This window comes from Streptomyces sp. NPDC007856, assembly GCF_042868225.1.
GTDB lineage: Bacteria > Actinomycetota > Actinomycetes > Streptomycetales > Streptomycetaceae > Streptomyces.
Window position 1 is genome coordinate 211617 of the sequence record NZ_JBIAEC010000009.1, and the last position, 57671, is coordinate 269287.

Annotated in this window: 43 protein-coding genes and 3 pseudogenes (1 of these 46 only partly in view); 17 read left to right on the plus strand and 29 right to left on the minus strand. The window is 70.9% G+C overall.

Features of this window, described 5'->3' with window-relative positions; all coding sequences use genetic code 11:
• Position 1: 1 nt before the first annotated feature.
• Positions 2-286, plus strand: coding sequence for a hypothetical protein (locus ACFYOH_RS22610; protein WP_361235087.1), 285 nt, complete (start codon positions 2-4; stop codon positions 284-286).
• A gap of 60 nt (positions 287-346) precedes the next feature.
• Here ACFYOH_RS22610 and gltX read toward each other — a convergent pair whose 3' ends face one another.
• The 3 genes from gltX to ACFYOH_RS22625 all read right to left on the minus strand — a co-directional run bounded on the left by gltX (position 347) and on the right by ACFYOH_RS22625 (position 2991).
• Positions 347-1831: a glutamate--tRNA ligase gene (gene gltX / locus ACFYOH_RS22615; RefSeq protein ID WP_388628142.1), complete on the minus strand. Its 1485-nt coding sequence runs from the start codon at positions 1829-1831 to the stop codon at positions 347-349.
• Positions 1824-2609: a fumarylacetoacetate hydrolase family protein gene (locus ACFYOH_RS22620; RefSeq protein ID WP_388628145.1), complete on the minus strand. Its 786-nt coding sequence runs from the start codon at positions 2607-2609 to the stop codon at positions 1824-1826. The genes gltX and ACFYOH_RS22620 overlap by 8 nt, the downstream gene beginning before the upstream one ends.
• Positions 2610-2799: 190 nt before the next feature.
• On the minus strand, positions 2800-2991 hold the full coding sequence (locus tag ACFYOH_RS22625; RefSeq protein WP_388628147.1) for a hypothetical protein: 192 nt from the start codon (positions 2989-2991) through the stop codon (positions 2800-2802).
• Between the two features lie 573 nt (positions 2992-3564).
• Here ACFYOH_RS22625 and ACFYOH_RS22630 point away from each other — a divergent pair.
• From ACFYOH_RS22630 to ACFYOH_RS22665, 8 genes are all read left to right on the plus strand, one after another.
• Positions 3565-7380 (plus strand): nitrate- and nitrite sensing domain-containing protein, encoded by a 3816-nt coding sequence (locus tag ACFYOH_RS22630; protein WP_388628149.1) that lies wholly within the window; start codon positions 3565-3567, stop codon positions 7378-7380.
• Positions 7381-7389: 9 nt separating this feature from the next.
• Positions 7390-7803, plus strand: a complete 414-nt coding sequence (locus tag ACFYOH_RS22635; protein WP_023546525.1) for a roadblock/LC7 domain-containing protein — start codon at positions 7390-7392, stop codon at positions 7801-7803.
• 110 nt (positions 7804-7913) lie between these two features.
• On the plus strand, positions 7914-8312 hold the full coding sequence (locus ACFYOH_RS22640) for a DUF742 domain-containing protein (protein WP_030168425.1): 399 nt from the start codon (positions 7914-7916) through the stop codon (positions 8310-8312).
• Positions 8293-8868 carry an ATP/GTP-binding protein gene (locus ACFYOH_RS22645; RefSeq protein ID WP_351616939.1) on the plus strand — a complete coding sequence of 192 codons (576 nt, stop codon included), beginning with the start codon at positions 8293-8295 and terminating at the stop codon, positions 8866-8868. The genes ACFYOH_RS22640 and ACFYOH_RS22645 overlap by 20 nt, the downstream gene beginning before the upstream one ends.
• A 390-nt stretch (positions 8869-9258) precedes the next feature.
• Positions 9259-12513 carry a nitrate- and nitrite sensing domain-containing protein gene (locus ACFYOH_RS22650; protein ID WP_388628152.1) on the plus strand — a complete coding sequence of 1085 codons (3255 nt, stop codon included), beginning with the start codon at positions 9259-9261 and terminating at the stop codon, positions 12511-12513.
• A 10-nt stretch (positions 12514-12523) separates the two neighbouring features.
• Positions 12524-12937, plus strand: coding sequence for a roadblock/LC7 domain-containing protein (locus ACFYOH_RS22655; protein WP_004983065.1), 414 nt, complete (start codon positions 12524-12526; stop codon positions 12935-12937).
• A 94-nt stretch (positions 12938-13031) separates the two neighbouring features.
• The gene (locus ACFYOH_RS22660; RefSeq protein ID WP_388628155.1) at positions 13032-13601 is read left to right on the plus strand and encodes a DUF742 domain-containing protein; all 570 of its coding nucleotides are present in this window, start codon (positions 13032-13034) and stop codon (positions 13599-13601) included.
• Positions 13582-14163 carry an ATP/GTP-binding protein gene (locus tag ACFYOH_RS22665; protein ID WP_031224757.1) on the plus strand — a complete coding sequence of 194 codons (582 nt, stop codon included), beginning with the start codon at positions 13582-13584 and terminating at the stop codon, positions 14161-14163. Before ACFYOH_RS22660 ends, ACFYOH_RS22665 begins: the two co-directional genes overlap by 20 nt.
• Positions 14164-14283: 120 nt before the next feature.
• On the opposite strand, the gene ACFYOH_RS22670 is transcribed toward ACFYOH_RS22665, so the two are convergent.
• Both ACFYOH_RS22670 and ACFYOH_RS22675 read right to left on the minus strand, forming a co-directional pair.
• The gene (locus ACFYOH_RS22670; protein WP_351616948.1) at positions 14284-14478 is read right to left on the minus strand and encodes an acyl-CoA carboxylase subunit epsilon; all 195 of its coding nucleotides are present in this window, start codon (positions 14476-14478) and stop codon (positions 14284-14286) included.
• 57 nt (positions 14479-14535) lie between these two features.
• Complete coding sequence (locus ACFYOH_RS22675; RefSeq protein WP_388628160.1) at positions 14536-16131, minus strand: acyl-CoA carboxylase subunit beta; 1596 nt, start codon at positions 16129-16131, stop codon at positions 14536-14538.
• Positions 16132-16529: 398 nt separating this feature from the next.
• Here ACFYOH_RS22675 and ACFYOH_RS22680 point away from each other — a divergent pair, with 398 nt between their 5' ends.
• Entirely contained in the window at positions 16530-17126 is a 597-nt protein-coding gene (locus tag ACFYOH_RS22680) for a YceI family protein (RefSeq protein ID WP_388628163.1), read from the plus strand.
• Between the two features lie 159 nt (positions 17127-17285).
• Here ACFYOH_RS22680 and ACFYOH_RS22685 read toward each other — a convergent pair whose 3' ends face one another.
• Together ACFYOH_RS22685 and ACFYOH_RS22690 are read right to left on the minus strand one after the other, a co-directional pair.
• Positions 17286-18653: a hypothetical protein gene (locus tag ACFYOH_RS22685; protein WP_388628166.1), complete on the minus strand. Its 1368-nt coding sequence runs from the start codon at positions 18651-18653 to the stop codon at positions 17286-17288.
• 47 nt (positions 18654-18700) lie between these two features.
• Positions 18701-21017 (minus strand): annotated as a pseudogene (locus ACFYOH_RS22690) (carbohydrate binding domain-containing protein).
• 87 nt (positions 21018-21104) lie between these two features.
• On the opposite strand from ACFYOH_RS22690, the gene ACFYOH_RS22695 reads away from it, so the two are divergent.
• Together ACFYOH_RS22695 and ACFYOH_RS22700 are read left to right on the plus strand one after the other, a co-directional pair.
• The gene (locus ACFYOH_RS22695) at positions 21105-22970 is read left to right on the plus strand and encodes a ricin-type beta-trefoil lectin domain protein (protein WP_388628167.1); all 1866 of its coding nucleotides are present in this window, start codon (positions 21105-21107) and stop codon (positions 22968-22970) included.
• Between the two features lie 91 nt (positions 22971-23061).
• Complete coding sequence (locus ACFYOH_RS22700; RefSeq protein WP_388628170.1) at positions 23062-23661, plus strand: GPP34 family phosphoprotein; 600 nt, start codon at positions 23062-23064, stop codon at positions 23659-23661.
• A gap of 18 nt (positions 23662-23679) precedes the next feature.
• On the opposite strand, the gene cimA is transcribed toward ACFYOH_RS22700, so the two are convergent.
• The 5 genes from cimA to ureA form a co-directional block, all read right to left on the minus strand.
• On the minus strand, positions 23680-25290 hold the full coding sequence (gene cimA / locus ACFYOH_RS22705; RefSeq protein ID WP_388628173.1) for a citramalate synthase: 1611 nt from the start codon (positions 25288-25290) through the stop codon (positions 23680-23682).
• Between the two features lie 408 nt (positions 25291-25698).
• Complete coding sequence (locus ACFYOH_RS22710; protein WP_388628176.1) at positions 25699-26307, minus strand: TetR/AcrR family transcriptional regulator; 609 nt, start codon at positions 26305-26307, stop codon at positions 25699-25701.
• 17 nt (positions 26308-26324) lie between these two features.
• Positions 26325-27362, minus strand: a complete 1038-nt coding sequence (locus tag ACFYOH_RS22715) for an agmatine/peptidylarginine deiminase (RefSeq protein ID WP_388628179.1) — start codon at positions 27360-27362, stop codon at positions 26325-26327.
• An 8-nt stretch (positions 27363-27370) separates the two neighbouring features.
• Positions 27371-29053 (minus strand): urease subunit alpha, encoded by a 1683-nt coding sequence (locus tag ACFYOH_RS22720; protein WP_388628182.1) that lies wholly within the window; start codon positions 29051-29053, stop codon positions 27371-27373.
• Complete coding sequence (gene ureA / locus ACFYOH_RS22725) at positions 29050-29733, minus strand: urease subunit gamma (protein WP_388628185.1); 684 nt, start codon at positions 29731-29733, stop codon at positions 29050-29052. The genes ACFYOH_RS22720 and ureA overlap by 4 nt, the downstream gene beginning before the upstream one ends.
• Before the next feature lie 143 nt (positions 29734-29876).
• Here ureA and ACFYOH_RS22730 point away from each other — a divergent pair, with 143 nt between their 5' ends.
• Positions 29877-31313, plus strand: a complete 1437-nt coding sequence (locus tag ACFYOH_RS22730; protein ID WP_388628188.1) for a cytosine permease — start codon at positions 29877-29879, stop codon at positions 31311-31313.
• A 151-nt stretch (positions 31314-31464) separates the two neighbouring features.
• Here the strand turns inward: ACFYOH_RS22730 and ACFYOH_RS22735 are convergent, their stop codons facing one another.
• The 7 genes and pseudogenes from ACFYOH_RS22735 to ACFYOH_RS22765 form a co-directional block, all read right to left on the minus strand.
• A complete protein-coding gene (locus ACFYOH_RS22735; RefSeq protein ID WP_388628191.1) occupies positions 31465-32553 on the minus strand; it encodes a branched-chain amino acid aminotransferase in 1089 nt (362 codons plus the stop codon).
• A 246-nt stretch (positions 32554-32799) separates the two neighbouring features.
• On the minus strand, positions 32800-33843 hold the full coding sequence (locus tag ACFYOH_RS22740; RefSeq protein WP_388628194.1) for a 3-isopropylmalate dehydrogenase: 1044 nt from the start codon (positions 33841-33843) through the stop codon (positions 32800-32802).
• A gap of 80 nt (positions 33844-33923) precedes the next feature.
• The gene (locus ACFYOH_RS22745) at positions 33924-34055 is read right to left on the minus strand and encodes a hypothetical protein (RefSeq protein WP_283844273.1); all 132 of its coding nucleotides are present in this window, start codon (positions 34053-34055) and stop codon (positions 33924-33926) included.
• A 285-nt stretch (positions 34056-34340) separates the two neighbouring features.
• Positions 34341-34460 (minus strand): annotated as a pseudogene (locus tag ACFYOH_RS22750) (LysR family transcriptional regulator); the annotation flags it as partial.
• A 51-nt stretch (positions 34461-34511) separates the two neighbouring features.
• Positions 34512-35051: a GNAT family N-acetyltransferase gene (locus tag ACFYOH_RS22755; protein ID WP_388628197.1), complete on the minus strand. Its 540-nt coding sequence runs from the start codon at positions 35049-35051 to the stop codon at positions 34512-34514.
• Positions 35052-35162: 111 nt separating this feature from the next.
• A complete protein-coding gene (gene pruA / locus ACFYOH_RS22760; protein ID WP_388628199.1) occupies positions 35163-36794 on the minus strand; it encodes an L-glutamate gamma-semialdehyde dehydrogenase in 1632 nt (543 codons plus the stop codon).
• Positions 36795-36833: 39 nt separating this feature from the next.
• Positions 36834-37760, minus strand: coding sequence for a proline dehydrogenase family protein (locus ACFYOH_RS22765; protein ID WP_388628202.1), 927 nt, complete (start codon positions 37758-37760; stop codon positions 36834-36836).
• A 164-nt stretch (positions 37761-37924) separates the two neighbouring features.
• Here ACFYOH_RS22765 and ACFYOH_RS22770 point away from each other — a divergent pair, with 164 nt between their 5' ends.
• On the plus strand, positions 37925-39298 hold the full coding sequence (locus tag ACFYOH_RS22770; protein WP_388628205.1) for a PucR family transcriptional regulator: 1374 nt from the start codon (positions 37925-37927) through the stop codon (positions 39296-39298).
• 41 nt (positions 39299-39339) lie between these two features.
• Here ACFYOH_RS22770 and ACFYOH_RS22775 read toward each other — a convergent pair whose 3' ends face one another.
• A complete protein-coding gene (locus ACFYOH_RS22775) occupies positions 39340-39930 on the minus strand; it encodes a TetR/AcrR family transcriptional regulator (RefSeq protein ID WP_388628208.1) in 591 nt (196 codons plus the stop codon).
• A gap of 98 nt (positions 39931-40028) precedes the next feature.
• Between ACFYOH_RS22775 and ACFYOH_RS22780 the strand changes: the two genes are divergently transcribed.
• Positions 40029-41567 carry an MFS transporter gene (locus tag ACFYOH_RS22780; protein WP_388628210.1) on the plus strand — a complete coding sequence of 513 codons (1539 nt, stop codon included), beginning with the start codon at positions 40029-40031 and terminating at the stop codon, positions 41565-41567.
• Positions 41568-41657: 90 nt separating this feature from the next.
• Here ACFYOH_RS22780 and serA read toward each other — a convergent pair whose 3' ends face one another.
• From serA to ACFYOH_RS22810, 6 genes and pseudogenes are all read right to left on the minus strand, one after another.
• On the minus strand, positions 41658-43247 hold the full coding sequence (gene serA / locus ACFYOH_RS22785) for a phosphoglycerate dehydrogenase (RefSeq protein ID WP_388628213.1): 1590 nt from the start codon (positions 43245-43247) through the stop codon (positions 41658-41660).
• 246 nt (positions 43248-43493) lie between these two features.
• Entirely contained in the window at positions 43494-44492 is a 999-nt protein-coding gene (gene ilvC / locus ACFYOH_RS22790) for a ketol-acid reductoisomerase (protein WP_388628216.1), read from the minus strand.
• A gap of 131 nt (positions 44493-44623) precedes the next feature.
• Positions 44624-45148 (minus strand): acetolactate synthase small subunit, encoded by a 525-nt coding sequence (gene ilvN / locus ACFYOH_RS22795; protein WP_055708145.1) that lies wholly within the window; start codon positions 45146-45148, stop codon positions 44624-44626.
• Positions 45149-45170: 22 nt separating this feature from the next.
• Complete coding sequence (locus tag ACFYOH_RS22800) at positions 45171-47018, minus strand: acetolactate synthase large subunit (protein WP_388628219.1); 1848 nt, start codon at positions 47016-47018, stop codon at positions 45171-45173.
• Between the two features lie 243 nt (positions 47019-47261).
• Positions 47262-50335, minus strand: a pseudogene (locus tag ACFYOH_RS22805) (putative bifunctional diguanylate cyclase/phosphodiesterase).
• 387 nt (positions 50336-50722) lie between these two features.
• A complete protein-coding gene (locus tag ACFYOH_RS22810; protein ID WP_388628222.1) occupies positions 50723-51676 on the minus strand; it encodes a 2-hydroxyacid dehydrogenase in 954 nt (317 codons plus the stop codon).
• Between the two features lie 76 nt (positions 51677-51752).
• On the opposite strand from ACFYOH_RS22810, the gene ACFYOH_RS22815 reads away from it, so the two are divergent.
• Together ACFYOH_RS22815 and ACFYOH_RS22820 are read left to right on the plus strand one after the other, a co-directional pair.
• Positions 51753-52751, plus strand: a complete 999-nt coding sequence (locus ACFYOH_RS22815) for an aldo/keto reductase (RefSeq protein ID WP_388628225.1) — start codon at positions 51753-51755, stop codon at positions 52749-52751.
• A 115-nt stretch (positions 52752-52866) separates the two neighbouring features.
• The gene (locus tag ACFYOH_RS22820) at positions 52867-54018 is read left to right on the plus strand and encodes a PQQ-dependent sugar dehydrogenase (RefSeq protein WP_388628459.1); all 1152 of its coding nucleotides are present in this window, start codon (positions 52867-52869) and stop codon (positions 54016-54018) included.
• Between the two features lie 15 nt (positions 54019-54033).
• Here ACFYOH_RS22820 and ACFYOH_RS22825 read toward each other — a convergent pair whose 3' ends face one another.
• The 3 genes from ACFYOH_RS22825 to ACFYOH_RS22835 form a co-directional block, all read right to left on the minus strand.
• Positions 54034-54252 carry a DUF6191 domain-containing protein gene (locus ACFYOH_RS22825; protein ID WP_388628228.1) on the minus strand — a complete coding sequence of 73 codons (219 nt, stop codon included), beginning with the start codon at positions 54250-54252 and terminating at the stop codon, positions 54034-54036.
• A gap of 48 nt (positions 54253-54300) precedes the next feature.
• The gene (locus ACFYOH_RS22830; protein ID WP_388628230.1) at positions 54301-57342 is read right to left on the minus strand and encodes an AAA family ATPase; all 3042 of its coding nucleotides are present in this window, start codon (positions 57340-57342) and stop codon (positions 54301-54303) included.
• A gap of 203 nt (positions 57343-57545) precedes the next feature.
• Positions 57546-57671 carry the 3' portion of a hypothetical protein gene (locus ACFYOH_RS22835; RefSeq protein ID WP_388628233.1) on the minus strand. It continues 66 nt past the right edge of the window, so the window shows 126 of its 192 coding nt (coding positions 67-192); its start codon lies off the right edge, out of view; it ends in the stop codon at positions 57546-57548.

Here is a 57671-nt window from a genome sequence, read left to right on the forward strand (position 1 = left end):
CATGAGCGAGTACCGCGTCCAGTTCACCGTCGAGGCCCGTGCGACGTTCGACGCCCTGCCGGCAGAGCGTCGAGCGCAGTTGGACAGGGCCGTACGGATACTGGCCCGTGACCCGTTCCGGAAGACATCGACCGCGCAACTGGGCCCTGACGAGCATCTGCGCAAGGCGTATGTGGCCCCGGGCGTCATGCTGGAGTACATGGTGGCCGGCGCGATCATGGTCGTCGTCGTGCTGGAGATCTTCGACGAGAGCGCCTATCTGATCGACGAAGCCGACGCCCAGTGACCGACGCAACAGGGGCGGCACCCGGAACCCTCCGGATGCCGCCCCTGACGCATGTGCCGGCTACGCGCTCAGCTTCACCAGCGCCGCGTCGATCCGGGCCAGCGTCTTCTCCCTGCCCAGGACCTCCAGGGACTCGAAGAGCGGCAGGCCGACGGTGCGGCCGGTGACGGCGACGCGGACCGGGGCCTGGGCCTTGCCGAGCTTGAGGCCGTACACCTCGCCGGCGGCCAGGACGGCCTCCTTCAGGGACTCGGGGGAGGTCCAGTCGGCCGACGCCAGGTTCTCCCGGGCCGTGCGGAGCAGGGCGTCGCTGCCCTCCTTCATCGCCTTGGCCCACGAAGCCTCGTCCTCGACCGGCTCCGGCAGGAAGAGGAAGTCGACGTTGTCGGTGATCTCCGACAGCACCTTCAGGCGGGTCTGGGCGTACGGGGCGATCGCCTGCCACTTGGCCTCGTCGAAGTTCTCGGGCGCCCAGGGGGCGAACGGGGCCTTCAGCCACGGGCGGCAGCGCTCGGTGAACTCCTTCACATCCAGCATGCGGATGTGGTCGCCGTTGATCGCCTCGCACTTCTTCAGGTCGAAGCGCGCCGGGTTGGGGTTCACGTCGGAGATGTCGAAGGCGGCGACCATCTCGGCGATCGTGAAGATGTCCTGGTCCGCGGAGAGCGACCAGCCCAGCAGGGACAGGTAGTTGAGCAGGCCCTCGGGCAGGAAGCCCCGCTCGCGGTAGAGGTTCAGGGACGACTGCGGGTCGCGCTTGGAGAGCTTCTTGTTGCCCTCGCCCATCACGTACGGCAGGTGGCCGAACTGCGGGGTCTGCTTGGCGATGCCCAGCTCCGTCAGCGCCTTGTAGAGGGCGATCTGGCGGGGGGTGGAGGAGAGCAGGTCCTCGCCGCGCAGGACGTGGGTGATCTCCATCAGGGCGTCGTCGACCGGGTTCACCAGCGTGTACAGCGGGGCGCCGTTCGCGCGGACGATGCCGTAGTCCGGTACGTTCTCCGGGGTGAAGGTCAGCTCGCCGCGGACCAGGTCGGTGAAGGTGATCGTCTCGTCGGGCATCCGGAAGCGGACGATGGGGGTGCGGCCCTGGGCCTCGTACTCCTCGACCTGCTCGGCGGTCAGGTCGCGGCAGTGGCCGTCGTAACCCGACGGCTTGCCCGCGGCGCGAGCCGCCTCGCGGCGGGTGTCCAGCTCCTCCTGGGAGCAGTAGCAGTGGTAGGCGTAGCCGCCGTCCAGCAGCTTCCGGGCCACGTCCGCGTAGATGTCCATGCGCTGCGACTGCCGGTACGGCGCGTGCGGGCCGCCGACCTCGGGGCCCTCGTCCCAGTCGAAGCCGAGCCAGCGCATCGCGTCGAGCAGCTGGTTGTAGGACTCCTCGGAGTCGCGGGCGGCGTCGGTGTCCTCGATGCGGAAGACCAGGGTGCCCTGGTGGTGCCGGGCGAACGCCCAGTTGAACAGGGCGGTGCGGACCAGGCCCACGTGCGGGTTACCGGTGGGCGAGGGACAGAAACGGACGCGTACGGGGGAGCCGGGTGCGCTAGCCACGCTTGACAACCTTGTTGGTGAGAGTGCCGATGCCTTCGATGGAGACGGCGACCTCGTCGCCGACGTTCAGGGGGCCGACCCCCGCGGGGGTGCCGGTGAGGATGACGTCGCCGGGGAGCAGGGTCATGGCCTCGGAGATGTTGACGACCAGGTCCTCGATGGGGTGGATCATCTCGCTCGTACGGCCCAGCTGGCGCTGTTCGCCGTTGACGGTGAGCTGGATGGTGAGGTCGTTCGCGCGGTCGAGGTCCAGGCCGGTCTCCACCCAGGGGCCGAGCGGGCAGGAGGTGTCGAAGCCCTTGGCCCGGGCCCACTGCTTCTCGCGGCGCTGCACATCGCGGGCGGTGACGTCGTTGGCGCAGGTGTAGCCGAAGATCACGTCCTTGACGCGGTCGCGCGGCACCTCGCGGCACATCCGGCCGATCACGACGGCCAGCTCGGCCTCGTGGTGCAGTTCCTCGGAGAAGGAGGGGTACTGGATGTCGTCGCCGGAGCCGATCACCGAGGTGGACGGCTTGAAGAAGGCGAAGGGGGCGTCCGGCACCTCGTTGCCCAGCTCGCGCGCGTGCTCGGCGTAGTTGCGGCCGAAGGCCACGACCTTGTTGGGGAGCACCGGCGGGAGCAGCCTGACCTTGCTCAGCGGAACCTTCGTACCGGACAGCTCGTGGTCCGCGAACGGGATGCCCTTGATGATGTCAAGGACGAGTTCGTCCTGCTTGTCGCCCTCGACCGCGCCGAAGGCTACGTTCCCGTCGATGGAGAACCTGGCGATGCGCACGGGATCCTTGCGCCCCTTACTGAGAACCGGCGTACTGACGCCCCAGGTTAACCGGTATGACCGCCGGAGCCCGGCCGGAAAAGCGGTACGGCCCTGTCGCCGGGTGTCCCGGGAGGGCCGTACGGTGCGCCGGCGGCCGCGGGAGCACGGCCGCCGGTGTGTTCAGGATGATCGCCAAGGCGCCCGTCGGCTACTCTGCGGTCGCCGTCGCGCCGACGGGGACGTCCACCAGCACCGTGCGCCGGGGGTTGGCCGTCTGGACGGGAAGGTCGAGGGAGTGCTCCGGCTGCTCGGGGATCTGCAGTTCGCCGGCGTCCTTCAGATGCGCCAGGGTGGTGCGTCGCGGGTTGGCGATCTTGTGGAACATCATCGTCGTCTTCACCGTTGTGATCCTGTGCCCTCTGGTCGGGTGGGTTGGCAGAGTCGTCCCTCTTGTAAAGCGTCAGGCTAAACATCCGATTCCCCGGCGAAGGCACCAACTGCCGACGAGGCGTGTGTGAGTTTGCTCACGACGTCAGGAACAATTCGGTCAAATCTCACGGTCAACGCGGCCCAGCGAAACGGACATTGACCCCTTGAAGCCATCATTCCGCTCCTGATCATGGCGACTCAGACACCTGACGCCCGGCGGCAACTCGCAGAGTTACGCCCGATATGACCCGGATAGGCTTCCACTACTGGTGACGCCGCACTCACAGCCCGTCACGGAGGTCACAGCTAGGGACACGGCCCTTGTTGGAGATCCGGCACTGTGCTGGAATTCCACGGACCGCTGCGGGGATCGAGCCGGCGCACAGGGGGCGCGAAGGAGCGCCGAGTGGCGGGTGAGACAGGGGGAAACCAGCGCCGGTCACCCAAGACCACCGGGGGGCGTATTCATGGCGCTTCCCAAAACGCCGACACCGTGTCCCGCCGTTCACGCGGAGGGGCGCCTGGTCCAGAGGTTGCGACGCTAGTGCAGGGACGTTTCAAGAGGGATGGCAGCGCTTCGGCGGAGCCGGAGTCGCACGACGGGACTGGCCCCATGAAGGGCAGCTCCTCGCCCCAGCACGCCCAGAACCCGGGCCCGGCCCCGTCCGCGGACGGCGGTGAGCGCGGCGGACGCCCCGGCGTGTCGGCCACCGGCACCGGCAACTCCGGCGCGGCCCCCGCGCCGCCCATCAAGCCCGCCCAGGGCTCCGCCGGCCCCGGCTCCCGCATGGCGCTGCGCAACTGGCGCATCTCCACGCGCCTGGTCTCGCTCCTGGCGCTGCCCGTGGTCGCCGCGACCTCGCTGGGCGCGCTGCGCATCGACCAGAACATCACCGACATCCAGCAGCTCGACAACATGAAGCTGCTGACGGACATGACCAAGCAGGCGACCGAGCTGGCCCAGGCGCTCCAGGACGAGCGCGACCAGTCCGCCGGTCCCCTGGCGCACGGCTTGAACGCGGGCGACTACACGGTCAAGGGCTACCGGGACAAGACCGACCGAGCGCTCGCGAACTTCGAGAACTCCACCCAGGAGATCGACGCCGCCAGCAAGAACGGCAACCTCCAGGGCGTTCGCGACAACCTCGTCGGCATCTTCAACCAGCTCGACCAGCTGGCCAAGATCCGCAAGGGCGCCTACGGGACGAAGGGCAACTCGACCCAGACGATCGAGTCCTACCACCGGCTGATCACCCAGCTGATCGACCTGTCCCAGGACATGGCCCAGGCGTCCAGCAACCCGGAGATGATCTCGCGCACCCGCGCCCTGGCGGCCTTCTCCACCGCCAAGGAGTACGCCTCCGTGCAGCGCGCCACGATCGCCGCCGCACTGCCCGCGACCACGTCGACCAGGGGCGACCTGTCGACGAACGACCGCCTCTACGGCCAGTCGGCGTACCAGAGCGAGAACTCCGAGATCTCGATCTTCCGGAAGATCTACGCGAACAACAACGCCGAGGAACTCCTCAAGCCGATCGACGAGGGCAACCCGACGATCGAGTCCGCGGACACCTACGCCAAGCGCGTCTTCGACTCCCCCGACGGCCTGCAGAGCGTGAACGCCCGCTCGTACAAGGACTGGGTGGACGACAGCTCGACCAAGATCGAGCAGATGAAGAAGATCGAGCACACGCTGCTCGAGGAGATGGAGCAGAAGGCTCGCGAGCTGAAGAGCGCCACCCAGCAGGACGCCATCATCTCCGGTGCGCTGATCCTGCTCGTGCTCGGTGTGTCGCTGGTCGGCGCGTTCATCGTGGCCCGCTCCATGATCCGCTCGCTGCGCCGGCTGCAGGAGACCGCGACCAAGGTCGCCCAGGACCGCCTGCCCGAGCTGGTCAAGCAGCTGTCGGAGTCCGACCCGCAGGACGTCGACACCTCCGTGGAGTCGGTCGGTGTGCACTCCCGGGACGAGATCGGCCAGGTGGCCGCGGCCTTCGACGACGTGCACCGCGAGGCGGTCCGCCTCGCCGCCGAGCAGGCCCTGCTGCGGGGCAACGTCAACGCGATGTTCACCAACCTCTCGCGCCGCTCCCAGGGTCTGATCCAGCGCCAGCTGTCGCTGATCTCCGAACTGGAGTCCCGCGAGGCCGACCCGGACCAGCTGTCCTCGCTGTTCAAGCTCGACCACCTCGCGACGCGTATGCGCCGTAACGGTGAGAACCTCCTCGTCCTCGCCGGTGAGGAGCCCGGCCGCCGCTGGACCCGCCCGGTCCCGCTGGTCGACGTGCTCCGCGCCGCCGCGTCCGAGGTGGAGCAGTACGAGCGCATCGAGCTGGCCTCCGTGCCGACCACCGAGGTCGCCGGCCGCGTGGTCAACGACCTCGTGCACCTGCTCGCCGAGCTGCTGGAGAACGCCACCTCGTTCTCCTCACCGCAGACCAAGGTCAAGGTCACCGGTCACGCGCTGCCCGACGGCCGGGTGCTGATCGAGATCCACGACACCGGTATCGGCCTCTCCCCCGAGGACCTCGCGGCGATCAACGAGCGGCTCGCCTCGCCGCCGACCGTGGACGTCTCCGTCTCCCGCCGCATGGGCCTCTTCGTGGTCGGCCGGCTGTCCCAGCGGCACGGCATCCGCATCCAGCTGCGCCCGTCCGACTCCGGTGGTACGACCGCGCTGGTCATGCTGCCCGTGGACGTGGCCCAGGGCGGCAAGAAGCCCGGTCCGGGCAAGCCGGGCGCGCCCGGCGCGACCGGTGGTCCCGCCGCCGCGCAGGCCGCGGCCGGTGCGGCCGCGGCCCGGCGCCAGGCCGGCAACGCGGGCGGCGGCGCCCCGTCCGGTGGCGGTCTGCTCGGTACGGGTCCCGCTCCGCGCGGCCAGGTCGGCGCCGGCCAGGGGCCCCGGGCCGCGCTGCCCGGCACCGGCCAGGGCGGCCGTCCCGGTGCGCCGGGCGGTGCGCGCGGTCCCCAGGGCGGCCTCGGCGCTCCCGGCGGTCCCGGTCTCGGTGGCCCGCAGGGCCGGCCGATGCCCGCGGGTGCGGGCGGCTTCGGCGGTCAGGCGCCCGGCGCCCCGCAGCAGGACGCCATCGGCAGTGACGCCTTCGGCGGCCGTGGCCAGCAGCGGCCCGGCTCCGACCAGGGCCGCCAGCCCCAGCTGCCGCCGCGCGGCGGCCCGCGGGCCGAGCTGCCCGGCGGTGACCAGCAGCCGCGCACCCCGGACTGGGGCGACACCCAGGCCCCGCTGTCGCGTGCCTCGCTGGACGCCCCGCGCGGCCACGACGAGCAGGACCCGGCGCACACCGCGCGCATGCCGCGCGTCGACGACCGGCAGGGTCCGGGCTCGACCGCCGAGATGCCCCGGATCGACGCGCAGGGCCCGGCCGCCACGGGCGAGTTCCCGCGCCCGGAGCCGAACGTCCTGGGCGGACCCCAGCACACCGGCCAGTTCCCGCGCCCGGAGAACCCGCAGCAGACGGGCCAGTTCACCCGTCCCGAAAACCCGTACCCGACCGGCCAGTTCACGCGTCCGGACAGCCCGCAGCAGACCGGCCAGTTCGCCCGGCCCGACGCCGCGCAGCTGCCCGGCCGGTTCGACGGCCCCGGCGACCAGCAGGGCACCGGCCAGTTCGTCCGCTCCGACGTCTTCGGCACGCCGGCGCCGCAGCAGGCCGACCCCGGGCTGAACTCGGGCCGGAACACCGGCCAGTTCGCGGCTCCGCAGGGCTTCGACGGCGGCTACGACGGCAGCTCCACCGGGCGGCACGCCCTGCCCGGGCGCCAGAACCCGGCCCACACCGGTCAGTTCGAGCGCCCACAGCCGGCCGGCCGGGACGACTTCGGCGCCCCGCGCCCGCAGGCCCCGCAGCAGCAGCGTCCGGTGCACCGTGAGCCGGAGGCCCTGCCGCCGGCCAGCGGCCCGGTCGACGGCCGTACCCCGCTGTACGACACGCTGGAGACCAACTGGTTCCACGGCGGTTCGCAGCAGCAGGAGTCCGCGCCGCAGCAGCCGGCGCCCTCCCCGACGCCGCAGCGACCCACGGGCACGAACGGCAACGGCTCCACCACCGGCTCCTGGCGCACCTCGCCGAACGACGAGATCGTCCGCCAGGCCGAGCGCGTCCGGCAGCCGGCGGCGGGCGGTATCACCACCTCCGGCCTGCCGCGCCGGGTGCCCCGGGCGAACCTCGTCCCGGGCACGGCTCAGCAGCAACAGCACCAAGCCGGTCCGCAGGTCTCGCGTGCGCCCGATGACGTACGCGGACGGCTGACCAATCTCCGTCGGGGCATCGCTCAGGGCCGTCAGGCCGGCAGCGGCCAGACCGGCAGCTACCCGAGCCCCACTCACCAGCAGGAGCGTTAGTTGAGTCCGATGAGCCAGGCGGCACAGAACCTGAACTGGTTGATCACCAACTTCGTGGACAACACCCCCGGGGTGTCGCACACGGTGGTGGTCTCCGCCGACGGCCTTCTGCTGGCGATGTCCGAAGGCTTCCCGCGGGACCGTGCCGACCAGCTGGCGGCCGTCGCGTCCGGGCTGACCTCCCTCACGGCCGGGGCCTCCCGGATCTTCGAGGGCGGCACCGTGGCGCAGACGGTCGTCGAGATGGAACGCGGGTTCCTCTTCCTGATGTCCGTCTCGGACGGGTCGTCCCTCGCGGTCCTGGCCCACCCCGAGTGCGACATCGGTCTCGTCGGCTACGAGATGGCACTGCTCGTCGACCGCGCAGGGGCGGTACTCACCCCGGACCTGCGCGCCGAACTCCAAGGCAGTCTGCTTCACTGACCGCCCCGGCACCACCCACCTCACGAAAACACCGTCCGGCCGCCACAATCCCCCCACCGGCCCCGTACGACGGCTTGACTGACCGACTTGCTGTCCCGCCCGGAGGATTCATGACCCCGCCCACCGCCCATCACGATCCGTACGCGGAACCGTACGGTGACGAGGGCGACCAGCCACTGGTACGGCCGTATGCGATGACCGGTGGCCGGACCCGGCCGCGGTATCAGCTCGCGATCGAGGCCCTGATCAGCACCACGGCCGACCCGGCAGCGCTCATGGGACTACTCCCGGAGCACCAGCGCATCTGCCACCTGTGCCGGGAGGTCAAGTCGGTCGCGGAGGTCTCCGCGCTGCTGACCATGCCGCTCGGGGTGGCCCGGATCCTGGTGGCCGATCTCGCCGAGGCCGGCCTGGTCGCCATCCACCAGCCGGGTGGCGACGAGAACAACGGCGGCGCACCGGACGTGACGCTGCTCGAAAGGGTGCTCAGTGGACTTCGCAAGCTCTGACGCGGGCCGGGCCACCACCTCCGCGAAGATCGTGGTGGCGGGCGGCTTCGGCGTGGGCAAGACCACGTTCGTCGGCGCCGTCTCGGAGATCAACCCGCTGCGCACAGAGGCCGTCATGACGTCCGCTTCGGCCGGCATCGACGACCTCACCCACACCGGGGACAAGACCACCACCACGGTGGCCATGGACTTCGGCCGCATCACCCTGGACCAGGACCTGATCCTGTACCTGTTCGGCACCCCGGGCCAGGACCGCTTCTGGTTCATGTGGGACGACCTGGTACGCGGTGCGATCGGCGCGGTGGTGCTCGTGGACACCCGGCGCCTCGCCGACTGCTTCCCCGCCGTCGACTACTTCGAGAACAGCGGCCTGCCGTTCGTCGTCGCCCTCAACGGCTTCGACGGCCAGCAGCCCTACGCCCCCGAGGAAGTGCGGGAAGCGCTGCAGATCGGTCCGGACACCCCGATCATCAGGACCGACGCCCGGCACCGGGCGGACGCCAAGAGTGCGCTGATCACCCTGGTCGAGCACGCTCTCATGGCACGGCTCAAGTAACACCGGCGTCCGTACTCAAGTACGACGTCACATACGGCAGTTGTCGTAAAGAAAGCCGGAGCCGACTGTGGCCTTTGACACGGTCGGCTCCGGTGTTCATAACAGTTCGGCAGAGGAATCCCCCGGCGTCACCACGCGACGCGTTCGCACAGTACCGCTGTGCTCACAATCGCCCCGCATTTTGCCGGGGCTCGCTCTTTATGACCGTTTTATCTGGGCCTTACAAGAGCATCACGAACGGGTTTCCGCTGTTTGGAAGAGCACTGGTCCACGTGCTGGAATGCCTGAACTGCCCAATAGTCAAAGACGTACTCACTAGTCGATGACGAACCGGGCTCTGAGAGACTGCGGCACGACGTAGGTGCCGACCGCCGAGAGGTTGTTGGTCGAGTGAGGCGAAGCAAGAACGGTCCCGAGCCGTCGGCGCGGGGCAACTTCACCCCGCCGCCGCGCGCTGCGGCGCCCACCCCTGTGAGCGGTGCGGAGCCGGCTGCCGCTCCCGCGCCGAGCGGCGGCCGGTTCTCCCCGCGCAACTGGCGCGTGCCGACCAGACTGAACGCGATCCTGCTGATACCCGTGGCGGTGGGGCTCGTCATGGGCGGCTTCCAGGTGAAGACGTCGATCGACACCTGGCAGCAGGCCCGCGATGCCGAGAACACCGCCCGCCTGGTGCGCGCCTCGCTGTCGTACGCCAACGCGCTCGAGAACGAGCGCGACATCACCGCGGCCCCGCTGCTGAAGGGCAAGCTGGCGTCCCCCAAGGACAAGGCGACCATCACGGCGGCCCGCAATGCCACCGACCAGGCCGCCGACGCCTTCGACCAGGCCGCGCAGAACATGCCGCACCAGTCCGGCCTGGAGCGCCGGCTGAAGCTGTTCCGCGAGGCCGAGCCCTTCCTGCAGACACTGCGCGCCGGCGCGTACACCTCCAAGTTCACCGGCGTGCAGACCGAGGAGGGCTACGTCAAGGTCGCCCACCCGCTGATGGAGTTCGCCAACGAGCTGGGCCTGGGCACCGGCAACATCACCTCCTACGGCCGTACCGTCTACGCGATGTCGCTCACCAAGGCAGCGCTGTCGCTGGAGCGCTCGATCGGCATGCACATGCTGGTCAAGCCGGGCCCGGACGCCCCCAACCTGGCCACCCAGCGCGTCGCCCTCTCCTCCTACGCTTACCTTGAGGGCATCGCCGTCGAGGAGTACATCGGCGGTGGCACCCAGGCCGACGCGGACAGGCTGGACGCCGAGAAGAAGGACATCCAGACCAAGGCCGCGGCGATGGCCCAGCAGGCCAAAGCCGCCGACCCGAACTACGTGGCGCCCCCGTCCAACCCGCAGAAGATGGTCACGGCCCTCGCCACGCTCGACTCCACGAGCCCGGCCACGCGTCAGCAGCTCGCTCTCGGTGGCGTCACCTACGAGAACTGGTGGGCGGTCAACACCCTCAAGTTCGACGCCTACCGCCAGATCGAGTCGGACATGGCCGACAAGGCGGTGAACGAGGCCTCGGACATCGCCGACAACGCCAAGACCTCCGCGATCATCACCGGTGCCGTCGTCGTGGTCGCCCTGCTGCTGGCCTTCATCCTGGCCGGTGCCGTGGCCCGCCAGATGAGCCGCTCGATGCGCCAGCTGCGCAACGCCGCCTTCGGCATCGCCGAGCAGCGGCTGCCGATGCTGGTCGACCAGCTCTCGCGCACCGACCCCGGCCGGGTCGACACCCGGGTCGCCCCGATCCCGATCACCACCAAGGACGAGATCGGCGAGGTCGCCCGCGCCTTCGACCAGGTCCACCGCGAGGCCGTCCGGCTCGCCTCCGAGCAGGCTCTGCTGCGGGGCAACATCAACGCGATCTTCACCAACCTCTCGCGCCGCAACCAGTCGCTGATCGAGGGCCAGCTGACCCTGATCACCGACCTGGAGAACAACGAGGCCGACCCGGACCAGCTGGAGAACCTCTTCAAGCTGGACCACCTGGCCACCCGTATGCGCCGCAACGGCGAGAACCTCCTGGTCCTCGCCGGCGAGGAGCCCGGCCGCCGCTGGGACCAGCCGGTCCCGCTGGTCGACGTGCTGCGCGCCGCCTCCTCCGAGGTGGAGCAGTACGAGCGCATCGAGCTGTCCGGCGTCCCCGAGGCCGAGATCCACGGCCGCGCGGTCACCGACCTCGTGCACCTGCTGGCCGAGCTGCTGGAGAACGCCACCACGTTCTCCTCCCCGCAGACCAAGGTCCGCGTCACCGCGACCCGTCTGCCCGACGGCCGCGTCATGATCGAGATCCACGACAAGGGCATCGGCCTGACCGCCGAGGACTTCGCGGACATCAACCACAAGCTGGCCAACCCGCCGACCGTGGACGCCGCGATCTCCCAGCGCATGGGCCTGTTCGTGGTGGGCCGGCTGTCCGACCGGCACGGCATCCGGGTCCAGCTGCGCCCCTCGGGCGAGCAGGCCGGTACGACCTCGCTGGTCATGCTGCCGGACGCGATCACGCACGGCGGTGGCGGCGAGGCCCCGCTGGAGCGCGAGGAGTTCACCGTCTCGCAGATCATCCCGGAGCAGCAGTTCCAGGGTGAGAACTTCAATCATGCGCAGCCCCTGCGCACCGCCGCGGAACTGGGCTTCGACGACAGCCGGTACTCGGACGTCCCCGACGACATCCGCGAACTGGACCCGGTCGGCCGCTCCCTGATGCGCGAGGAGCGCCGGGCGGCCCTGGAGGCGCAGTCGCACGGCCAGCAGCCGGGCCTGCCGCAGCAGGAGGCCGCCGAGACCCCGGCGTACGAGGACCCGCTGCTGAACGGGCAGCCCGGCTACCAGGAGCAGCACTCCCCGTACGCGGAGCCCGGGTACGAGGGGCAGCAGGCCGCGTACCGGGAGCCGTACCAGGAGACCTACACGGAGTCGCCCTCGGCGTCGCACTCGACGTCCTACGACAAGCCGTACGACGAGCAGTACTACGCGCCGAACGGCGAGCAGCCGCGACCCGACTCCTTGTCCCCGAACGGCGGTTACCCGGAGCCGGCGTACCCGGAGCCGGCCGCGAGCCCGTCGTACCAGGACGACTGGCCGCAGCAACCGCAGCAGGACGGCTACCAGAACGGCTATCCGGCTCATTACGCTCCGGAAACGGAATCCCCGCAGGCCGCTGACGCGAGTGAGCGGAACCGCGTAGGCTTCGACCGTCCGGGACCGGCCTCTCCCGCCGCCCACGAGCTGACCGACGCCGGGCTGCCCCGCCGCGGATCCGTCGCGAGCGGTTCCAACGGCTCGGCCGGAGCGGGCACGGCGCGCGTGCAGCAGGAAGCGCCGGCTCCCGCGCCGGGCAACGCTCCGGGGTCGAACGGCGACAGCGGCTGGCGCTCGCAGAACGACGAGCGCTGGCAGCAGGCGGCGCAGCTCCGGAAGCCCAAGGCAGGCGGGGTCACCGCTTCCGGCCTGCCGCGGCGGGTGCCCAAGGCCAATCTGGTCTCGGGTGCCGCCGAAACCACCCCCCAGGGGGGCCCACAGGTCTCCCGCGCCCCGGAGGACGTCCGGGGCAGGCTGAGCAACCTGCGTCGAGGCGTCCAGCGCGGACGCAACGCAGGCAGTGAAACGAACGGCCAGGGCTTCGGTCCTGACAGCACCTACAACCAGGAGCGTTAGTGTGAGCCCGATGAGCCAGGCGGCACAGAACCTGAACTGGTTGATCACCAACTTCGTGGACAACACCCCGGGGGTGTCCCACACGGTGGTGGTCTCCGCCGACGGACTCCTTCTGGCGATGTCCGAAGGCTTCCCCCGCGACCGCGCCGACCAGCTCGCGGCCGTCGCCTCCGGTCTGACGTCTCTGACGGCAGGCGCCTCCCGGATCTTCGAGGGAGGCAGTGTGAATCAGACGGTTGTGGAGATGGAGCGGGGATTCCTCTTCATCATGTCCATCTCCGACGGCTCGTCGCTCGCCGTACTGGCCCACCCGGAAGCGGACATCGGTCTCATCGGGTACGAGATGGCTCTTCTGGTGGACCGTGCGGGCACGGTCCTCACCCCGGATCTGCGTGCAGAGCTCCAGGGAAGCCTTCTCAACTAACAGACCAACGGTGCGTATACGCGTCCCGGGGCCGTAAGGTTTCGGGACGCGGCTCCACACGGATGGGTGCCCGGCGCAGTCGGAGGAGGAGAAAGTGGCAACACCCCCAGGCGGTTCGCATTCGGGAAACTGGTCGTACGGCCCTGCCCAGGGCCAGGACGGCGGTTCGGCGAACCGGTACAACTTCCCCTCCTCCCCGAGCCATCGGCAGCCGTACGCGCCGCAGGGCCCCGGCCCGTCGCCGTACGACCAGCCGCCGGCCCCGCGGATCCAGCCGGTGCAACCGCAGCGCCGCCCCGAGCCGGCGCCCGCGACGGCATCGAACAACCCCTTGGTGCGTCCGTACGCCATGACCGGCGGCCGGACCCGCCCGCGCTACCAGCTCGCCATCGAGGCACTGGTGCACACCACCGCCGCTCCGCACCAGATGCAGGGCCAACTGCCCGAGCATCAGCGGATCTGCAACCTCTGCCGTGAGATCAAGTCGGTAGCCGAAATCTCCGCGCTCCTGACAATCCCCCTCGGCGTGGCCAGGATCCTCGTCGCCGACTTGGCGGAGGCGGGCCTGGTCGCCATCCATCAGCCCGGCGGCGACGAGAACGCCGGTGGCCAGCCAGACGTGACACTGCTCGAAAGGGTGCTCAGTGGACTTCGCAAGCTCTAGCGGCGGTCCTTCCCGCTCCACCACCTCCGCGAAGATCGTGGTGGCGGGCGGCTTCGGCGTGGGCAAGACCACGTTCGTCGGCGCCGTCTCGGAGATCAACCCGCTGCGCACAGAGGCCGTCATGACGTCCGCTTCGGCCGGCATCGACGACCTCACCCACACCGGAGACAAGACGACGACCACCGTCGCCATGGACTTCGGCCGCATCACCCTGGACCAGGACCTGATCCTGTACCTGTTCGGCACCCCGGGCCAGGACCGCTTCTGGTTCATGTGGGACGACCTGGTACGCGGTGCGATCGGCGCGGTGGTGCTCGTGGACACCCGGCGCCTCGCCGACTGCTTCCCCGCCGTCGACTACTTCGAGAACAGCGGCCTGCCGTTCGTCATCGCGCTGAACGGCTTCGACGGCAACCAGCCGTACAACCCCGACGAGGTCCGTGAGGCCCTCCAGATCGGCCCCGACACCCCGATCATCACGACGGACGCCCGCCACAGGGCTGATGCCAAGTCCACGCTCATCACTCTGGTGGAGCACGCTCTGATGGCCCGCCTGCGGTAGGCGATCGCTCATGAGGAACCCCGCGCCCCTTGAGGGCGCGGGGTTCTTTCGTCGGTGCGCAGACAGCGGGAAGGGCCCCTCCGCGGAGGGGCCCTTCAAGAACCGGTGGAGCGGCGCAGCCTAGCCGTGCCAGCTGTGCGGCGCCCGGAAGCCGCCCTCGCGTTCCAGGCGGCGCCAGCCGGCCTTGGCGCGTCGGTGGGTGTGGACCGCAGGCGTCGGCTGGGCGGCGGCGCGGGCCAGGAGGACGGCCGTGATGGCGGCGACTTCCTCGGGCTCGGCGTGGCCCTTCTCGACGCGGATGTCAGGAGTGCTCATGGGTGTCAGTCTCCGTGAGAGAGAGGTCCGCGGGGTTGCCGCGGCGGGTCCGCTCGGTTACTGCGGGGGGTTGCCGTGCTTGCGGGAGGGCAGGTCGGCGTGCTTGGACTGCAGCATGGCCAGGGACTTGACCAGGACCTCACGGGTCTCGGCGGGGTCGATGACGTCGTCCACGAGGCCGCGTTCGGCCGCGTAGTACGGGTGCATCAGCTCGGCCTTGTACTCCTTGACCATCTTCTGGCGCATGGCCTCGGGGTCTTCCGCGCCGGCGATCTGGCGACGGAAGATGACGTTCGCGGCGCCTTCCGCGCCCATGACGGCGATCTCGTTGGTCGGCCAGGCGTAGGTGAGGTCGGCGCCGATCGACTGGGAGTCCATGACGATGTAGGCACCTCCGTACGCCTTGCGCAGGATCAGCGAAATCCTCGGCACGGTCGCGTTGCAGTAGGCGTACAGCAGCTTCGCGCCGTGGCGGATGATTCCGCCGTGCTCCTGGTCGACACCGGGGAGGAACCCCGGCACGTCGAGGAAGGTGACGATCGGGATATTGAAAGCGTCACACATCTGGACAAAGCGCGCAGCTTTTTCACTCGCCTCGATGTCCAGGACGCCGGCGAGGACCTGCGGCTGGTTGGCGATGATGCCGACGACCTGGCCGTCGAGGCGGCCCAGCGCGCAGATGATGTTCCGCGCCCAGCGCTCGTGGACCTCCAGGTAGTCGCCGTCGTCGACGATCTCCTCGATGACCTTGGCCATGTCGTACGGCCGGTTGCCGTCGGCCGGAACCAGGTCGAGCAGGACGTCGCTGCGGCGGTCGACGGGGTCGGACGACTCCACCCGGGGCGGGTTCTCCCGGTTGTTCTGCGGGAGGAGCGAGAGGAGGTACCGCACCTCGGCGATGCAGGTCTCCTCGTCGTCGTACGCGAAGTGGCAGACGCCGGAGGTCTCGGCGTGCACGTCGGCGCCGCCCAGGCCGTTCTGGGTGATCTCCTCGCCGGTGACCGCCTTGACCACGTCCGGGCCCGTGATGAACATCTGGGACGTCTCGCGGACCATGAAGACGAAGTCGGTCAGGGCCGGCGAGTAGGCCGCGCCGCCCGCGCACGGGCCGAGCATCACCGAGATCTGCGGGATGACACCCGACGCCTTGGTGTTGCGCTGGAAGATGCCGCCGTACCCGGCGAGGGCGCTGACGCCCTCCTGGATGCGGGCGCCCGCACCGTCGTTCAGCGACACGAGGGGCGCGCCGGCCGCGATGGCCATGTCCATGATCTTGTGGATCTTGGTGGCGTGGGCCTCGCCCAGCGCGCCGCCGAAGATCCGGAAGTCATGCGCGTAGACGAAGACGGTACGGCCCTCCACCGTGCCCCAGCCGGTGATGACACCGTCGGTGTACGGCTTCTTCGCCTCAAGGCCGAAGCCGGTCGCCCGGTGCCGGCGCAGCTGCTCGACCTCCTGGAAGGACCCCGGGTCCAGGAGCAGCTCGATCCGCTCCCGCGCCGTCAGCTTGCCCTTGGCGTGCTGCGCCTCGGTCGCCTTCTCGCTGGGGCCGGCCACGGCCTGGGCACGAATGTCGTGCAGCTCGGCGACCCGTCCGCGTGCGTCCGTCGGCTCGCCGGTCGGCTCACCCGTCGTCTCTTCCAAAACGGTCATGTAGCGACCTTACGAAGGACACCAAGGAAAGAGGGCCGTTGACTCCGCACAGTCTCCGGACCGTTTTCCTGGTGCCAGTGAACAGAACCATGACCGCGTGCAGCCGTTCCGACTGCTCACAGGGCCTCGGGGTTGTAGGGGAGCCACAAAGACGTCACCTGAGAGCCACATCACATTCGTAGCTGGCGTATGCCATCGCCGGGGTGACACGGAGCCTCGGACGGCGGACCCGGAGGGACTCGACATCCCTACCGTACCGGTCGGCTCCCGGGGCATGCGATCACCAGGCGTTACGGCGAAGTCACTCTGCGGATGAGGTTGAAAACCGGACGGAATAGGTCTACGGTCGGATCCGTTGAGTTCGTTGAACGTTAAACAGAAACCTCCAGGAGAACGACATGGGCATCTTCAGCCGCAAAGAGAACACCCCGCAGGCCCCTGCCGCCGGCGCCGACCTGACCGCGCTGACTGGCAACTACACCATCGACCCGGCGCACACCACGATCGGTTTCGTGGCGCGCCACGCGATGGTCACCAACGTCAAGGGCGCCTTCCAGGACTTCTCCGGCACTCTGCACCTGGACGGGGCCAACCCCAGCAACTCCACCGCCGCGCTCGACGTCAAGGTGGAGAGCGTCGAGACCGGCAACGCCGACCGCGACGGTCACCTGAAGTCGTCCGACTTCTTCAAGATCGACGAGTTCCCGGTCATGACCTTCCGCTCCACCAAGGCGGAGGCCCTGGGCGGCGACGACTACCGCATCACCGGCGACCTCTCCCTGCTCGGCGTGACCAAGCCGATCACCATCGACCTTGAGTTCAACGGCGCCGCGAAGGACCCGTTCGGCAACGAGCGCGTGGGCTTCGAGGGCAAGGCCGAGATCCTGCGCTCCGAGTGGGGCCTCACCTGGAACGCGGCGCTGGAGACCGGCGGGATGCTCGTCTCCGACAAGATCAAGCTGCACTTCGACATCTCGGCGATCAAGCAGGCCTGAGCCTCCGGCGCTCCGGCCGGCACCACCCCGAGCGCGCCCGCTCCCCGGAAACGGGAGGCGGGCGCTCGCGCGTCCGGCGAGCATGGCGCCTGAGCGCGACGGCCCTCGCGGCGGCATTCGACGGGATCCCGGCAGGTCCGGCTGAGGCGGATCCGGCGTTCAGAATCCCCCGCCGAAGTCGCCCCCGCCGTCGCCCCCTCCCCCGCCGAAGTCCCCGCCGTCTCCGAACCCGCCGCCGAAGTCCCCGGCGTCGAAGTCCGTGCCGGAGACGTCGCCGCCCTGGTAGTCGCCCCCGAAGTCACCGCCGGGGCCGAAGTCGCCGTACCCGGTGCCGTAGTCGGCCGCGTACGAGGGGGTGGCCATCATGCTGCCGAGAAGGGTGCCGACGAGCAGACCAGGCAGGATGCCGCCGCCGAAGTAGCCGCCCGCCCAGGGGCCATAGGCCGGGCCCGCGTCCCAGTAGGGGCGGCGGCCGTAGTCCGTGTCGACCTCGCGGATGACCGGGTCGCGGCCGTCGGCCAGCCGGGTGGCGTCGGCCGCGCAGACGGGGACCTCGCGCGGGGCGCCACCGGGCGGGGTCCAGGTGGCGTCGCTCACCGAGGGGCCGTGCCGCGGGTCGAAGAAGCAGGGCGGGCGGCGCTCGGGCAGGGGCCGGCCCTCGCGGCGGGCGGCCAGCCGGGCCAGGGAGAAGCGGCCGTCCTCCAGCGCCTCGGTGACCGTGCGGACGTCCTCCGGGCGGTTTGCGGCGGCCATGCGCTGCTTGGCGGTCTCGTAGGCGTCCAGGGCGTGTTCGTAGTCGGCGCGCATCGCGTCGTCGGCGCCGGGCTCGGCCGGCTGGAAGTCGAGGCGGTCCAGTTCCTCGCCGAAGGCGGTGATGTCCTCGTCCACGACCACCCGGAGGCGGTCCAGGGCGGCCCGCTGCTCCTCGGCGCGCCGCCGGCGGCTCCGGCGCACCAGTGCGTAGGCGCCGGCGCCGCCCGCCACCAGCACCGCGGCCACCGCGATCAGGGCCGTACCGGAGGATCCCCCGCCCGAGCCGCCCCAGCTCTTAGGGGCGTGGCCTCCCATGTTGGCCAGGGCGCGGTCGGTGAAGTCGCTGAGCTGGGCCCCCGCCGGCTCGCCCTGGACGCTCGTGACCAGGTTCCGCCGGGCCGTCGCCGACATCACGGAGGAGTCCGCGCGGGCGTCGAAGCGGTCGCCGAGGCGGATGCCGTACAGGCCGGTGATGCCGGTGGCCGCGCGCAGGTCGGAGAAGAGGTGCGCGGTCGGGTAGCCGGCCGGGAGCACCGCGATGAACAGGGGCTTGTTCGCGTCCTTGATGCGTTTCGCGAGCGCGTCGGCATCGGCCCTCGGCAACTGGGCCGAGGCGGCCGGGTCGACGTAGACCGGGCTCTTGCGGAGGGCCTGGGCGACGGCGGAGATACTCGTGTCCGCGCTCGCCCCGGGGGCGAACACGGTCGCCGCGACCAGGGCGAGGGCGGCCAGCAGCAGGGCTGGGAGGCTTCGGGTCCGCAGGACGGCCTTCATCCTTCGAAACTACCCGAAGCCTCCCGTAGCCGGGCACAGGGGCAGGTCTACCCGGCGGCCCGGTATGCCTCGACCAGCTTCTCCACCGCCTTTCCGTACCGGCCGGTCAGCAGCAGGTGGTCGGCGTCGGCGAAGGGCCCCGCCACCGCCTGTGTCATCCGCTCGCCCGTCTTCTGCTGGACGAGCAGCCGTGCCTTGGTCACCAGTTCACGTCCGGCCCGGTCGTCACCCTTCCGCTCGGCCGCCGTCGCCGCCGCACCCAGCGCCTTCAGCGCGGCCGTGCCGCCCCGCGGGACGTCGGTGAGCGTGGTCAGGCCCCAGCCGTAGGGGAACTGCGGGTCGTACGACGCGTCTCCGACGTTGATCGGGAGCTGGGACTCGGACTTCGGCCAGGTGACGGGGAGCTGTCCGGTGAAGGGCCGCTTGCCGTAGAGGACGTCGGCGACGCCCTCGCCCTCGGTGCCTGGCAGCCAGGAGGCCACCAGCGCGTCAATCCTGTCGAGCCGGTCGCCGACGAGCTGCGGCCGGCCGGAGACGATCAGCACCGCGCACTTCATGGCCGCGCACACCTTGTCCACGGCCGCCTGGTCGGCCGCGGACAGCTGGAGGCTGTGGCCGTTGCCGACGTCGCCGACGCCCTCGGCGTACGGGGTCTCGCCGACGACGACCACGCCGACGTCGTAGCCGTCGGTCGGGGCGGAGGCGTCCTTGGAGTAGGTGACGTTCCCGCCGGCGTCCCGCATGCCCTGCAGGATGGTGGTGCCCTGGGTGTGGGGGCCGGACGCGCCCTGCCAGGTGAGGGTCCAGCCGCCGGTCTGGTTGCCGAGGTCGTCGGCGTTCGACCCGGCGACGTACACCTTCTCGCTCTTCTTCAGCGGCAGCAGCCCACCGCTGTTCTTCAGCAGCACCTGCGACTCGGCGGCGGCCCGGCGGGCGACCGCGCGGTGGGCCGGGGAGCCGATGGCGGCGGCGCCGGACGTGTCGGCGTAGGGGCGCTCGAAGAGGCCCAGCCGGAACTTCTGGGTGAGGATGCGGGAGACCGCGTCGTCCATCCGCTTCTCGCTGATCCGCCCCGCCCTCACCTCGTCGACGAGCGTGCCGCTGAAGTCCTGGTAGGAGTACGGCACCATCATCATGTCGACGCCCGCGTTCACCGCGGTGCGGACGTGGGTCGCGTAGTCGCCGGGGAGCTGGTCGATGGCGTTCCAGTCGCTGATGACGAAGCCGGAGAAGCCCATCCGGCCCTTGAGCACGCCGTTGATCATGTCGCCGCGGGCGTGCATCTTCACCGCGCCCTGGCCGTCGCCGACGATGTTCAGCGAGGAGTACGACGGCATGACCGAGCCGATGCCCCGCTCCACGGCGGTCTTGTACGGCGCCAGGTGGATGTCCTCCAGCTGCTGCCGGGTGACCGTGGTGACGCCCTGGTCGATGGTGTAGGTGCCGGTGGTGGAGGAGCCGTACGCGGTGCCGCCGTCGCCGACGAAGTGCTTGGCGGTGGCGAGCACCTTGTCGTCGTCCTTCAGGTTCCGCCCGTCCGGGGCACCTTGCAGGCCCTGGATGATGGTCTCCATGGACTGCACGAGGGCCGGGTCCTCGCCGAAGGACTCGTAGGAGCGTCCCCAGCGCTCGTCACGGCTCACGCACAGGCACGGTGCGAAGTCCCAGGGGATTCCGGTGGGGTGCGTCGGTGCCGACGGAGGCGCGCAGCGACTGGTCGGCCTTGCCGTACAGCTCGACGTCGTCCATGGCGAAGTCGCCCTTGGTGCCTGCCGGGAGGGTGACGGCGTATCCCCACATCCGGGTGAGGCCGAGGACGTGGTCGATGCCGCCGACGGGCTGGTAGTCGGTGCGGTACTGGAAGTCGGTGAAGGGGATCTCGATCTGCTTCCAGCCGGTGAAGTCGTCGGTGAAGGAGGTCGTCCAGAGTTCGGAAGCCTCGCCGTTCGTGCCGCCGTCCTTGATCTCGAAGGCGATCTTCCGGCCGTTGTCCCGGCCCTGCCACCAGAAGCGGATGCCCTGGTGGGCGGACCAGTCGTGGGCGGGCCGGTCGGCGGCGAAGTCGTGGGTGAACCCGCCGTAGCCGCTGATGTCGTAGGTGCCGGTGAGGACCTTGGCGCCCTCGGGGGCGTCGGTGCGGTCGGTGAGGTGCAGGGTGGGCGGGTCGTCGGCGTCGCTCCCCCAGGTGAAGATGCCGTCGGCGGGCTGGGCGGCGAAGGGCACCTCGCCCTCGAAGCGGTCGACGGGGACCGGACCGGGGTCGTCGGCGGCGTGCGCCGCGGCGGACAGGGGCAACAGGGCGGCGAGCAGGGCCCCGGAGACGAGCAGGGCGGTTCTCGGCATGGACCTTCCCTCGGCTCTCATGGTTCACTCATGGCTTAGATCACGCCGTGAGTTAACTAATGGCACCCCAACCCGTCAAGAGTGCACGTCAGTTGAAGGGCGACGCACATGAGGAGAACCCCCCGCACGGTCCGGCTGCTGCTGGCCGGACTGCTCTCCGCAGCCGGCCTCTTTGCCGCCGTACCCCCCGCGCACGCGGCCGGTGAGCAGGTCACGGCCTGGCTCACCACCACCGACGACTCCGCAGGCCGGCATGTCGTACGCGGCCTGCAGGCACAGACGCCGTTCGCGTTCCAGTCCGGCACGGGCGGCGGCGGCACGAACATCACCGTCGACGAGAACACCCGCTACCAGACCTTCACCGGCGGCGGCGCGTCCTTCACGGACACCGCGGCCTGGCTGATGAACAGCAGCGGGGCGCTGTCCCAGGCCACCCGGGACGCGACCATGCGCAAGCTGTTCTCGCCGACGGACGGCATCGGACTGTCGTTCCTGCGCAACCCGATGGGCGCCTCGGACCTCGCACGGTACGGCTACACGTACGACGACGTGCCGTCCGGGCAGACCGACCCGAACCTCACCCAGTTCTCGATCGCGCACGACCTCGCGGACGTCGTGCCGCTCACCCGGCAGGCGCTGCAGCTCAACCCGTCCCTGACGGTGATGGCCTCGCCGTGGACCGCCCCGGCCTGGATGAAGGACAGCGGCTCGCTGGGCGGCGGCTGGCTCAAGGCCGAGGACTACTCGGCGTACGCCTCCTACTTCGTGAAGTACCTCCAGGCGTACAAGGACCAGGGGATCAACGTCTCGTACGTCACCCCGCAGAACGAGCCGACCTGCTGTTCCGGCTACCCGTCGATGAGCTGGAACGCGTCCGGAATCCAGTACTTCCTCAAGAACGACCTGCTTCCGCAGCTGCGGTCGGCGGGCCTTTCGACGAAGGTCCTGGCCCACGACTGGAACTGGGACACCTACGACTCCTACGCGGCCCAGAGCGTCGACGACCCGGCGATCCGCGACCACCCCAACTTCGGCGGGATCGCCTGGCACGGTTACGGCGGTGACGTCACCAAGCAGACCACCGTGCACAACCAGTACCCCTCGCTGGACGCCTTCGGCACCGAGCACTCCGGTGGCACCTGGATCGCCGACCAGCAGCGCGAGGACATGTCCAACATCATCGACTACACCCGCAACTGGGCGAAGTCGGTGACGAAGTGGTCGCTGGCGGTGGACCAGAACGGCGGCCCCCACAACGGCGGTTGCGGCACCTGCACGGGCCTGGTCACCGTGCACAACGGGGACGGGCAGAGCGGCACCGTGGACTACACCGTCGAGTACTACGACATGGGCCAGCTGACCAAGTTCGTCCGGCCGGGCGCCCAGCGGATCGCCTCCACGGCGTCCACCACCGTGCCGAACGTGGCCTGGCGCAACCCCGACGGCAGCAAGGCGCTGATCGCGTACAACGACTCCTCCTCGGCGCAGACGGTGACCATCAACTGGGGTTCGCAGCACGCCACCTACTCGCTGCCCGGCAAGACCTCGGCCACCTTCACCTGGTCCGGCACCCAGTCCGGCGGCGGCTCGAACACCGGCTCCTTCGTCGGCCTGGCCGGCAAGTGCCTGGACGTGGCGGGCGGTTCGAGCGCCAACGGCACGGCCGTACAGCTCTACGACTGCAACGGCACCGCCGCCCAGCAGTGGACGGTCATGGCCGACGGGTCGGTCCAGGCCCTCGGCAAGTGCCTGGACGTGGCATCGGGTTCGACGGCGGACGGCGCCAAGGTGCAGTTGTACGACTGCAACGGCACCGGCGCCCAGCAGTGGTCGTACAACGCGTCCACCGGGGACGTCGTGAACCTTGCCGCGAACAAGTGCCTCGACGTGACCGACAACTCGTCGGCGAACGGAACGCGGGCGCAGATCTGGTCGTGCACCGGGGCCGCCAACCAGAAGTGGCACCTGCAGTAGCGCACCCCCACCAGGCCGTCGCCGACGGGTGCGGGTTCACCCGGGGGCGCCGCTGAGCGGCGCCCGCTCGTCGGCTGGGGGACGATGAGGTATGACCACACCGCAGGATCTCTTCCTCGTCAGCCTCGACGTACCCGGCGAGCACCCCGTCGAGCCCGGCGATCTGTCGCTGGCGCTCGCGGGGGCCGAGCTGATCGACCTGCTCGGGGCACGCGCGCTCACCCTGGACGGTGAGCGCATCGTGCCCGGGCCCGTGCTGACCACGGGTGACCGGATGCTGGACGAGGCCGGGGCGGCGCTCGTGCGCGAGGAGCCGTACGAGACGGTCGAGGACTGGCTGTGGCGCCGGGGCGAGGGGCTGGCCACGGCCTACCGCGACGTCCTGGACACCTCGGGGCAGCTCTCCGGGAAGCGGCACCGCTGGCCGCACCGGGCCGACAAGGCGGCCGCGGCCGACACCCCGGCCCGGCGCCATGCCGCCGACCGCTGGTGGTCCCGCGAGCCGGCCCTCACCGGGCTCGCCGCCACCCTGGGCATCCAGGGCGAGCTGCCGCCGGAGGAGGAGCCCGGCGAGGAGGCGGTCGTCACCGTTCTGCTGGCGGTCGGCGACGCGGTGACGGAACTGGGGGCCGTGCGGGAGCGGCGCCGCATCGAGAACGCGGCGTTCGACAACATCTGGCGAGCGCCGTGACGCCCCGCCGGGGGTGCTCTACTCCGCCGGTTCCACCCCAGCCCGCAGCAGCCCGTACGTGTACGCGTCCTCCAGGGCCTGCCAGGACGCGGCGATGACGTTGTCCGCCACGCCGACCGTGGACCACTCGCCGGCGCCGTCCGAGGTGGAGATCAGCACGCGGGTGGTGGACTGGGTGCCGTGCTTGCCCTCCAGGATGCGGACCTTGTAGTCGACCAGCTCCAGCTTGGCGAGCTGCGGGTAGATCTTCTCCAGGGCGACGCGCAGGGCGCGGTCCAGGGCGTTGACCGGGCCGTTGCCCTCCGCCGTGGCGACGATCCGCTCGCTCTTGGCCCACAGCTTCACCGTGGCCTCGTTGGCGTGGGTGCCGTCGGGGCGGTCCTCGACGATGGCCCGCCAGGACTCGACGTCGAAGTACTTCAGCGGGCGGCCCTCGACCTCGGACCGCAGCAGCAGCTCGAAGCTGGCGTCGGCGGCCTCGTAGGTGTAGCCCTTGAGCTCGCGCTCCTTGACCCGCTCGACCACCCGGCCGACCAGTTCGCGGTCGCCGCCGAGGTCGATGCCGAGTTCCTTGCCCTTGAGCTCGACCGAGGCGCGGCCCGCCATGTCGGAGACCAGCATGCGCATGGTGTTGCCGACCTGCTCGGGGTCGATGTGCTGGTACAGGTCCGGGTCGACCTTGATCGCGGAGGCGTGCAGGCCCGCCTTGTGGGCGAAGGCGGAGACACCGACGTACGGCTGATGGGTGGACGGGGTCAGATTGACGACCTCGGCGATGGCGTGCGAGATCCGGGTCGTCTCGCGGAGCTTGCCCTCGGGCAGCACCTTCTTGCCGTACTTGAGCTCCAGGGCGGCGACGACGGGGAACAGGTTGGCGTTGCCGACGCGCTCGCCGTAGCCGTTGGCGGTGCACTGGACGTGGGTCGCGCCCGCGTCCACGGCGGCCAGGGTGTTGGCGACCGCGCAGCCGGTGTCGTCCTGGGCGTGGATGCCGAGCCGGGCGCCGGTGTCGGCGAGGACGGTGGCGACGACGGCGTGGATCTGGGCGGGGAGCATGCCGCCGTTGGTGTCGCACAGGACGACGACGTCGGCGCCGGCCTCGGCGGCCGTACGGACCACGGCCTTGGCGTACTCGGGGTTGGCGCGGTAGCCGTCGAAGAAGTGCTCGCAGTCCACGAAGACCCGGCGGCCCTGGCCCTTCAGGTACGACACCGTGTCGCGGACCATCTCCAGGTTCTCGTCGAGCGTGGTGCGCAGCGCCAGTTCCACATGCCGGTCGTGTGACTTGGCGACCAGGGTGATCACCGGGGCGCCGGACTCCAGCAGCGCCTTGACCTGCGGGTCCTCGGCGGCCCTCGCACCTGCGCGGCGGGTGGCGCCGAAGGCGACCAGCTGGGCGTGCCTGAAGTCGATCTCCGCCTGGGCACGGGCGAAGAACTCGGTGTCACGGGGGTTGGCGCCGGGCCAGCCGCCCTCGATGAAGCCGACGCCGAAGTCGTCCAGGTGCCGTGCGATGGCGAGCTTGTCCGCGACGGTGAGGTTGATTCCCTCGCGCTGCGCGCCGTCGCGCAGCGTGGTGTCGAAGACGTGGAACGAGTCGTCGAGCTCGCTGGTTGCCGTCTCGGTCATGGTGTCAAAGCTCCTGTTGTGGATCTTCGGTCTTACCGGAATGACCGGCTCCACCGTCCCCCCAATGGTCCCTCGCGCACCGCTCCCGGCTGTAGGTGGGCCGGAAAACGAAAAAAACCCCTCGCGGGTGCGAGAGGTCTGCGCGCGGGTCGAGGACGACGGTGGCCACCCGCACCTGGTCGTACGAGGTGGTCACTGCGGACCGGCGCGCCTGCTGCCAATAATCATGGCGAACGAGAGCACGGGGGCAGTCTGGCACAAACCTGCCCCCGGCTCGCCGCCCGTCTCAGGATGCGGTCGTCAGACTGGAATCCGCGAGGGCGTACGGCAGGCCACACCGAGGCCTCCCGCCCGTGCTGCCACAGGGCGTGCAGGGTGCCGTGCTCCAGTCGGCCATGCCCCGCGCCCCTAGGGAACCACAGCGAGCCCCTCCTCGATGAACTCCCGTACGTGCGCCAGTACTTGCTCCCGACCGGTACCGCGCAGCCCGATGGCGACGTGGATGGAGAAACCATCGAGGAGCGCACGCAACCGCGCCGCGAAGCGGTCCGCGTCCACCCGTCGGAACTCGCCCCTCGAAATGCCCTCGGCGATCAGCGCCACCAGGTCGCGATGCCACGCGCCCTCGATGGCGACCTGCCGGGCGCGAGCCTCGTCGTCCGCGTTCTGCGAGCGGTTCCAGACCTCCAGCCACAGCGTCCAGTGCGGGTCGCGGTGGCCGTCGGGGACGTACAGGTCGACGTACGCGGACAGCCGTTCCCGCGCGGTTCCGGGACGGGCCAGCAGCCGGCCCCGCTCGGCACCGAGCCTGCCCTCGCTCCACTCCAGGGTCTGCAGCAGCAGCTCGTCCTTGGAACGGAAGTAGTACAGGAGATGGCCGCTGCTCATCCCGACCTCGCGGCCGAGCGCCGCCATGGTGAGCTTCTCCAGACCGCGCTCGGCGATCATGTCCATGGCGGCGGCAAGCACCTCCTCGCGCGGCGGCGCGTTCTTCCGCGCCCGTGCCGCACCGGCCATCCCTGTCTCCTACGCGCTCAGACCTTCGGCTGCTGCTGGGTGATGCAGTGGATGCCGCCCCCACCCGCAAAGATCGTACGCGCGTCCACCAGGGTGACCGTCCGCTCGGGAAAGAGCCGGCGGAAGATGCCGGCGGCGATCTCGTCGCGCGGGTCGTCGAAGCCGCACAGCACCAGGCCGCCGTTGCAGATGTAGTGGTTGATGTAGGAGTAGTCGGCCCAGTGGCCGTCGGCCTCCAGGGCGGTCGGCGCGGGCACCTCCACGACCTCCAGGGCACGGCCCCGGGCGTCCGTCTGGGAGCGCAGGATGCCGATGACCTCCTTGGTGACCTCGTGGTCGGGGTGGGCCGGGTCCGGCTGGGAGTGGGCCACCACGACACCGGGCCGGGCGAAGGCGGCCACGATGTCGACGTGGCCGAGGGTGCCGAAGCCGTGGGGCGGGTAGTCGCCGGTGAGGCCGCGCGGCAGCCAGATCGCCTTGCTGGTGCCGAGGTGGGCGTGGATCTCGGCCTCCACCTCCTGCTTCGACCAGTGCGGGTTGCGCTCGGGGCCGAGCTGGACGGTCTCCGTCAGCAGGACCGTGCCCTCGCCGTCGACGTGGATCGCGCCGCCCTCGTTGACCAGCTGCGAGGCGTACGTCTTCGCGCCCGCCAGGTCGGAGACATACGCGGCGATCTTGGAGTCGTGCTCCCAGCGGGCCCAGTCCTGGGCGCCCCAGCCGTTGAACGTCCAGTCGACGGCGGCCAGTTCACCCTTGCCGTTGGTGAGGAAGGTGGGGCCGATGTCCCGCATCCAGGCGTCGTCCAGTTCCCGCTCGACGGTGTCGATGTCCGGGCCGAGCAGCGCCCGCGCCTCGGCGGACCGGCCCGGGCCGCACACCACGGTCACGGGCTCGAAGCGGCGGATCGCACGGGCCACCGAGGCCCAGGCGGCACGCGAGGCGGCGAGGTCCTCCGGGTCGTCGAAGGTGGGGTTGGGGCCCGGCCACGCCATCCAGGTGCGCTCGTGCGGGGTCCACTCGGCGGGCATACGGAAGCCGTCGGCGGCAGCAGACATGGTGATCCTTAGAGGAAGTACAAGCGGTTGAGGGAGACGGAGTCGGCCGGCTCGGAGCGCAGCGGGTCGCCGTCGAGGGTGACCAGACCGGTGCGCTGATCGACGTCGACCGCTCCGATCCGGGCGTTCAGCCGCAGGTCGGCCGGGCCGATGCCCCGGGTGCCGCGCACGGCGACCCTTCTGCGCCGCGTGGGCATCGTGTCGTTGCCCTGGTCGACGGCGGCTCTGGCGACGAACGCGACGGAGAGGTCGGCCGCCGTGGCGCCGTACGAGCCGAACTGCGGGCCGAGGACGAGGGGTTCGCAGGTGTCGGTGGCCGCGTTGGGGTCGCCGGTCACGCCGTACGCCGGGAAGCCGGACTTGAGGACGAGCTGTGGTTTGGCGCCGAAGTACTCCGGCCGCCACAGCACGATGTCGGCGAGCTTGCCGACCTCGATCGAGCCGACCTCGTGGGAAAGACCGTGCGCGATGGCGGGGTTGATGGTCAGCTTGGCCATGTAGCGCAGGACGCGGGCGTTGTCGTCGCCCTCGCCGTCGCCCTCCATCGGGCCCAGCTCGGCCTTCATCTTGCCCGCCATGGCGAACGTGCGGCGGACCGTCTCACCGGCGCGGCCCATGCCCTGGGCGTCGGAGGAGGTGATGCCGATCGCGCCCAGGTCGTGCAGCACGTCCTCGGCGCCCATCGTGCCGGCCCGGATGCGGTCGCGGGCCATGGCGGCGTCGCCGGGCAGGTCGGGCTTGAGGTCGTGGACGGAGACGATCATGCCGTAGTGCTCGGCGACCGCGTCCCGGCCGAAGGGCAGGGTGGGGTTGGTGGAGGAGCCGATGACGTTCGGGACTCCGGCCATCTTCAGCACGTTGGGTACGTGTCCGCCGCCGCAGCCCTCGATGTGGAAGGCGTGGATGGTGCGGCCCTCCAGCACCCTCAGGGTGTCCTCGACCGACAGGCACTCGTTCAGGCCGTCGCTGTGCAGGGCGACCTGGACGTCGTGCTCCTCGGCGACCCGCAGGGCCGTGTCGAGGGCCCGGGTGTGGGCGCCCATGTCCTCGTGCACCTTGAAGCCGGACGCGCCGCCCTCGGCCAGCGCCTCGACCAGCGGAGCGCTGTGCGAGGACGAACCCCGGCCCAGGAAGCCGATGTTGACCGGCCAGGCGTCGAAGGCGTTGAAGGCGTGGCGCAGCGCCCAGGGCGAATTGACGCCGACGCCCCACACGGGGCCGAACTCCTGCCCGATGATCGTGGTCACGCCGGAGGCGAGCGAGGCCTCCATGATGCGCGGCGACAGCAGGTGGACATGGGTGTCGACGGCCCCGGCGGTGGCGATCAGCCCCTCGCCGGAGACGATGGAGGTGCCGGTACCGACGACGACGTCGACGCCGTCGAGGGTGTCCGGGTTGCCGGCGCGTCCGATGGCGCGGATGCGCCCCTCGCGGATGCCGATCGACACCTTGCGGATGCCCTGCACCGGGTCGATCACCACGACGTTGCTGATGACGACGTCACAGGTCTCACGGACGGCGGCGGCCTTCAGATGCAGCCCGTCGCGGGCGGTCTTGCCGAAGCCGGCCAGGAACTCGTCGCCGTAGCGCTGGGAGTCGGACTCCACCCGGACGGTGAGCCCGGAGTCGCCGAGGCGGATGCGGTCACCCGCGCGGGGGCCGTGGGTGGCCGCGTACTCGTAGGGGTTCATCGGTTCTCAGCTCCCAGGTATCCGCAGGCCTCGGCCCTGCGCAGGGCCTCCTCCTTGGCGCCGGGCGCGTCCAGCGGCCCGTCGACCAGTCCGGCGAAGCCGATCGCGACCCGGTCGCCGCCGATCGGCACGAGTCCGATCTCCTCGCTCTCGCCGGGGCCGAAGCGCACCGAGGAGCCCGCGGGGACGGCGAGGCGCATCCCGTAGGCCTTCTCGCGGGCGAAGTCCAGCCGCGGGTTGGCCTCGAAGAAGTGGAAGTGGGAGGTGACGGAGACCGGCACGGTGGCGGTGTTGGTGACCGTGAGCCGTACGACCGCCTCCGGCTCCACGTGCTCGGGCGCCGGGAGCAGCGCGCCCGGTGCCTGGTCGCCGAGGCCGCCGCCGATGGGGTCGGAGACCACCGCGAGCCGGGAGCCGTCGTCGAAGACCGCCTCGACCATCACCTCGGTGACGACGTCGGCGACCCCCGGGAGCACGTCCTCGGGGCCGAGCACGGACCGGGCCGCCTCGATGGCCTCGGCGAGCCGCCTGCCGTCCCGGGCCGCCTCGCACACGGTGTCCGCGATCAGCGCGGTCGCCTCCGGCACGTTCAGCCTCAGGCCGCGCGCCCGGCGGGCCCGGGCCAGCTCGGCGGCTCCGAAGAGCAGCAGCCGGTCACGTTCCGTGGGGGTCAGTCTCACGACGCGGCACCTCCTTGTCTTCCCTACTTTAGAACATCACTCTAAACACAGAATTCGTGAAACAGAAGCATTGACTGTCGGCCTTGCTTCACAGACATTGAACGTCGCTCAAACCGACCGGCGGCAGTCGAAGGAGACCAGGCATGCCGATAGAACAGCGCGGAGTCGACACCATCCCGGACGAGGAGCGGACCAGCGGTCCGCGCGATCTCGTCTCGATCCTGCTCGGCTCCAACCTCTGCCTCGGGGTGATCATCTTCGGCTGGCTGCCGCCGTCCTTCGGGCTCGGCTGGTGGGCGTCGCTCAGCTCGATCGTGGCGGGCACGATCGTCGGTACGGCGGTGACGGCACCGCTGGCCCTCATCTCCCTGCGCACCGCGACCAACCTCTCGACCTCCTCCGGCGCCCAGTTCGGCGTCCGGGGCCGGCTGGTCGGCTCGGTCGTCGGCCTGCTGCTCGCCCTCGGGTACACCGCGCTGACGGTGTGGATCGGCGGCGACGTGATGATCAGCGTGCTCGGCCGGATGTTCGGGCTGGCCGCGGACGGGGTGTCGTACGCCGTGGTCTACGCGCTGCTGGCCGGCGCCACGGTAGCGGGCGCGGTGTACGGCTACCGGGTGCTGCTGAACATGTCCAAGGTTCTGTCCATCGGCATGACGATCCTGCTGGTGCTCGGCGTCTTCGCCTACGCCCCGCACTTCACCACCGCGGCCATGCCCCAGACGGGCGGCTATCTGCTCGGCTCGTTCTGGCCGACCTGGTTCCTGTCGGCCGTGGCCGCCGGCCTGTCCGGTCCCATCGCCTTCATCACCCTGCTCGGCGACTACACGCGCTACATCTCTCCGGCCCGGCACTCGGGCCGCCGCGTCCTGAGGGCCACTTGGCTGGGGCTGACCCTGGGCCTGCTGGTGCCGCAGCTGTTCGGCACCTTCACCGCGTACGGCGCCCACGCGGCGCTGGACTACGCCGGCCCGCTGGTGGCGGCCTCCCCCACCTGGTACCTGATCCCGCTGCTGCTGTCCGCCTCGGCCGGTTCGGTCGGCAACGCCGGTCTGATGCTGTACTCCATGGGCCTGGACCTGGACGCCATCCTGCCCCGGGCGTCCCGCGCCCGTGCCACCCACACGGTCGCGATCGTCGCCACGGCCTGCGTGTTCGTCGGCCACTACGCCTGGAACGCGCAGTCCGCGATGACCTCGTTCGTACTGCTGCTCACCGCCATCGGCACCCCGTGGGCCGTGATCACCCTCATCGGCTTCGCCCGTTGCCGCGGTGTGTACGACGCCGACGCCCTGCAGGTCTTCAACCGCCGCTCGCGGGGCGGGATCTACTGGTACCGCGCCGGCTGGAACGTGCGGGCGGCCGTCTCCTGGGCGCTGGGCGCCGGCGTCGGGCTGCTCGCGGTGTCGCTGCCCTCGTACCAGGGCCCGCTGCTGCACCTGACCGGCGGTGTGGACTGCAGTTTCCTGCTGTCGGGCGCGGTCGGTGGCCTGATCTACCTGCTGCTGACGCCCCGGCCACCGGCATCGGCCCGCGTCGAGGCCGCGCGGGAAGCGGTGGGCGCCGAGCACGGGCGCTAGGAAGTCGGCCTCCCCCGTGCCGGGTGTCACCCCGGATGCGTGTCCGCGGGGGCACGCGCCCCCGCGGAAGAGGTGGATACCGGGGCGGGAACGGTGGCTACGCCTCGCACGCGCGCGCCTCACTCCCGTCGGACAGCCGGTCGAGCGGACCTCAGCCGATCTTGTGCATCCAGCCGTGCTTGTCCTCCGTCACACCGCGCTGGATGCCGAGCAGCGCCTCGCGCAGGCGGAGGGTGACCTCGCCGGGGTTGCCGTCGCCGTGGGTCCAGGCGTCCGTCTTGGTCTTGACGTGACCGATGGGCGTGACCACGGCGGCGGTGCCGCAGGCGAAGACCTCGGTGAGGGCACCGGAGGCCGCGTCCGCACGCCACTGCTCCAGGGTGACCACACCCTCCTCGGCGGTGTAGCCGAGGTCGCGGGCGACCTGGAGGAGGGAGTCACGGGTGATGCCCTCCAGGATCGAGCCGGTCAGCTCCGGGGTGACGATCCGGTCGCCGTAGACGAAGGCGACGTTCATGCTGCCGCTCTCCTCGACCTTGGTGCGGGTGACCGCGTCGAGGTAGACGACCTGGTCGCAGCCGTGCGCGGCGGCCTCGGCCTGCGGCAGCAGGGAGGCGGCGTAGTTGCCGCCGGTCTTGGCGTCGCCGGTGCCGCCGGGGACGGCGCGGACGTGGTCCTCGGAGACCCAGATGGTGACCGGCTTGACGCCGCCGGCGAAGTACGCGCCGGAGGGCGAGGCGATGAGCATGAACAGGTACTCGTTCGCCGGGTGCACGCCGAGCGCGGCCTCCGTGGCGAACATGAACGGACGCAGGTACAGGGACTGTTCGCCACCGTGCGGCGGAACCCAGTCGGCGTCCTGGGTGAGCAGCGCGTCCAGCGCGGCGATGAACAGCTCCTCGGGCAGCTCGGCCATGGCCATGCGGCGGGCGGAGTTGCGGAAGCGGCGGGCGTTGGCCTCGGGACGGAACAGCGCGATCGAGCCGTCGGGCTGGCGGTAGGCCTTCAGTCCCTCGAAGATCTCCTGGCCGTAGTGCAGGACGTGGGTGGAGGGGTCGAGGGAGATCGGGCCGTACGGGACGAGCTGGGCGTCGTGCCAGCCGCGGCCCTCGGTCCACCTGATCGTCACCATGTGGTCGGTGAAGTGGCGGCCGAACCCGGGGTTGGCCAGGATCGCCTCGCGCTCTGCGGCGGCGAGGGGGCTGGCGGAGGGCTTGAGCTCGATCGTGGGCGTCGTCATGAGTGGTTTGTCCTTCACCGGTTGTAGTGACGGGCCGCGCTCACACCCCGTCACTGCGACCTCTCAGTGATAGGACGTCCGAGCTTTCCCTCATACCGCGGCTCCGCGTTCGATTATCGCGCGGGGCCCACGGCGGAAGGAATGGGGGTGAAAGCGGCCCAGGGGTCGATGGTGGCACCCGGCGGGGACATGGAAAAGCCGCCGGGCGGTCGTCCGACCCGGCGGCTTCGTGGGTGGAGCGCCGGGTCAGCCGGCTACTCGGGCGGCGAGCGCGTCGCCGATCTGCGAGGTGCTGCGGGCACTCAGCGCGGCACGCTCGGTGAGGTCAGCGGCGACCGCGGTGTCGATGCGGTCGGCCTCGCCGTCGTAGCCGAGGTGGCGCAGCAGCAGGGCGACCGACAGGACCGTGGCGGTGGGGTCGGCCTTGCCCTGGCCGGCGATGTCGGGCGCGGAACCGTGGACCGGCTCGAACATCGAGGGGAACTCGCGGGAGGGGTTGATGTTCCCGCTCGCGGCCACGCCGATGCCGCCGGAGACGGCCGCGGCGAGGTCGGTGATGATGTCGCCGAAGAGGTTGTCGGTGACGATCACGTCGAACCGCGCCGGGTCGGTGACGAGGTAGATCGTCGCCGCGTCGACGTGGATGTAGTCGGTGGTGACCTCGGGGAACTCCTTGGCCACCTTGTTGAAGACGTTCGTCCACAGGTGGCCCGCGAAGGTCAGCACGTTGTTCTTGTGGACGAGGGTGAGCTTCTTGCGCGGGCGGGCCTGGGCGCGGGCGAAGGCGTCCCGGACCACGCGCTCGACACCGAAGGCGGTGTTGACGGAGACCTCGGTGGCGACCTCGTGCTCGGTGCCCTTGCGGATGGTGCCGCCGTTGCCGGTGTACGGGCCCTCGGTGCCCTCGCGGACCACGACGAAGTCGATCTCCGGCTGGCCGGCGAGCGGGGTGGCGACACCGGGCAGGAGCTTCGACGGGCGCAGGTTGACGTGGTGGTCGAAGGCGAAGCGGAGCTTCAGGAGGAAGCCGCGCTCCAGGACGCCGGACGGCACCGACGGGTCGCCGATGGCGCCGAGCAGGATGGCGTCGTGCTGCTTCAGCGCGTCGAGATCGGCGTCGGTGAGGGTCTCACCGGTGGCGTGGTAGCGCTTGGCGCCGAAGTCGTACTCCTTGGTCTCCAGCTTCACATCCTGCGGCAGGACGGCGGAGAGGACCTTGAGACCCTCGGACACGACTTCCTGTCCGATGCCGTCCCCGGGGATCACTGCGAGATTGATGCTGCGAGACATGCGGGCACCCTACTCCTCGTCCCAGGGAATGACATGCCCCGTCCACCATATGGACGACGTGGACGGCATCGGACGAGGGCTCAGTGGCCGGTCTCGCCGCCGTTGTCGCGGCGGTCGAGGGCGCGCTGGAGGGCGGCGGCGGCGTTCTTGCGGTCGGACTCGCTGGCGCGGGTCACGTGGCGGACGCGGCGGCGGACGGTCGTCTCGGCCATGGGAATCGACTCCTTCGGCAAACACGGAGCACGGCGATGAGAGATTGCGAGACGCCGGAAGGGGCGGGGAGCGGGGGCCGCAGGGATTGCCTGCACCGGGCCCGGCTCACGACCGCCATTCGCTTGATCGAGCGAGACGTTCGGCTCCTACAAAACTAAGGGAGCGGCCCGCTCCTGTCTCCATAATTACTCGGACTTCCTACTATCTGAGACGGCGGTCCCCGTCACACCGTCCTGAGCTGGGCTTTCGTGTGTTCGGGTGACGGCGTTCCGAGGGAGAGCACGGGGCATGACGGCCATGCCGAGCCCGCTGCCCACCATCGACAGCACCGCCCCGTCGTCCTCGGCGTGGACGGTCGCCGCCGGTATCCAGTCCTGGGCGGCCCACCAGGCGCGCGTGCAGGAGCCGCGGCGGGAACTCGGGCAAGATCCTGGTCCGCGCGGCCTGGCGCGTCCTCAGGTGACGTCGCCGTCACGCCAGTCGAAGACCAGCTCGCCGCCGCGGTCGAGGGGACCGGCGAGCGCGGGCCGCAGCCAGACGCCCCCTTCCTCCTCCTTGAGCCGCACGATTCCGTCCGGGGACAGGGCGTGCACCTGCCCGCCCCACTGCCGCCAGCCCCGGCCGCCGTACAACAGGGCCCCCTCCTCGCTCGCGGAGAGCGCGCCGAGGTCGTACGCCCGGTCGATCACCCGCTCCAGCTCCCCCATCACCCGCCCGCCGAGCCCGGTGCGCCGGGCGTCCGGCCGTACGGCGACGGCCTCGACATACCCGGTGCGCAGCCAGCGCCCCCGGTGCCGGATGCGCCGCATCACCACGGACCCGTGCGCGGCGAGCCCACGCCCGTCCTGGACGAGCACATGCATCCCGCCGAGCCCGTGATCCCAGTCGTCGTCGGAGAAGTCCCCGCCGAACGCCTCGTCCAACAGGGCCCGGGCGGCGCCGAGTTCGGCCGGGTCGAGGGCGGAGGTGTGGGCGAGACGCAGTCGGACGGTCATGGCGTCATCGTCTCAGCCGGCTGCCGGGGAAGGACCGTCCGCGGATGGGAACGGGCCGGCAAGCCTGCTCAGAGGTCAGGCTTGCCGGCCCGTGTTCACGGGGGCCGAGGGTCAGCCCATGTGCGGGTAGGAGTAGTCGGTCGGCGGGACCAGGGTCTCCTTGATGGCGCGGGTCAAGGTCCAGCGCAGGAGGTTCTGGGGGGCGCCGGCCTTGTCGTTGGTGCCGGAGGCACGGCCGCCGCCGAAGGGCTGCTGGCCGACGACGGCGCCGGTCGACTTGTCGTTGATGTAGAAGTTGCCGGCCGCGTAGCGGAGCTTCTCCATCGTGTAGGCGGCCGCCGCGCGGTCGTTGGAGATGACCGAGCCGGTCAGGGCGTAGTCGGAGACCGACTCCATCTGGGCCAGCATCTCGTCGTACTTGTCGTCCTCGTAGACGTAGACGCCGAGGACCGGGCCGAAGTACTCCGTGCGGAAGATCTCGTTCTCCGGGTCGGTGGAGACGATGACCGTCGGACGGACGAAGTAGCCGACCGAGTCGTCGTAGCTGCCGCCCGCGACGATCTCGCAGGTCGGGTCCTCCTTGGCGCGGTCGATCGCGGCCTTGTTCTTGGCGAAGGCACGGTCGTCGATCACGGCGCCGATGAAGTTCGACAGGTCGGTGACGTCACCCATGGTCAGGTAGTCGACCTCGGCCGCGAACTCCTCCTTGAAGCCCGAGTTCCAGATGGAGGCCGGGATGTAGGCGCGGGAGGTGGCGCTGCACTTCTGGCCCTGGTACTCGAAGGCACCGCGGGTCAGGGCGGTCTTCAGCACCGCGCGGTCGGCCGACGGGTGGGCGACCAGGAAGTCCTTGCCGCCGGTCTCGCCGACCAGACGCGGGTACGAACGGTACTTCTCGATGTTGTTGCCGACCGTCTTCCACAGGTACTGGAAGGTCCTGGTCGAACCGGTGAAGTGGATGCCCGCCAGGTCGCGGTGCTCCAGGGCCACCTTGGAGACCTCGATGCCGTCACCCGTGACGAGGTTGATGACGCCCTTGGGCAGACCGGCCTCCTCCAGGAGCTGCATCAGCAGCACGGCCGCGTGGGTCTGCGTCGGGGACGGCTTCCAGACGACGACGTTGCCCATGAGGGCGGGGGCCGTCGGCAGGTTGCCCGCGATGGCGCTGAAGTTGAAGGGCGTGATCGCGTAGACGAAGCCCTCCAGCGGGCGGTGGTCCAGGCGGTTCCAGACACCGGGGGAGTTCGCCGGGGGCTGCTCGGCGAGGATCTGGCGGGCGTAGTGCACGTTGAAGCGCCAGAAGTCGACCAGCTCGCACGGCGTGTCGATCTCGGCCTGCTGGGCGGTCTTCGACTGGCCGAGCATGGTGGAGGCGGCGATCGTCTCGCGCCAGGGGCCGGCCAGCAGCTCGGCGGCGCGCAGGATGATCGCGGCGCGGTCGTCGAAGGACATGGCGCGCCAGGCCGGGGCGGCGGCCAGGGCCGCGTCGATGGCGTCCTCGGCGTCCTGCTGGGTGGCGTTGCGCAGGGTGCCGATGACGGCCTTGTGGTTGTGCGGCTGGACCACCTGGAACGGCTCGCCGCCGCCCATCCGCCGCTCGCCGCCGATGGTCATCGGCAGGTCGATCGGGTTCTCGGCCAGTTCCTTGAGCTTGGCCTCCAGCCGGGCGCGCTCGGGCGAGCCGGGGGCGTAGCCGTGCACCGGCTCGTTGACGGGGGTGGGGACCTGGGTCACAGCGTCCATAGGTTCCTTGACTCCTTGTACGTGAGCGGGTGTTCGGACTCAGCCCTTGCTGACCATCGAGCGGAGGAAGAAGCGCAGGTTCGCCGGCTTCTCCGCGAGACGGCGCATGAAGTAGCCGTACCAGTCGGTGCCGTAGGCGGTGTAGACGCGCATGCGGTGGCCCTCGGCGGCCAGGCGCAGGTGCTCGTCGCCGCGGATGCCGTACAGCATCTGGAACTCGTACTCGTCGAGCTTGCGGCCGGCCTTGTGGGCCAGCTCCTGGGCGATGGCGATCAGGCGCGGGTCGTGCGACCCGATCATCGGGTATCCCTCGCCCTCCATCAGGATCCGCAGGACACGGACGTACGCCTTGTCGATCTCGTGCTTCTGCTGGTAGGCGACCTCGGCGGGCTCCTTGTAGGCGCCCTTGACCAGGCGGACGCGGCTGCCGGCGGCGGCGAGGCGGCGGGCGTCGGCCTCGGTGCGGAAGAGGTAGGCCTGGATGACACAGCCGGTCTGCGGGAAGTCCTTCCGCAGCTCCTCGTGGATGGCGAACATCGAGTCGAGGGTGGTGTGGTCCTCGGCGTCCAGCGTCACGGTGGTACCGATGGCGGCGGCGGCCTCGACGACCGGCCGGACGTTGGCGAGCGCCAGCTCGTGCCCGCCGTCCAGCGCCTGCCCGAACATGGACAGCTTGACCGACATCTCGACCTTCTCGCCGAGCTGCAGCTCCTTGAGGCGGTCGATCAGCAGCAGGTAGGCGTCCCGGGCGGCGGTGGCCTGCTCGGGGGTGGTGATGTCCTCGCCGACGACGTCCATCGTCAGCTCCAGGCCCTTGGCCGTCAGGTCCTTGATGATCGGCACGATGTCGTCGACGGTCTCGCCGGGGATGAAGCGGTCGACGACCTGCTTGGTCACCGGGGCCGCCGAGATCAGGCGTCGCATCCGGCCGCTGCGCGACGCGGCGAGAATCACGGGACCCAGCACGGGGCACCTCCACAGACAAGCATCAAATAGGCCATTACCCGACGCTTCGGGTACGGCACGGAGAACCACCGTGAAACCTAAGGATCTCTCCGATCGTGAGCCATCGACAGCTGTCACGCATCCGTGCACCGGATCTCAGACAGATGTATGAAGGCCACCGGAAAATGAGGGAGAATGCCCGAGTGGCGGCGGATTTCAAGGCGTTCAAGGGCGACTACCAGGAGCTGGTGGACGAGATCTCGGAGCTGCTCGGGGTCCCGGCGACCCTGGAGAACCGCGACTTCGAGCTGATCGCCTTCGGGGCGTACGACAGCGACGACGAGCTGGATCCCTCCGCACTGGACCCGGTGCGCACCCGCTCGATCCTGACCCGGCGCTCCACGGCCACGGTCCGCGCGTGGTTCGAGGGCTTCGGCATCACCCGCGCGACCGGCCCGGTACGGATCCCGCGGAGCCCGGAGGCGGGCGTCTACCGCGGCCGGATCTGCCTGCCGGTACGCCACCGGGGTGTCGTCCTCGGCTACGTCTGGCTTCTGGAAGGCGACCCCGGGCCGACGGACGCCCAGCTGGCCGCCGCGATGGAGGTGGCCGGCCGGATCGGCGCGCTGCTCGCGGACGAGGCGGAGGCCGGGGCCGGGCTGAGCCGGGAGCTGCGGGCGGTGCTCACCGCCGAGCGCGGCTGGCAGCAGGACATGGCGGTGGCCGAACTGCGCACCGCCCTCGGCCCCCGCGCCGACGGCCCGTTCACCCTCGTCTGCGTGGCCCCCTGGCCGTCACCGGACCCGGACGACGCCCCCGCCGCCCGCACCATCCCCCACGCCACCGCCCTGTGCACCCTCCCCTGGGGCCCCTCGGAACAGAGCCTCGCGCTGCTGGTACGGCTACGGACCACGGAGGTGAGCACACCGGCCCTTACGGCGGCTGGGCGGTTGCTCAGGGAGGCGGAGGGGGCGCTTGGAGGGACAGTTGGTGGTGCGGGCGGTCGCGGCACGGCGGGTGGTGGCGGGGCGGCTCCTGGCGCATCGGGGAACGCGGCGCGCGGGGCCGGGGCGCGGGCGGCCGCGGCGGCCGCGGCGGGCTTCGCCGGAGCGGCGGCCCGGGTGGCTGCGGGTGCCGGATGCGCGGCCGGGGTCGGTGATGCCCGTAACGGACTCGCCGAGCTGGGCACGGTCTGGCAGGAGGCCACCGCAGCCGCGCGGGCCGCGCTGGCCGAGCCGCGGTTCGGGCCGGTCGCGGAGTGGGCGCGGATCGGGCCGTACCGGCTGCTGACCGCGCTGCCGCCGCAGGCCGCGCACGATCCCGTGGTCGGCCCACTCCTCGCCCCCGCCCACCGGGAACTGGCCCGCACCGCCGAGGTCTACCTGGACTGCGCGGGCCAGGCCGCCCGCGCGGCAGCCGAACTGGGCATCCACCGCCAGACCCTGTACTACCGCCTCTCCCGGGTGGAGCAGCTGACGGGCCTGGACCTGGACGACGGCGAGGACCGCCTGCTTCTGCACATGGCGCTGAAGCGGGCGCGGATGGGCGGCAGACCCTAGCTCTCGGCCTACGCGATCTCAGCCCCGCCCGGCCCAGCCTCTCATCGAGTCTCCGCGCCCGCCGCCGCCATGATCCGCCGTAGCCCCGCCGTCAGTTGCTCGGCGGTGGTTGCCGAGGACGGGTCGAAGAGCCACTGGACCATGAGGCCGTTGAGAAGGGTCTGGTAGAGACGGCCCTCGGTGTCCACCGCCTCCGGGTCGACGTCGGACTCCGGGATGCCGCTGAACATCGCCACCAGACCGGAGCGACCCCCCTTCTGGGCCTCGGCCAGGAGCTTGCGCACCTCCTCCAGCCGCTCGTCCTGGAACATCAGCTCGAAACTCAGCATCCAGATCGCCCGTGACTCGGGCACCGTGCGGATGATGCTCGTCCACACCTCCTGGAAGCGCGCCAGCGAACCGGGAGGCTCGGTGACCGTCCCGCCGAGCCCCGGGTCGAACCGCTCCCCCACGCCCTCGATCAGCGAGACGTACGCCTGCACCAGCAGCTCGGCCTTCGACCCGTAGTGGTAGCCGATGGACGCCAGGTTGGTGCCCGACTCCTTGACGATGTCCCGCGCCGTCGTGCGCAGGAACCCCTTCTCCAGCAGGCAGCGCTTGGCGCCTTCGAGCAGATCTTCACGGTGTCCCATGCCCACCAACCCTACCGCCGATCCATACGGACGTCCTAGACAGATGAATTATACATTCGTCCTATACAAACGTTTAAGACGCCCGTACAGTCACTGTCATGACGAACTCGACGAGCACCACCTCCTCCGCCGGCGCCGAAAGCGCCGCCCCCGCCCGCGCCGGGCGCCGCGAGTGGACCGCTCTCGGCGTGCTGATGCTGCCGCTGCTGCTGGTCTCGATGGACGTCTCGGTCCTGTACTTCGCGACCCCCGCGATCGCCGCGGACCTGCACCCGAGCGGCACCCAGCAGCTGTGGATCTTCGACGTCTACGGCTTCGTCCTGGCCGGCCTGCTGATGACGATGGGCTCCCTCGGCGACCGCATCGGCCGCCGCAAGCTCCTGTTGACGGGCGCCGCCGCCTTCGGCACCGCCTCGCTCCTCGCGGCCTACGCGAACAGCGCCGAGACCCTGATCGCGGCCCGCGCTGTCCTCGGCATCGGCGGTGCGACCCTGATGCCGTCGACGATGGCGCTGCTGCGCACGATGTTCACCGACCCCGGCCAGCGGGCGAAGGCGATCGGGCTCTGGTCCGGCGTCATGACCGGCGGTATCGCGCTCGGTTCGGTGATGAGCGGCATCCTGGTCGAGCACTTCTGGTGGGGCTCGGTCTTCCTGGTCAACCTGCCCGCGATGGCGCTGCTGCTGCTTCTCGGCCCGGTGCTGCTGCCGGAGTCGAAGGACCCGAACCCGGGCCGTTTCGACTGGCTGAGCGTCCCGCTGTCGATGGCCGCCGTGCTCCCCGTGATCTACGGCCTGAAGGAGATCCCCTCCGAGGGCTGGCACCCGCTCTACGTCGTCTCCGTCATCGTCGGCCTGCTCTTCGCGGCTCTCTTCGTCCGCCGGCAGCGCACGAACGCCTCCCCGCTGATCCCGCCGGCCCTGCTGAAGGGCCACGGCTTCACCCCGGCACTGGTCCTCAACCTCGTCGCCGCCCTCGCCATGATGGGCTCGGCCATCTTCACCACGCAGTACCTGCAGTCGGTCCTCGGCAAGAGCCCGCTGTCGGCGGCCCTGTGGAGCCTGTTGCCCTCGGTGTTCATCGGGTTCGCCGGTCCGGTCACCGCACAGCTCGTCCAGCGGGGCGTCAACCGGGGCTACGTCGTCGCGGGCGGCTTCGCGGGCATGGCGGCCGGCTTCTCGATGCTCGCTCTCGTCGGCACCGACTCGCTGTGGCTGGCGCTCGCCGGGGCCGGCGTCCTCGCCTGCGGGATGGTCGCGATCGTCTCGCAGCTGACCGACCTGGCCATGAGCGGCGCCCCGGTGGAGCGGGCGGGCACGGCCTCCTCCCTGCTGGAGACCAGCGCCGAGTTCGGCGGCGCGCTCGGCATGGCGGTCCTCGGCTCGATCGGTACGGCGGTCTACCGCCACGAGATGCCGGCCACCGCCCCGGCCGGGGCCCGCGAGACCCTGGGCGACGCCCTCGCCACGGCCGCCCACCTGCCCGGCGCCGCCGGTCGGTCCCTGCTCGCCACGGCCCGCGAGGCCTTCACCACCGGGATGCAGGGCGCGGCGATCGCCGGGGCGGTGATCCTGATGCTGGCGGCGGTGGGAGCGGCCCTGTCCCTGCGGAGGATCGAGGTGCGGGACGACTCGTAGGACAGCGCGGAAAAACGCCGGGCGGGCTGACGAAAGTCAGCCCGCCCGGCGTTTGTCGATGTGTCAGACGAGGTTCACGGTGTCGATGCGTCAGACGAGGTTCACGGAGCGGGCGGACGTCGCACCGATCTCCGAGGCCACCTCGGCCAGCACACCGGAGGCCACCGTGTCGTCGACGGTGAGCACGGCCAGCGCCTCGCCGCCGGCGACGGCACGCGCGACCTGCATGCCGGCGATGTTGATGCCCGCCTCACCGAGGATGCGGCCGACGGTGCCGACGACACCGGGACGGTCCTCGTAGCGCAGGACGACCATGTGGTCGGCGAGGGCGAGGTCGACGTCGTAGTCGCCGACCGCGACGATCTTCTGGACGTGCTTCGGGCCGGCCAGCGTGCCGGAGACCGACACCTCCTCGCCGTTCGCGAGCGTGCCGCGCACGGTGACGACGTTGCGGTGCTCGGCCGACTCGGAGCTGGTGGTCAGCCGTACCTCGACGCCACGCTCCTGGGCGAACAGCGGCGCGTTGACGTACGACACCGTCTCGTCGACGACGTCCTCGAAGACGCCCTTGAGCGCGGACAGCTCAAGGACCTTCACGTCGTGCTGGGTGATCTCGCCGTAGACCTCGACGTCGAGGCGGTGCGCGACCTCACCGGCGAGGGCGGTGAAGATCCGGCCGAGGCGCTCGGCGAGCGGCAGGCCCGGCTTGACGTCCTCGGCGATGACACCGCCCTGGACGTTGACCGCGTCCGGCACCAGCTCACCGGCGAGGGCGAGGCGGACGGACTTCGCGACCGCGATGCCCGCCTTCTCCTGGGCCTCGTCGGTGGAGGCGCCGAGGTGCGGGGTGCACACGACCTGGTCCAGCTCGAACAGCGGGGAGTCGGTGCAGGGCTCCTTGGCGTACACGTCGAGGCCCGCGCCGGCGACCCGGCCCTCCTTCAGCGCCGAGTAGAGCGCCGCCTCGTCCACGATGCCGCCGCGCGCGGCGTTGACGATGCGCACGCTCGGCTTGACCTTGCGCAGCGCCTCGTCGCCGATGAGGCCGAGGGTCTCGGGGGTCTTGGGCAGGTGGACGGTGATGAAGTCGGAGACCTCCAGCAGCTCGTCCAGGGAGAGCACCTTGACGCCCATCTGCGCGGCGCGGGCGGGCTGGACGTAGGGGTCGTAGGCGACGACCTTCATGCCGAAGGCGGACATGCGCTGAGCGACCAGGGCGCCGATGCGGCCGAGGCCGACGACACCGAGGGTCTTCTCGGCCAGCTCGACGCCCGTGTACTTGCTGCGCTTCCACTCGCCGTTCTTCAGCGCGGCGTTGGCCTGCGGGATGTTGCGGGCGGAGGCGAGGATCAGACCGCAGGCCAGCTCGGCGGCGGTCACGATGTTGGAGGTCGGGGCGTTGACGACCATCACGCCGGCCTTGGTGGCGGCGGAGACGTCGACGTTGTCCAGGCCGACGCCGGCGCGGGCCACGACCTTGAGCTTCTTCGCCGAGGCGATCGCCTCGGCGTCGACCTTGGTGGCGGAGCGGATCAGGATCGCGTCGACGTCGGCGATGGCGGGGAGCAGTTCGGCTCGGTCGGCTCCGTTGGTGTGCCGGATCTCGAAGTCCGGGCCGAGCGCGTCCACGGTCGCGGGCGAAAGCTCTTCAGCGATGAGTACGACGGGTTTCGAGCTCACGTGAGGTCCTCACAAGTCCAGAGCATGCGGACGGCCGTCCCGACGGCCGCAGGCGGAGGAGGGGGGCTAGCCGCGGAAGACGCACGACGCTGTGGGCCTGACGCGTGTTGTGTGCAGCAGTCTAGTGGCGTGGCGCAGGGCGTCTTGCGCCTCCACGGAAGGATCACCCGTCCGGGGCTGGACGGCGTGGACAACAGATGGAAGACGGGGGCCGGAGCAGCATGCCCCGGCCCCCTGACGTGAGGCTTACGCCTCCTCGTTCACCCAGCTCATCAGCTTGCGCAGCTGCTTGCCCGTGGTCTCCAGCAGGTGCTCGGCGTCCTGCTGCTTGTACTCGTTGTACTTCTTCAGGCCGCCGTGGTACTCGTCCATCCACTGCTGGGCGAAGGACCCGTCCTGGATCTCGGCGAGGACCTTCTTCATCTCGGCCTTGGTGGCGTCGGTGATGATGCGCGGGCCCGTGACGTAGTCGCCCCACTCGGCGGTCTCGGAGATGGACCAGCGCATCTTCTCCAGGCCGCCCTCGTACATGAGGTCCACGATCAGCTTCAGCTCGTGCAGGCACTCGAAGTAGGCGATCTCCGGCTGGTAGCCGGCCTCGGTCAGGGTCTCGAAGCCCGCCTTGACCAGCGCGGCCGTACCACCGCAGAGGACGGCCTGCTCGCCGAACAGGTCGGTCTCGGTCTCCTCGGTGAAGGTCGTCTTGATCACGCCGGCCCGGGTGCCGCCGATGCCCTTGGCGTACGACAGGGCGAGCGCGAAGGCGCCTCCGGAGGCGTCCTGCTCGACGGCCGCGATGCACGGAACGCCGCGGCCCTCCTCGTACTGACGGCGCACCAGGTGGCCCGGGCCCTTCGGGGCGACCATGCAGACGTCCACGCCGGCCGGGGGCTTGATGAAGCCGAAGCGGATGTTGAAGCCATGGCCGAAGAACAGCGCGTCGCCGTCCTTCAGGTTCGGGGCGATGGACTCCTCGTAGACCTGGGCCTGGATCGGGTCCGGGACCAGGATCATGATGACGTCGGCCTCGGCGGCGGCCTCGGAGGGCGTCACCACGCGCAGGCCCTGCTCCTCGGCCTTGGCCTTGGACTTGGAGCCCTCGTGCAGACCGACGCGGACGTCGACACCGGAGTCACGCAGCGACAGCGCGTGGGCGTGGCCCTGGCTGCCGTAGCCGATGACCGCGACCTTGCGGCCCTGGATGATGGACAGGTCGGCGTCAGCGTCGTAGAACAGCTCGGCCACTTTGGGTTCTCTCCTTGGTGTGCAGGTTGTGCGTCCCACCGTATGCCGGTGAGGGGAAGGGAAGTTTCGGGATCTCGGCATCCGGGCGGACGGCGTGTCGCCGGCCGCCCGGTTTCAGCCGTACTTCAGCTTTACGCGGATCGGTCGAGGGCGCGCAGCGAGCGGTCGGTGATCGAACGGGCGCCGCGGCCGATCGCGATCGTGCCGGACTGCACCAGCTCCTTGATGCCGAACGGCTCCAGCATCTTGAGCATGGCGGACAGCTTCTCGCTGGATCCGGTGGCCTCGATGGTGACGGCCTCCGGGGAGACGTCCACGGTCTTGGCGCGGAACAGCTGGACGATCTCGACGATCTGGGAGCGGGTCTCGTTGTCGGCGCGGACCTTCACCAGGACGAGTTCGCGCTGCACGGCCTGACCGGGCTCCAGCTCCACGATCTTCAGCACATTGACGAGCTTGTTGAGCTGCTTGGTCACCTGCTCCAGCGGCAGGTCCTCGACGCCCACCACGATGGTGATGCGGGAGATGTCGGGGTGCTCGGTGACGCCCACCGCGAGCGAGTCGATGTTGAAGCCGCGGCGGGAGAACAGGGCGGCGATCCGGGCGAGGATGCCCGGCGTGTTCTCCACCAGGACGGAGAGCGTGTGCTTGGACATGATCTTTTTACGTCTCTCTCGCTCAGTCGTCTTCGTTGTCGCCGAAGTCGGGGCGGACGTCCCGGGCGGCCATGATCTCGTCGTTGGAGGTGCCGGCGGCGACCATCGGCCACACCATCGCGTCCTCGTGGACGATGAAGTCGATGACGACGGGGCGGTCGTTGATGGAGTTCGCCTCCTGGATGACCTTGTCCAGGTCCTCCGGGCGCTCGCAGCGCAGGCCCACGCAGCCCATCGCCTCGGACAGCTTCACGAAGTCCGGCACGCGCGTGCCCTTGGCCTCCGGGTTGATGTCGTCGGGGCCGCTGTGCAGCACGGTGTTGGAGTAGCGCTGGTTGTAGAACAGGGTCTGCCACTGGCGGACCATTCCGAGGGCGCCGTTGTTGATGATGGCGACCTTGATCGGGATGTTGTTCAGGGCGCAGGTGGTCAGTTCCTGATTGGTCATCTGGAAGCAGCCGTCGCCGTCGATCGCCCAGACCGTGCGGTCCGGCTGTCCGGCCTTGGCGCCCATGGCGGCCGGGACCGCGTAGCCCATGGTTCCGGCGCCGCCGGAGTTCAGCCAGGTGGCGGGCTTGTCGTACTGGATGAAGTGCGCGGCCCACATCTGGTGTTGGCCGACGCCGGCGGCGAAGATCGTGTCCTCGGGCGCGAGTTGGCCGATGCGCTCGATGACCTGCTGCGGGGAGAGCGAGCCGTCCTCGGGCTGGTCGTAGCCGAGCGGGTAGGTGTCGCGCCAGCGGCTGAGGTCGCTCCACCAGGCGGTGTAGTCGCCCTTGTGGCCCTCGCTGTGCTCCTTCTGCACGGCCTGGACCAGGTCGGCGATGACCTCGCGGGCGTCACCGACGATCGGCACGTCCGCGGCGCGGTTCTTGCCGATCTCGGCCGGGTCGATGTCGGCGTGGACGATCTTGGCGTACGGCGCGAAGCTGTCCAGCCTGCCGGTGACGCGGTCGTCGAAGCGGGCGCCGAGGGCGACGATCAGGTCGGCCTTCTGCAGCGCGGTGACGGCGGTGACCGCACCGTGCATGCCCGGCATTCCCACGTGCAGCGGGTGGCTGTCGGGGAACGCGCCGAGCGCCATCAGGGTGGTGGTGACGGGCGCTCCGGTGAGTTCGGCGAGGACCTTCAGCTCGGCGGTGGCGTTCGCCTTGATGACGCCGCCGCCGACATAGAGGACGGGCCTCTTGGCGGAGGTGATCAGCTTGGCCGCCTCGCGGATCTGCTTGGCGTGCGGCTTGGTCACCGGGCGGTAGCCGGGCAGGTCCATGGTGGGCGGCCAGGAGAAGACGGTCTTCGCCTGGAGGGCGTCCTTGGCGATGTCGACCAGGACCGGGCCGGGGCGGCCGGTGGAGGCGATGTGGAACGCCTGCGCGATGATCCGCGGGATGTCCTCGGCCTTGGTGACGAGGAAGTTGTGCTTGGTGATCGGCATGGTGATGCCGACGATGTCCGCCTCCTGGAAGGCGTCGGTGCCGATCGCCTTCGAGGCGACCTGGCCGGTGATCGCGACCAGCGGGACGGAGTCCATGTGGGCGTCGGCGATCGGCGTGACCAGGTTGGTCGCCCCCGGGCCCGAGGTCGCCATGCAGACGCCGACCTTGCCGGTGGCCTGCGCATAGCCGGTGGCCGCGTGGCCGGCGCCCTGCTCGTGGCGGACCAGCACATGACGGACCCGCGTCGAGTCCATCAGGGGGTCGTACGCCGGCAGGATCGCGCCGCCGGGAATGCCGAATACCGTGTCAGCGCCGACCTCCTCGAGGGAGCGGATGAGGGACTGCGCACCCGTGACGTGCTCGACGGGGGCGGACTGCTGTCCTCCGGATCGGGGCCGCGGCTGCGGATGGGCCCCGGTGGCCTGCTCGGTCATCGGCATTCTCTTCTCGATGCTGAGGGTTTTTGCGAGGTTTGTACGGAGTTCACGCGCTGCACGAAAGGCACTCGTGCAACAAAAAACCCCTCGTGCCGCAAGGCAAGCGAGGGGAGCGCGCCGGTGAGGTCGCTGGGGTTGCCGGATCGTCCTCCGGTGGGTCCCAGCTCAGCCGACGCGCTGTCCAAGTACGAGAATTCGGGTGCGCATGGCACTGACCCTCCCCCTGACGCGCACCACGTGTCAAGTGGGTGGGACGGGAGTCTCAGAATGTGAACGAAGGGCACTGCCGCCTCCGAGGACAGCTGTAACACCCCCTGTGTACACCCCGGAGCGCCCCTTCGGCTCGCTCACACCTTTCCATGGCGCGTTCACCTCCGGGGCGCTCCAGTCGGTGTCGAGCCCGCGAACGCCGGCTCGGCCGGTGCGCGCGGCACCGGGTAGTGGCCGGATCCGAGCACCCGGCGCAGCCGGTACTCGTCCAGCGGCCCCCCGAACGCCATGCCCTGCCCGTGCGTGCAGCCCATCGCGCGCAGCGCGACGACCTGCTCCGGCAGGTCCACGCCCTCGGCCACGGACTGCAGCCCGAGATCCCCGGCGATCCGCAGCAGACCGCTGGTGATCTTGTGCAGCCGCGCGGACTCCACGACGCCCTCGACCAGACTGCGGTCGAGTTTCAGGACGTCGACCGGGAGCCTTCTGAGCGCCGTGATGGCCGCGTAGCCGCTGCCGAAGCCGTCCAGCGCGATCCGCACCCCGAGCCGGCTGAGCGCGGTCAGCCGCCGCTCCAGGTCGTCCAGGCACACCCGCGGATCGGTGTCGGACAGCTCCAGGAGCAGCGCGCCGGGCGGCAGCCCGTGCCGGGTCAGCAGCGCCTCCACGGAGCCGAGCGGAATCGAGCGGTCCAGCAAGCGCCGGGCGCTCATCCGGACGGCCACCGGTACGACGGTCCCGGTCGCAGCCCGCTCGGCGGCCTGCTCGACGGCCGCCTGCAGGATCCAGCGGTCCAGCTCGGCGGTCTTGTCGCCGCCCTCGGTCACCCGCAGGAACTCGGCGGGGGTGAACAGCACCCCCTGCGAGGAGCGCCAGCGCGCCTGCGCCGACACCGCCGTGATCCGGCCGCCCTCCAGGCACACCACCGGCTGGTGCAGCAGGGCGAACTCGCCGTCGTGCAGTGCGGCACGCAGCCGGGTGGCCAGCTCCGCCTTGCGTACGACGTCCTGCTGCATCTGCGGCCTGTACAGCTCGACCCGGCCCTTTCCGGCCGCTTTCGCGCGGTACATCGCGAGGTCGGCGTTGCGCAGCAGCTCGCCCGCGCTGAGGCCCGGTTCGGCGAAGGCGACGCCGATGGAGGCGTTGACCCTGACGTCGCTGCCGTCGATGGCGTACGGCTGGGAGAGGGTCACCCTGAGGCGGTCGGCGAGCTCCAGGATGTTCCGCTCCCGGGCGGCACGCTCCCGGGTGCCGTCCCCGGTGATCAGGGCCGCGAACTCGTCGCCGCCCAGCCGGGACGCGGTGTCCCCCTGCCGGACCGCGTCCTGGAGTCTGCGGGCGGCCTGGACGAGCAGCTCGTCCCCGGCCTGGTGCCCGATCGTGTCGTTGACGGCCTTGAAGCCGTCCAGGTCGATGAAGAGCACGGCCGTGCCCCACAGGGCGGCGCCCCGGTCGGTGGCGCGGCGGCCGGACAGGGCCTGCTGCACGCGCCGTGTGAACAGCGCGCGGTTGGGCAGGTCGGTCAGCGGGTCGTGCTCGGCGTTGTGCTGCAGTTGCGCCTGCAGGCGGACGCGCTCGGTGACGTCCCGGCTGTTGAAGATCAGGCCGCCGTGGTGGCGGTTGACGGTCGACTCGACGTTGAGCCAGCCGCCGTCGCCGGACCGGAAGCGGCACTCGATGCGGGTGGTGGGTTCCTCCAGGGGGCTGGCGGCGAGGAAGCGGCGCACTTCATGCACCACGCACCCCAGGTCCTCCGGGTGGATGAGGCCGGCCAGTTCGGTCCCCACCAGTTCCTCGGCGGAGCGGCCGTAGACCCCGGCGGCGGCCGGGGAGACGTAGCGCAGGACGCCGTTGGGCGCGGCGATCATGATCACGTCGCTGGAGCCCTGCACCAGGGAGCGGAAGTGGTTCTCCTTCTGCGCCAGTTCCTGGGTCAGGGTGATGTTGTCCAGCAGCATGATGCCCTGCCGGATGACGAGGGCGAGCACGACGGCGCCCGCGGTGATCAGCACGACATGGTCGGGTCGGCGCCCGTTGAGGACGTTGTACAGGATGCCCAGGGTGCACACGGCGGCGGCGAGGTACGGGGTGAGGGCGGCGAGGGAGCCGGTGAGCGGCCGGCCGGCCGGATACCGGCTGTGATCACCTCCCGGGGCGGGCTCGGACACGTGGTGGTGGCCGGTGCCGCGCTCTCCGGGCACGTGCTCGTGGACCACGCGCGTGTGCCCGTCCGGTACGCGCGCCTCCGCCGCGCCCCTGCGGCGGGGTGCGGCCCACGGGGCGTAGGCGAGCAGCAGCGAACCGGCGAACCAGCCGGCGTCCAGCAGCTGTCCGGAGCGGTAACTGCTGTGCAGCAGCGGCGAGGTGAACAGCGCGTCGCACATCACGGTCAGCGCGAGCGCGCCGATCGCCGTGTTCACCGCGGTGCGGTTGCCCGGGGTGCCGCGGAAGTGCAGCGCGAGCACCATGCTGACGAGCACGATGTCGAGCAGCGGGTACGCCAGCGACAGCGCGGTGTGCGCCACGCTCGGTCCGTCGAACCGGGCCGCCTGGGCGAGTGCCAGGCTCCAGGACAGCGTGAGCAGCGAGCCGCCGATCAGCCAGGCGTCCAGCGCCAGGCAGATCCAGCCGGCCCTGGTCACCGGCCGCTTGGCGAGCACCAGCAGGCCCACGATGGCCGGCGGGGCGAAGCACAGGAAGAACAGGTCCGCGTAGGAGGGGCTGGGCACCGGCCGGCCGAGGACGACCTCGTACCAGCCCCAGACCGCGTTGCCGAGGGCCGCCATCGCGGAGGAGAGGGCGAACAGCAGCCAGGCCGAGCGGAAACGGACGCGCCGGTTGCGGGCGTACAGGAAGCACGAGACCGATGCGGTGCCCGCCGCGGCGCTCAGCCCGAAGTCGCCCATGATCAGTGCCACTTCGTCCGTACCCCAGTCGAACGCGGCCCCGACGGCGTAGGCCGCGCAGACCAGGGCGAGAACGAGTTGCTCCTTCGTGCGCGCGCGTTCACCGGCGGCCGGCCGCCGGGGCAGCGGCGCCTGCTGCGGATGCGAGGCGCGCACGGCCGCGTCGAAGGCGGTCGTCACCGAGGGCGGCGCGCTCACCGGGGCCTCCCGGTGAGCGCCGCTCCCGGGTACCGACGGTCCCGGTGTGCTGGGTGCGCATGCCTCCTGCGGCCGCTGTGCCTGCGCTGCTGATGGCTGTGGTGGCTGGTGTGGTGGCCGCGTCTGCGCGCGGTCGTGCGCCAGGGCCGCCGTCGGCGGCTCCGCCGCGTCGGATCGCTCGTCCATAGGCCGTGCATCGCCCGTCGCCCCCCTCACAAATCTGAAATGTCCATCCCCGGCGCCGAACGGTAGGCGGCGCAGCCCCTGTCCGGGACGATACACCAGGTTCGTCACTCAGGGACATAGGTTCTCTACGCTCCGTGACGACCAGCGGGGATGCGGGTACGGGCCGCATCCGAGGGGTTGCGGAGGGTGCCGAAACCGGGGTTACGCGCCCGTCGTCAGGATCACGTTGCGCAGGGGCTCGTGGTTCACGAACCGGGTCAACTGGTCGGCGAGCAGCCGCTTGGCTCGCGGCAGGAAGGCGGAGCTGGGTCCGCCCACATGCGGGGTGATGAGCACACCGGGGGCCTGCCAGAGCGGGTGTCCGGCCGGCAGCGGCTCGGGATCGGTGACGTCCAGGGCGGCGGTGACACGGCCGCTCTCCAGCTCCGCGAGCAGCGCCTTCGTGTCGACGACGGGACCGCGCGCCACGTTCACGAGCAGCGCTCCGTCCTTCATCCGGGCGAGGAACTCGGTGTCGACCAGCCCCCGCGTCTCCTCCGTCAAGGGCGTGGAAAGGATCACGACGTCGGCGTGTGGAAGCAAAGAAGGCAATTCGGTGAACGGATGCACCGGACCGCGCGCCGTGGTGCGCTCAGAGCGCGCGACGCGCGCCACCCGCGCGACCTCAAAGGGCGCGAGCCGGTCCTCGATGGCGGCGCCGATGGAGCCGTAGCCGACGATGAGGACGGACTTGTCGGCGAGGGCCGGGTGGAAGGCGCTCTGCCAGCGCCCGTGCTCCTGGGCCCGGACGAAGCCGGGGATGCCGCGCAGGGAGGCGAGGGTCAGGGCGAGCGCGAGTTCGGCGGTGCTCGCCTCGTGCACACCGCGCGCGTTGCACAGCCGGACGCCCGGCCGGATCGCGGACAGCCGCGACATGACGTCGTCGACTCCTGCGGTGAGGGTCTGGATCACCTGGACGTTGGTGAGCCGCTCCAGCGGACGCACCCTGACCGGCCACGGCTTCATGTACGGCACCACGTACAGGACGCAGTCCGCAGGGTCGCCGGGAAAGGGCTGGTCACCGTCCTCGCCCCCGTCCCAGAACAGGTACCGGGGCCCCTCGGGCAGCCCCTCGATCTCGTCCGGCGCCATGGGAAGCCACACGTCAGCACTCATGCCATGGAGGCTATGTCAGGTACGCGCGCGTGCAGAGGTTAGGTTGGGGTCCGGGCAGAGGGAGGTTCACGAGCAGGTGGAGCGCAGGACGATCGGCGCGGGGGCACTCGCGGTGGGGGCCGTCGGACTCGGGTGCATGCCGATGAGCTGGGCGTACAGCGGGTCGCGGCAGCGGGGCGAAGAATCGCTCAGGACCGTGCACCGGGCGCTGGACCTGGGCTCGACCCTCCTGGACACGGCGGACATGTACGGCCCGTTCACCAATGAGCTGCTGCTGGGCCGGGTGCTGAAGGAGCGGCGCGCGGACGCCTTCGTGTCCACGAAGGTGGGGCTGCTGGTGGGTGAGCAGCACATCGTGGCCAATGGCCGCCCCGGGTATGTGAAGCGGGCCTGTGACGCCTCCCTGCGCCGCCTGCAGACGGACGTGATCGACCTCTACCAGCTGCACCGCGCCGACCCCGAGGTGCCTGTCGAGGAGACCTGGGGCGCGATGGCCGAGCTGGTGCGGGCCGGCAAGGTGCGGGCACTGGGCCTGTGCGCGGTGGGCGCGCGCGGCGGCCGCCGCTCCGGGGCGGGGCTGCACGACGGTACGTTGCGCCAGTTGCAGCGGGTGCAGCAGGTCTTCCCGGTGGCCGCGGTGGAGGCGGAGCTGTCGGTGTGGTCGCCGGAGGCGCTCCGGGCGCTGCTGCCGTGGTGCGAGGCGCGGGGCGTGGGTCTCCTCGCGGCGATGCCGCTGGGCAACGGCTTCCTGACCGGCACGTTGACCCCAGGCGAGGGCTTCGAACCGGACGACCTGCGGGCCCGCCACCCCCGTTTCACGGCGGAGATGATGGCGGCCAACCAGCCGATCGTCGCGGGCCTGCGCCGCATCGCCCGCCGCCACGGCGAGCACGTCACACCGGCCCAGGTGGCCCTGGCCTGGGTCCTGGCACAGGGCCGCCATGTGATCGCCCTGCCGGGCGCGAAGCAGGAACGCTGGGCCATGGAGAACGCGGCGGCGGTCGACCTGCGCCTGACCGAGGAGGACCTCGCGGAGATGGCACGGCTGCCGGCGGCTCAGGGGTCCTGGGACTGAGGGCCTCCCGGGATCGGTGGTGCCGGGGCGGGAACCCGGGTGGGCGGTGTATGAGAACTTGCACCTGGTGCTGGACCACCGCCTCGAAGGGACCGTGATCGTGCAAGGACGAGCTGTGCCGGCCGTGTTCGCCGTGGCCGCCCTCCTGCTGACCGCCGGCTGCTCCTCGGGCGGAGGGGGACCCCTGGTCGGCCCTCCGGGGAGGACGACGGCCACCGGTACGGCACCGGGCACGGCCCCCTCCGGCCGCGGCACCGAGCCGGTGCCGCCGGCCAAGGGCTCGGTGAGGGTGCTGCGCACCGTGGCCGAAGGCCTGAAGACACCATGGGGGCTGGCCCCGCTGCCCGACGGCGGCCTGCTGCTCTCCTCCCGGGACGACGGCACGATCATCCGGATCGACGAGAAGACGGGCCGCAGGACCGAGCTGGGCACGGTCTCCGGGGTCGCCCCGGCTGGCGAGGGCGGTCTGCTGGGCGTCGCCCTCTCCCCCGCCTACACCTCGGACCACATGATCTACGCCTACTTCACCTCGGCCTCGGACAACCGCATCGTCCGCATGCGGTACGACGAGCGGAAGCCGCCCGGTGAGCAACTGGACGCTCCGGACACAGTGTTCAAGGGCATACCCAAGGGCGTCGTGCACAACGGCGGCCGGATCGCGTTCGGTCCGGACGGCATGCTGTACGCGGGCACCGGCGACAGCGGCGAGCGGGGTCTGGCCCAGGACAGGCGGTCCCTGGGCGGCAAGATCCTGCGCCTGACCCCGGAGGGCGAACCGGCCCCGGGCAACCCGTTCCCCGGCTCCCCGGTGTACTCCTACGGCCACCGCAACGTCCAGGGCCTGGCCTGGGACGACAGACAGCGCCTGTTCGCCTCGGAGTTCGGCCAGGACACCTGGGACGAGCTGAACGCGATCAAGCCGGGCGCGAACTACGGCTGGCCGAAGGCCGAGGGCAGGTCCTCCGACACCGCCTTCCAGAACCCCGTTGCCCAGTGGCACCCCGACGAGGCCTCCCCCAGCGGCATCGCCTGTGTCAAGGGCGTGATCTGGATGGCGGGCCTGAGGGGCCGGCGCCTGTGGCGCATCCCGCTCAAGGGCACGGAGGCCGCGGCGGCACCGCAGGCCTTCCTCACCGGAGAGTACGGTCGGCTGCGCACGGTGGTCGCGGCAGGCGGCGACAGGGCATGGCTGGTGACGAGCAACACGGACGGCCGCGGCCGTCCGAAGAAAGGGGACGACCGGGTGCTGGAGGCGGAGGTGAGGTAGCGCTCGCCGGACGGTTCACGCGGATCCGGGTCTCTCCTCCGGGCTCTCCTGCGGCTCCTTCTCCGCCCGTGACGGCTGCGGCAGCCGTATGACCGCCTTCCCGGAGGACAGGTCTATCGGGCCCCGTCCGGGGTCGTTGTCGCCGACGTCCTCGCGGGTCAGCTCCAGGCGGTTCTGTTCGTCCCGGCTGTGCTTGCGGCCGGGTGCGAACAGTTCCTCGAAGGCGTTGAACACGGCCCCTCCCCGCTTTCTCCCCCTTGCGGCTCTTCTCCAGCGTATGTCTCAGCCCGCGCCTCCGGCAGTGAGCGTCTCGGCCGGGAACAGCCCCAGCCGGTGCGCCACCGCCGCCGCCTCGCCCCGGCCGGAGACACCGAGCTTGCTCAGGATGTTGGAGACGTGGACGCTCGCGGTCTTCGGGGATATGAACAGCTCCTCGGCGATCTGCCGGTTGGTGCGGCCGGCCGAGACCAGGCGCAGGACGTCCCGCTCCCGGCTGGTCAGGCCGAGGGCCGCGGCCGGGTCGGCGGAGGCGAGGACCTGCCGGGGCGCGCGGGTCAGGGTGAGGCGGGCGCGCTGGGCGAGGCGGGCGACGGCGTCGGCGAGGGGGCGGGCGTCGAGGTGGGCGGCGACGGCGGCCGTCAGCCGGAGCAGTTCCACCGCGCGGTCGCGTTCGTCGTCGCCGCCGCCGGCCAGGAGCGCCCCGGCGAGGCGGTGGCGGACCCGGGCGAGCTCATAGGGACGGTCCAGGCACTCGAAGGCCGTGACGACCGGCGACCAGTCGTCGGCGGTGTCCTCGCCCTCCGCGCGGCGCAGCTCGGCGCGGGTCCAGTGGTCGTAGGCCTGCCAGAGCGGGGCGCCGGTGGCGAGGTGCCGTACGGCCTCGCCGAGGCGGTCGAGGATCTCGGCGCGGCCCGGCTCGGCGGCGGGCAGGGTCCGGGCCTCGGCCTCCGCGGTGGCGGCCGCCCGCAGCAGCGGCCAGCCGTAGCGGTGGGTGCCGGGCGGGAAGCCGTCGTCCAGGGCCCGCAGCAGTTCGGCGCGGGTGTCGGCGATACGGCCCTCCTCGGCGGCGACGCCCAGGGCGACCCGGGCCAGGGGCAGGACGTGCTGGGGCATGGGGTCGTGGGTGCCGTAGTGGGCGCGGGCGGCGGCGAGTTGCCGGCCGGCTTCGGCGAGGTCGCCCCGGGCCAGGGCGAGGTGTGCCAGGTGCACGGCGCCCGTGCCACGGGTTTTGGCGCTGTGCCCGGCCCGGGTCGCGTGGGTGGCGGCCTCGGCGGCCTCCGCCCAGTCGCCGAGCGAGTACAGGGCCGCGGCCAGGTTGCCGCGTATCCAGGACTCGGAGTCCAGCAGCCCCTGGGCGCGGGCGAAGGCGATGCCCTCGCGCAGGAGGCGGACCGCCTCCCGGTCGCGGCCGATGCCCTGCAGCTGGGAGGGAATGTTGACGTAGGCGCGGCCCGCGACCTGGTGCACGCCTTCGGCGAGGGTGTCCCGCAGCACCTGCCGCATCCGAGCCAGTCCTCGCTCCGTGTCGCCGGAGTCCAACTCCAGGCAGCCCAGGGTGAGCCGGGCGTGCAGTTCGATGTCGCGGGCGCCGACCATGCGCGCGTACTCCACGGCACGCTCGGCGGCGGCGAAGGCGTCGGGTCCGGGCCGGTGCAGCATGGACCAGTTGGCGGCGAGGGCCAGCACCTCGGCGTGCACCTCGGACGGCGGCAGGCCCCGCACCAGGTCCTGGGCGGTGGCCAGTTCCTGCCAGCCGTCGCCACGGGCCTGGGCCTGGATCAGCCGGGAGCGCTGCACCCAGAACCATGCGGCGCGCAGGGGGTCCGGGTCGTCCTCCAGGAGGCGCAGGGCCCGCTTGGTGATCTTCAGCGCGCGTTCGCGTTCTCCCCCGAACCGGCCCGCGACGGCGGCCTCGGCCATCAGGTCGAGATAGCGCAGCGGGGCGGTGGCCGGGTCACAGCCGCAGGGCGGGTAGACCTCGGTGTAGTCCACCGGGCGCAGGGCCGAGCGCACCTCCTCCGGGACGCCGTCCCACAGCTCCATCGCCCGCTCCAGCAGGCCGAGTTGCTCGGTGTAGGCGTGCCGGCGGCGGGCCACGACGGAGGCGTCCAGGACGGCGGGCAGGGCCTTGGCGGGGTCGTGCGCGTGGTACCAGTAGCTGGCCAGGCGCATCACGCGGGCGTCGGCCGGGACGAGCGTGGGATCGGCCTCAAGCGCCTCTGCGTAGCGGCGGTTGAGCCGGGAGCGTTCGCCGGGCAGCAGGTCGTCGGCGACGGCCTCGCGTACCAGGGAGTGCCGGAAGCGGTAGCCGTCGCCGGCCGGGGTGACGGTGAGGATGTTGGCGCCGACGGCGGCCCGCAGTGCCTCGATGAGGTCGTCCTCGCCGAGCTGGGCGACGGCGGCGATCAGCCGGTACTCGACGGTGGAGCCGCCCTCGGCGACGATCCGGGCGACCCGTTGGGCTCTCTCGGGCAGCGCCTCGACGCGGACGAGTAGCAGGTCGCGCAGGGAGTCGGTGAGGCCGGTGCAGCAGCCGTCACAGGCGGCGGCGGCCAGTTCCTCGACGAAGAAGGCGTTGCCGTCGGAGCGTTCGAAGATCTCGTCGACCTGTGCGGGGTCGGGTTCGGCGGCGAGGATGCCGGCGATCTGACGGCCCACCTCCTCGCGGGTGAAGCGGGCGAGTTCGATGCGGCGGACGGTGCGCAGCCGGTCGAGTTCGGCGAGCAGGGGGCGCAGTGGATGGCGACGGTGGATGTCGTCGGAGCGGTAGCTGGCGAGGACGAGGAGCCTGCCTGCGCGCAGGGTCCGGAAGAGGTAGGCGAGGAGGTGGCGGGTGGAGGCGTCGGCCCAGTGCAGGTCCTCCAGGACGAGCACGACCGGGTGCTCCGCGGCGACCCGTTCCAGCAGCCGGGCGGTGAGTTCGAACAGGCGGGCCATGCCCTGCTCGTCGTGGCGGCCGGCGCCGGCCTCGCCCAGGTCGGGCAGGAGCCGGGCCAGTTCCTCCTCCTGCCCGTGGGCTGCGGCGGCGAACTCCTCGGGCAGGGCGTCGCGCAGGGCGCGCAGCGCTGCCGAGAAGGGCGCGAACGGCAGCCCGTCCGCGCCGATCTCCACACAGCCGCCGACGGCGACGACCGCGTGCGGCCCGGCGGCCGCGGCGAACTCCTCTACAAGGCGGGTCTTGCCGACCCCGGCCTCGCCGCCGAGCAGCAGCGCCTGGGGCTCGCCGGCGCGGGCGCGGGCGAGCGCGTCGTTCAAGGTGTCCAGCTCGTCGGTGCGGCCGACGAACACGGGACTTACGGACCTGGTCTCCACGGGCCCGAGCATCGCATGAGGCCCGGACGGCAGGGCAGCGGTTTTCCACAGATTCGGTGCGATCGTCGTACCGGCGATCGGAAGGGGTGTGGAAACAGACGGAAGGGTCGTACGACTGGGGTGGACAGTCGTACGACCCTGGTCCGGCAGGTGCGGAAGGCGGCCGACCCCCGTACGGCCGCCATCCGCTCCGGGCCCCTGCGTCGGTCCGGTGTTCACGCGGTGCGCGGGATCCGGTGCCGGCGGGGCCGGTCGGTATGGGACTCGGCGACCGCGCTGTCACGGCCGACGGACCCCTCGCGGCGGGCGGCGCGCCGGGCCCGGGCGGCCTCGCGGGCCAG

Excerpts from the sequence above, each read along its gene's own strand:
- ACFYOH_RS22610 (WP_361235087.1), top strand. The coding sequence starts at position 2 with ATGAGCGAGTACCGCGTCCAGTTCACCGTCGAGGCCCGTGCGACGTTC.
- ACFYOH_RS22635 (WP_023546525.1), top strand. The coding sequence starts at position 7,390 with ATGAGCCAGGCGGCACAGAACCTGAACTGGTTGATCACCAACTTCGTG.
- ACFYOH_RS22640 (WP_030168425.1), top strand. The coding sequence starts at position 7,914 with ATGACCCCGCCCACCGCCCATCACGATCCGTACGCGGAACCGTACGGT.
- ACFYOH_RS22655 (WP_004983065.1), top strand. The coding sequence starts at position 12,524 with ATGAGCCAGGCGGCACAGAACCTGAACTGGTTGATCACCAACTTCGTG.
- ACFYOH_RS22670 (WP_351616948.1), bottom strand. The coding sequence starts at position 14,478 with ATGAGCACTCCTGACATCCGCGTCGAGAAGGGCCACGCCGAGCCCGAG.
- ACFYOH_RS22675 (WP_388628160.1), bottom strand. The coding sequence starts at position 16,131 with ATGACCGTTTTGGAAGAGACGACGGGTGAGCCGACCGGCGAGCCGACG.
- ACFYOH_RS22680 (WP_388628163.1), top strand. The coding sequence starts at position 16,530 with ATGGGCATCTTCAGCCGCAAAGAGAACACCCCGCAGGCCCCTGCCGCC.
- ACFYOH_RS22685 (WP_388628166.1), bottom strand. The coding sequence starts at position 18,653 with ATGAAGGCCGTCCTGCGGACCCGAAGCCTCCCAGCCCTGCTGCTGGCC.
- ACFYOH_RS22695 (WP_388628167.1), top strand. The coding sequence starts at position 21,105 with ATGAGGAGAACCCCCCGCACGGTCCGGCTGCTGCTGGCCGGACTGCTC.
- ACFYOH_RS22700 (WP_388628170.1), top strand. The coding sequence starts at position 23,062 with ATGACCACACCGCAGGATCTCTTCCTCGTCAGCCTCGACGTACCCGGC.
- cimA (WP_388628173.1), bottom strand. The coding sequence starts at position 25,290 with ATGACCGAGACGGCAACCAGCGAGCTCGACGACTCGTTCCACGTCTTC.
- ACFYOH_RS22710 (WP_388628176.1), bottom strand. The coding sequence starts at position 26,307 with ATGGCCGGTGCGGCACGGGCGCGGAAGAACGCGCCGCCGCGCGAGGAG.
- ACFYOH_RS22715 (WP_388628179.1), bottom strand. The coding sequence starts at position 27,362 with ATGTCTGCTGCCGCCGACGGCTTCCGTATGCCCGCCGAGTGGACCCCG.
- ACFYOH_RS22720 (WP_388628182.1), bottom strand. The coding sequence starts at position 29,053 with ATGAACCCCTACGAGTACGCGGCCACCCACGGCCCCCGCGCGGGTGAC.
- ACFYOH_RS22730 (WP_388628188.1), top strand. The coding sequence starts at position 29,877 with ATGCCGATAGAACAGCGCGGAGTCGACACCATCCCGGACGAGGAGCGG.
- ACFYOH_RS22735 (WP_388628191.1), bottom strand. The coding sequence starts at position 32,553 with ATGACGACGCCCACGATCGAGCTCAAGCCCTCCGCCAGCCCCCTCGCC.
- ACFYOH_RS22740 (WP_388628194.1), bottom strand. The coding sequence starts at position 33,843 with ATGTCTCGCAGCATCAATCTCGCAGTGATCCCCGGGGACGGCATCGGA.
- ACFYOH_RS22745 (WP_283844273.1), bottom strand. The coding sequence starts at position 34,055 with ATGGCCGAGACGACCGTCCGCCGCCGCGTCCGCCACGTGACCCGCGCC.
- ACFYOH_RS22755 (WP_388628197.1), bottom strand. The coding sequence starts at position 35,051 with ATGACCGTCCGACTGCGTCTCGCCCACACCTCCGCCCTCGACCCGGCC.
- pruA (WP_388628199.1), bottom strand. The coding sequence starts at position 36,794 with ATGGACGCTGTGACCCAGGTCCCCACCCCCGTCAACGAGCCGGTGCAC.
- ACFYOH_RS22770 (WP_388628205.1), top strand. The coding sequence starts at position 37,925 with ATGAGGGAGAATGCCCGAGTGGCGGCGGATTTCAAGGCGTTCAAGGGC.
- ACFYOH_RS22775 (WP_388628208.1), bottom strand. The coding sequence starts at position 39,930 with ATGGGACACCGTGAAGATCTGCTCGAAGGCGCCAAGCGCTGCCTGCTG.
- ACFYOH_RS22780 (WP_388628210.1), top strand. The coding sequence starts at position 40,029 with ATGACGAACTCGACGAGCACCACCTCCTCCGCCGGCGCCGAAAGCGCC.
- ilvN (WP_055708145.1), bottom strand. The coding sequence starts at position 45,148 with ATGTCCAAGCACACGCTCTCCGTCCTGGTGGAGAACACGCCGGGCATC.
- ACFYOH_RS22800 (WP_388628219.1), bottom strand. The coding sequence starts at position 47,018 with ATGACCGAGCAGGCCACCGGGGCCCATCCGCAGCCGCGGCCCCGATCC.
- ACFYOH_RS22810 (WP_388628222.1), bottom strand. The coding sequence starts at position 51,676 with ATGAGTGCTGACGTGTGGCTTCCCATGGCGCCGGACGAGATCGAGGGG.
- ACFYOH_RS22830 (WP_388628230.1), bottom strand. The coding sequence starts at position 57,342 with ATGCTCGGGCCCGTGGAGACCAGGTCCGTAAGTCCCGTGTTCGTCGGC.